Source organism: Paenarthrobacter sp. MSM-2-10-13 (assembly GCF_011605365.1).
GTDB lineage: Bacteria > Actinomycetota > Actinomycetes > Actinomycetales > Micrococcaceae > Arthrobacter.
Genome location: NZ_JAAOXO010000001.1, coordinates 1 through 57068, shown reverse-complemented (window position 1 = coordinate 57068; position 57068 = coordinate 1). Strand labels below are relative to the sequence as shown.

Sequence of the window (57068 nt, the reverse complement as noted above, 5' to 3'; positions counted from 1 at the left end):
AGTCGCCGGCCAGCAGCACCACCAGCCCAAAACCGGCAATGGACGCGCCCCAGCCGATCACCGACCACACCACGGCGCTGCCCTGCTTGCGGACTCTCCCCAGGGGCCCTGAAAAGAGCCCGGCCAGGAAAGCACCCACGGCTGTGGAGGCAAGCAGAACACCCACCGTGGTTTCGCCTCCGCCGATCATTACTGCCCCGATGGCCGGCATCAAGGCCCGGGGTTGGGCGCAGATCATGGCGATGAGGTCGATGATGAACGTCATGCGAACATTAGGCCGCGTCCCCAGGAACCGGAATCCCTCCACCACGGAGCGGAGCCCTGGCCGCACAGCGTCTTTGGAAGGCGGTAGGGGCGGGAGTTTGAAAAGCCCCCACAAAGCGAAGGTGAAGCTGATGACGTCAATGGTGTACGTCCATCCGAATCCAATGGTTGCCACCAGGACACCTGCCAGAAGCGGCCCGGCTGTCATGGACAGGCCGAATGTCAGCATGCTCAGGGCATTGGCCGCGGGAAGCAGATCCTTGCGGACCAGGAGCGGAATGATGGCACTGCGGGCCGGGCCGTTGATGCCTTGGGCGCCGCTTTGTAAGGCCACCAGCGCATAAAGGAGCCAGATGTTTCCGATTTCCAGCCACGCCTGCAAGGCCAGGGCGGCCGTGGTGGCCCATAGGACAAGCGAAGCAACGAGGGCAACTTTGCGGCGATCATAGGCGTCCGAAACGGAGCCTCCGTAAAGCCCGGCGATGACCAAGGGCACCAGCGCAAAGATGCCCAGGAGGCCCACGTAGAAGCTCTCCTGTGTGAGCCGGTAAACCTCCAGGCTAACGGCCACCAAGGTCAATTGGGTTCCTATGGCAGCTACCGAGGCCCCCAGCCAGAGCCGCCGAAAAGCCGGGCTCTCCTTCAAAGGGGTGATATCTGCCAATAGTTTCGCCACCGTCTTACCCTAACTACCCCTGAGGCAACCTCCCGTAACTCTCCCCGCCTTCGGTAACGCTTGGTAGGCTCACCCCGGGGAAGGAGTTGACATGGGCTTGGAGCGACGATTGCTGTACCGTTCGGGGTTTTGGGAAATAGCCCGGCCGCGCCACCCCCTCACGGCCGGGCACATCCTGATCCGGTTGTCTGACCCTGCCACCGAGTTCGCCCATGCATCAGCGACCGACTGGCTTTTCTGCCACAACCTTGTGCGCGCAGCACTCCATGACGTGTTGGGGGCAACCCGCTACGCGGTGATGTTCGCCCACCGTTGGCATCCGCTGGGCTCCGCCATCGGCGAGCCTGTGGCTGAGTCTTCAACACCTACGTTCCATCTGTTCGGGCGCTGGGACGGAGAAACCACGACGCCGGGGGCTCAGCTTTCGTTGCCGGCCCACCGTCGTCTCGGGGAGCCTGATCACTTGGAAGCTACCGATGCCGCCGTCCGTGAGGCGCTGCGGCGGAGGCGGCCAGAAGCCGCCATGAGTTCTGAGCCGGGGGCGGGCGACGCCGTCGAGCCTTCCACTATTCCCGGTCCGCTGGTGCAGGCGGTGCAAGCAGGACCCCACCACACAGTGATTGAGCCTGTCCGGGCGGTGGCGCTGGTCCGTGATGTTTTGCCGGCGGAGTTGCTGGCCATGGCGGCCGCCTTGGCTGAGCTTCCCTTGAGCGGGGGTCTGAGCGGATTCAGCTGCCTGGCACTGGAATCGGAGACAGCAGGTAGTCCGCTGCGGGTCCATGCGCTGGGCCGATCCGCGGCAGAGGAAGCCAATCCGCTGGAAGCGCTGATGAGTTCACCAGAAGTTAGCCTTGCCTTATTGTGAACTCCTCAAAATAAGTGTTTCAATGAGTGCATGACAGATCACACAGCCGAGCAAGCAGAATGGGCAGCCGCCCTGCATGCCCACGGCCGGCGTGTGACAAAACAGCGGCTGGCAGTGCTCGCCGCAGTCCAGCACCATCCGCACTCCCCGGCAGAAGGCATTCTTGCCGCTGCCCGCACAGAGCTTCCTGAACTGACGGCGCAGTCCGTTTATGTTGTGCTCAGCGACCTCACGGACCTGCAGATGCTGCGCCGCTTTGAACCTCCACACTCCCCCGCGCTGTACGAAACCCGCGTGGGCGACAACCACCATCACGCCGTCTGTATCAGCTGCGGCAAGGTGGAGGACGTGGATTGCGCCGTGGGCCACGCCCCGTGCCTCACACCGCATTGGGATGAGAATTCCAAGCCCATGACCATTCAGATCGCAGATGTCCTGTACCAAGGCATCTGCCAGGACTGCCAGTCCAAACAACAGCTTCCCGTAACTTCCGTAACTCAGAAATAAGAAAAAGGAGAACAATGACTGCCATTTCAACGACTCAGTCAGGTGCCCCCGTTACGTCCGACGCGCACTCGAAGTCCGTCGGCGCTGACGGTGCCATCATCCTCACCGACCACTACCTGGTGGAAAAGCTTGCGCAGTTCAACCGCGAGCGGGTGCCGGAGCGCGTAGTGCACGCCAAGGGCGGCGGCGCTTTCGGTACGTTCAAGACCACCTCGGACGTTTCGGCCTACACCAAGGCAGCTTTCCTTCAGCCGGGCGTCGAGACGGACATGCTGATCCGTTTCTCCTCCGTCGCAGGCGAGAACGGTTCTCCCGATACCTGGCGCGACCCCCGCGGTTTCGCCGTGAAGTTCTACACCTCCGAGGGCAACTACGACCTCGTTGGCAACAACACCCCCGTCTTCTTCATCCGCGACGGCATCAAGTTCCCGGACTTCATCCACTCCCAGAAGCGCCTCCCGGGCAGCCACCTGCGTGACGCTGACATGCAGTGGGACTTCTGGACCCTCTCCCCCGAGTCCGCTCACCAGGTCACCTGGCTTATGGGCGACCGCGGCCTCCCGGCTTCCTGGCGTGAAATGCAGGGCTACGGCTCGCACACCTACCAGTGGATCAACGCCGCCGGCGAGCGTTTCTGGGTCAAGTACCACTTCAAGTCCAACCAGGGCGTCAAGACCATCACCGGCGACCAGGCTGAGCAGCTTGCCGGCTCGGACGCGGACTTCTACATCCGCGACCTCCAGGAGAACATTGCCGATGGCAACTTCCCCTCCTGGGAACTGCACGTCCAGGTCATGCCGTACGAGGACGCCAAGACATACCGCTTCAACCCGTTCGACCTCACCAAGGTCTGGCCGCACTCTGACTACCCGCTGATCCACGTGGGCACCATGGAGCTGAACAAGAACCCGGAGAACTACTTCGCGCAGATCGAGCAGGCCACCTTCGCGCCGTCGAACTTCGTACCGGGTATCGCCGCTTCCCCGGACAAGATGCTGCAGGCCCGCATCTTCTCCTACGCAGACGCACACCGCTACCGCGTGGGCACCAACCACGCACAGATCCCGGTGAACCAGCCGAAGAACCAGGTCAACAACTACAGCCAGGACGGCCAGGGTCGTTTCCTGTTCAATTCCCCCTCCACCCCGGTGTACGCACCGAACTCGGTGGGTGGCCCGGCTGCTGTTGAGCCGACCTCACCGGCCGGCGGCTGGGAGAACGACGGCGAGCTCACCCTCTCCGCCCACACCCTGCACGCTGAGGACGACGACTTCGGCCAGGCCGGGACCCTGTACCGCGAGGTCTACGACGACGCCGCAAAGGCCCGCCTTCTGGACACCATCACCGGTGCTGTTGGCGGCGTGAAGAACGCCGACATCAAGGAACGCGCCATCCAGTACTGGACCAACGTTGACTCCGATCTTGGCGCCAAGCTCCGTGCCAACCTCGGTGCAGGCCAGACCGAGTCCGACGCCGAAGCAGCCAACAAGGTCTAAGCGTCTTTTGCTCTAGTGCTTTCCAGAACACCCCGCTGCGGATCTTCTCCGCGGCGGGGTGTTCTTTTGGTTTTCCACATAGCCCACCCAGGCTATGGCTGGGCAGACGTTGCCGTCCCTAGGATCCTTCTATGACCACATTTGAAGGCATCCCTACCGCTGCATTCCGTTTCTACGCCGAGCTTGAAGAGAACAACAACCGTGAGTGGTGGCTGGAACACAAAACAACGTACGACGCCGAGGTGAAGCAACCGCTGGTATCGCTCCTTTCGGAGCTGGAGCCACAGTTCGGGCCGGCAAAGCTCTTTCGGCCCAACAGGGACGTCAGATTCTCCCAGGACAAGTCTCCGTACAAGACAGCTCAAGGGGCTTTTGCTGCCGGGCAGGAGGGCGTGGGCTTCTATCTGCAAATCAGCGCCGACGGCCTGCTGATCGGCGGCGGCTACCACTCCCACACTCCGGCGCAACTGGCACGTTTCCGGGCTGCAGTGGACGCCCATGAGAGCGGGTTGGAGCTCCAGAAGATTGTGGATGCGGTGGCGGCGGCAGGTTTCGCCATTGAAGGTGAGAGACTCAAGACCGTTCCGCGAGGTTTCGATAAGGACCATCCACGGGCCGAGCTTCTCAAGCACAAGTCCTTGTCAGCGGGCGTAGAGGTGGGCCAACCGGAGTGGGTGTCCACGTCCGCAGCCCGTCAAGAGATTGCTGCCCGGTGGGAAGTGCTGAGGCCGCTGGTTGAATGGGTGGGTGAGCATGCAGCGCCGTAGCCGAGGCGAGGCGGGCGCGAACCGATGCCGGCGCGAGCCGAGGCTGGTGCCGCTTCAGCCGCCACGCAAAAGCGCCCGGAAACCGATGGTTCGTAAACCGATGGTTCCCGGGCGCCTAGAGAGCTATTTAGACGACTGGTACAGCTGTGTCAGGCAGCTGTCTGACAAGCTGCTCACATTGGTCTATACCTTGGTGAAGGTATCCTCGTCCTCGCCGCCCTTGCCCTGACGGCCTTCCGGGCTGCTGTTGACAGAGGCCCTGGCTACAGCGAACTTCTCGTTCAGCCGCGAGTGGCGCTGGCCGTAAGCGAAGTAGATGCCCATGCCGATGACCAGCCAGATGGCGAAGAAGATCCAGGTTTCAACGGCGAGGTTGGTCATGAGGTAGAAGCAGAGTACTGCGGAGACCCACGGCAGGACCTTGCCGAACGGGACACGGAAGGCAGGCTTCAGGTCCGGGCGCTTCTTGCGGAGCACCAGGATGCCCAGGCTCACCATCACGAACGCAGAGAGCGTCCCGATGTTGATCATTTCCTCGAGCAAGTCCACCTTGGTTACGCCTGCCACAATGGCCACTGCTGCGCCACAGATGATCTGCAGGCGGGCCGGCGTGGAGCGCTTGTCGCTGGTCTTGGACAGAGAACGCGGCAGGAGTCCGTCGCGGCTCATGGCAAGGACCACACGGGACAGGCCCATGAGCAGCACCATAATCACGGTGGTCAGGCCCACCAGGGAGCCAAATGCGATGATCTTGGCAGCATCAGTGTTACCCACGGCCTCAAAAGCCGTGGTCAGGGTGGGGTTCTTCACCTCGGCCAATTGCGTGTAGGAAACCATTCCCGTCAGCGCCAGGGAGACCAAAATGTAGAGAAGCGTGACCACTGCGAGGCCACCGAAGATGCCGCGGGGAAGGGTCTTCTGCGGGTTCTTGACTTCTTCCGCCGAGGTTGCCACCACGTCAAAGCCGATGAAGGCAAAGAACACCAGGGCTGCACCGGCGAAGACGCCGAGGGTTCCATATTGGGCGGGAGCAGCGCCGGTGAGGAAGCCGAAGAAGGACTGCTTCATGACGTCAGCGGCGCCGGATTCGGTGGGCTCCGAGGCAGGAATGAACGGCGTGTAGTTGGAGAACTTCACGTAGCTGAAGCCAACAACGATCACGAAGAGCACCACGGCGATCTTGATCAGGGTGAAGATGTTGCCAACACGGGCGGACAACTTTGTCCCCAGCACCAGCAGGACCGTGAAGATCGCAACAATCAGGAAGGCACCCCAGTAGAGGTCAACACCAGCCACTTGGAATGACGGCGGCATCTCCACGCCCATCAGGCCGAAGACCGTACTGAGGTAGATGCCCCAGTACTTGGCGATCACGGCAGCGGCGGTGAAGAGTTCAAGGATGAGGTTCCAGCCGATGATCCAAGCCAGGACCTCGCCCATGGTGGCATAAGTGAAGACGTAGGCGGAGCCTGCAACGGGGATCGCCGTGGCGAACTCGGCGTAGCACATGATGGCCAAAGCACACGTGACAGCGGCAATGGCAAACGAGATGGTGACGGCCGGGCCGGCAAAGTTTGCAGCAGCCTTGGCACCGACGGAGAAGATACCGGCGCCGACAGCAACGGCGACGCCCATGATCATCAGGTCCCAGGTACTGAGGCTGCGCTTCAGCTTACGCCCGGGCTCATCGGCATCGGCGATCGACTGCTCGATCGACTTGGTCCTGAAAATGTTCATAAAAATGCCACATTCTGGATGGGAGTGGTATAGGACTCATCAAGAATAGTGTCCGGCCAATGGACGACCATATTTATCCCAGATAGTGAGACGGCTTGTGAAAGGCGAGGCCGGTGGGACTGATGTGACGGAGGTCCGGTAACCCCCGTCACACCAGCTATCTGGCCCTAGATGCTAGGCACATCCCAGTCCATGAGGGTGGAACGAATCAGGAATCGCTTGCCCTCGGGTGACTCAACCGAGAAACCACTGCCTCGGCCGTTGACCACATCCACGGTCAGGTGGGTGTGGGACCAGTAATTGAACTGTTCCTTGGACATCCAAAACTCGAGCGGCTGCGGCTCTCCTCCGGTGCCGATATCGAACCTGCCGAGGAGAACGTCGGAAGCGCCTGTCACGAACTCCCCCGCCGGAAAGCACATAGGGGCGGATCCATCGCAGCAGCCACCGGACTGATGGAACATGAGCGGCCCGTGCTGCTTCCAGAGCCTGCGGAGCAGGTCCACGGACACCGCGGTGAGCGCCACCCGGGAGAAATTTTCCCCGGGTAGCGTCACCGCGGCTTCTACGCTGATGTTGTTCATCAGAACTTCAGCACCACGCGGCCGTCGATCTTGGCGTGCTTCATCTCGTCAAACACAGCGTTGACCTCGGAGAGTTCCCTTGTTGAGACTGTGGGCTTGATCTTTCCCTGGGCATAGAACTCCAATGCTTCTTCAAGGTCCTGCCGCGTGCCCACAATGGAGCCCCGGACGGTCAGTCCCTTGAGGACGATCTCGAAGATCGGCGCAGGGAAGTCTCCCGGAGGCAAGCCGTTGAAGACGATGGTTCCACCACGCCGTGCCATGCCGATCGCCTGGCCGAATGCAGAGGGGTGGACTGCGGTCACCAAGACACCGTGGCAGCCGCCTGTTTCGCGCTGGATGACTTCCGCCGGATCCTCGTGCAAGGCATTGACCGTCAGTTCGGCGCCGTGCTCACGTGCCAGAGCCAGCTTGTCATCGGCAATGTCCACCGCGGCTACCCGCAGGCCCATGGCCACCGCGTACTGCACGGCGATGTGTCCCAGACCGCCGATGCCGGAGATGGTGACCCACTGGCCGGGCCTGGTCTCTGTCATCTTCAGGCCCTTGTACACAGTGACTCCAGCACACAGCACCGGAGCAACTTCAACGGGGTCCGAGCCCTCGGGAATCCGCGCCGCAAAGCGTGTATCCACCAGCATGTACTCCCCGAACGAGCCGTCCACGCTGTAGCCGCCGTTCTGCTGGGACTCGCACAGGGTTTCCCAGCCGGTCCGGCAGTACTGGCAGTCCCCGCAGGCAGACCACAACCAGGCATTCCCTACGAGGTCGCCCACGGCGACATCCGTGACGCCCTCCCCGAGGGCCACTACTTCTCCCACACCTTCATGGCCTGGGATAAACGGTGGGGTCGGCTTGACCGGCCAGTCGCCTTCGGCGGCGTGCAGGTCGGTATGACATACCCCCGACGTTATGAGACGGACCAGCGCCTGGCCTGGCCCCGGCGTCGGGCGTTCAACATCCTTGACCGTAAGGTCGGTTCCGAATTCCGTAACTACTGCAGCTCGCATGGTTGTAGTCATTGACGATCTCCTTTGATCTATACGAATAGTGGAAGTTTTTGTACAGCTGATGCCCCTAAGAACGCTCAATAAGGGCATCTGCTGTACAAAAACTCTTAGAAGAAGCCCAGCTTGTTCTCGTTGTAGCTGACCAGGAGGTTCTTGGTCTGCTGGTAGTGGTCCAGCATCATGGCGTGGTTCTCACGGCCAATACCTGAGGACTTGTAGCCGCCGAAAGCGGCACCTGCCGGGTAGGCGTGGTAGTTGTTGACCCACACACGGCCGGCCTGGATTTCCCGGCCTGCGCGGTAGGCCACGTTTCCGTTGCGCGACCAGACACCGGCGCCCAGTCCGTAGAGGGTGTCGTTGGCGATGCCGATGGCGTCGTTATAGTCGCTGAACTTGGTGACGGACACTACCGGGCCGAAGATCTCCTCCTGGAAGATCCGCATCCGGTTATGGCCTTCGAAAATGGTGGGCTGGACGTAGTAGCCGCCGGCCAGGTCGCCTGACAGCTCCGCCCGGGCGCCACCGGTGAGCAGCTTGGCACCTTCCTGCTTTCCGATATCGATGTAGGACAGGATCTTCTCCAGCTGGTCATTGGATGCTTGGGCTCCAACCTGGGTCTCGGTGTCCAACGGGTTGCCCTGGATGATCTTGTTGGTCCGGGCCACGACGTCCGTCATGAAGGAATCGTAGATGCCCTCCTGGACCAGTGCCCGTGAGGGGCAGGTGCAGACTTCACCTTGGTTGAAGGCAAAAAGCGTGAAGCCTTCCTGGGCTTTGTCGTAGAAAGCATCGTTGTGGTCAGCGACGTCGTCGAAGAAGATGTTAGGGCTCTTGCCGCCCAGTTCCAGGGTGACCGGGATGAGGTTGTTGGAGGCGTACTGGCTGATCAGCCGGCCCGTGGTGGTCTCACCGGTGAAGGCGATCTTACGGATCCGCGAGCTGGAGGCGAGCGGTTTGCCGGCTTCAACGCCGAAACCGTTCACCACGTTCACCACACCGGCCGGGAGGAGATCACCGATGAGTTCCATGAGAACCAGGATGGACGTGGGCGTCTGCTCTGCTGGCTTGAGCACCACGGCGTTGCCCGCTGCCAGCGCCGGCGCCAGCTTCCAGACTGCCATGAGGATGGGGAAGTTCCACGGGATGATCTGGCCAACCACACCCAGCGGCTCCTTGAAGTGGTAGGCCGTGGTGTCCTCGTCCAGCTGGGAGAGGTGGCCTTCCTGCGCACGAACGGCGGAGGCGAAGTAGCGGAAGTGGTCCGCCGCCAACGGGATGTCAGCGTTGAGGGTTTCACGGACGGGCTTGCCGTTGTCCCACGTTTCAGCGACCGCGAGGAGCTCCACATTCTCATCGATGCGGTCCGCGATCTTGTTCAGGATGGCTGCGCGTTCCGTGGCGGACGTCTTGCCCCACGAGGGTGCAACCTTGTGGGCGGCGTCCAGTGCCAGCTCGATGTCCTCGGAAGTGCCGCGGGCAACTTCGCAGAAAGCCTTGCCCGTAACAGGGGTGATGTTCTCGAAGTAGCCGCCCTTGACAGGGGCCACCCACTCGCCGCCGATCCAATTCTCGTAACGGTCCTTGAACGTGACCTTCGAACCCTCGGCACCCGGCTGTGCGTAAACAGTCATTGCTAGCTCCTTTGCTGCGAATCACGGTGGCTGTCGCCATTGATCCGAGCCTAGGAGCGGGGAGGTTGCAGCTACGTTGCAACCATGTGAGTCAGCTCACGCTTTCAGTTCCGTTTCGATCCGCTCAAGGTCTGCCACGACGGCGGCCCGCTTGGGCGAGCGAGGCGGCAGCAGCTTCAGGAGCGCAAGGCGGAGGTCGACGTCGTACTTCGCCTCGGGCAGCTCAGCGTACTTGAGGAGCGAATCAACGCTGCCGTCGCTGAGCAGCGCTTCGCGCAGCAGGTGCGAAACCCGCTCGCGCAACTGCACGACGCCGGGCGCCTCCGAACGTGGCAAGAGCGCACCTTTGTAGATTTCCAAGGCGATGCGGTGGGCGCCGCGCTGAAGGCAGCTAAGCACCTGGCCGGAATCGGGCAAGAGCTCAACCGGCAGACGGTAAGGACGGGACCCGGGGACCGCGTCCGGGCTGAGCTCCTGGATGACCTTGCGAAGCCGCACCATCTCCGCGCGAAGGGTCACCGCAGAGCCATCCCCCGGATACAGCTGCGTGCAGAGGTCTTCAGCACTGAGTCCGGCGGGCTGGCTGCTGAGGATGGCCAGGATTTCGCTGTGCCGGGCAGAGAGGGAAACCGTCCGCCCATCGATGCTGAGCAAGGCCTGGTCACGGCCCAACAGCTGCAGGCTGTTCCGGTACAGCGCGTGGCTAGAGGCGGCAGCCGCGCTCCGGCGTCGAGGTTTGTCCTTGACCGCTGCGGCAAGCTGAAGACGCTCGATCCGCAACTGGGCCTGAGCGGCAGCAACTGTCGCCTCCACCAGGGAAAGGGTGTGCGCCGCCACGGCAGTCTCAGTGCCCGTGATATCCACAACGCCCAGCACAGCACCCGAATCGGGATCGTGGAAGGGAACAGCAGTGCAACTCCACGGATGAACGGAGCGCTTGAAGTGCTCCGCGCCCGAAATCTGGATACTGCGGTCCAAAGCAAGTGCGGTGCCGGGTGCGCTGGTGCCCACGGAGGCCTCGGACCAGTCAGCACCGGCCACGAACATCATGCCCTCAGCGCGGCGCTGCATCACCGGATCACCATCCACCCACAGAAGCCGGCCGACGTCGTCACCCACCGCCACCAGCAGGCCACTGTCATGGCTGGGCTGAACCAGGAGCTTCTTAATGACGGGCATGATGGTGGCCAAGGGATGCTGCCGGCGGTACTCCTCCAGCTCATCCTGGTCCATCGCGAGGGGCGCCTCGGGGACGTCCGGATTGGCCTGCAGGTTTGCCGAACGCTGCCAGGATTCACGAACCAAGCGGCGTAATCCAACAATGTCCTCCGGTGCCCCAAGGCGCAGGGAGTCCAAGCGTTCATGGCCAACCAGGGCATGCTTCTGCAGCAGCTCCGCGGCATCGCTGCCGGGAACGGGCGGATGGACTGGATTCCTCATCGAACTCCCTGATAGTCCGCAACAACAGTGCGCTGCACGTGTGGTGGGCGGGACAGTACCCAGCAGTCTAGTTCCAGGGCTGGAGTTTTTGTACAGCTAAGGCCCCCAAAGTGGTCGAATGAGGGCATCAGCTGTACAAAAACTCCCTCGTCAGCCGCGGGAGATCCGGATCATTTCCTCACGCGGAACAACCTTGATGCGCTCGCGGACCACGCCATTGCCATCTCCGTCGCTGCCGGTCCACGCAGCACCCAGGGCGGCCTCGTGGGCATCCAGCCTGTCCCAGCCCTCCCACGTGGTGTACTCCACCCCGCGTTCTTCAAGGAGGTCGATGATCGCTTGCGGGTCCGGGTTTTCCGCCGGGGGCAGATTGAGCCTGTCCTCCAGGAGGAAGCCGATGGTCTCCAAAGCATCGCCCTTGGTGTGTCCGATAAGCCCCACCGGTCCGCGCTTGATCCAGCCCGTGGCGTAGATTCCCGGCACCGGGTTGCCATCGGAGTCCAGGACGCGACCGCCGTCGTTCGGTATGACGCCGCGGCGGGAGTCGTACTCCAGCTCTTCCAACGGCGAACCGTGGTAGCCGATTGCCCGGTAGACCGATTGGACAGGGTATTGAATGAACTCCCCGGTTCCCTTGACGTTACCCGTGCCATCCAGCTGCATGCGTTCGAACTTGATCCCGGAGACCTTGCCGGGCGTCTCAGGTGAGTCGAGAATCTCCACGGGACTGTGCAGGAAGTGCAAGTGCAGGCGGCGGGAGGAAGGCTGCTCCGATTCTGCGTGCTCCTCCACCAGCCAGTTGGTCATGGTGTTGACCATGGTCTTGATTTGGTTGTTGGTCTTGATCGCTTCATCGGAGGCCTCATCAAATTCGAAGTCCTCCGGGTACAGGACAATGTCCACGTCCTTGCAGTGGGACAACTCCCGAAGCTCCAACGGCGTGAACTTCACCTGGGCCGGGCCGCGACGGCCGAACACATGGACGTCGGTAACCGGCGACTTTTTCAGCCCGGCGTAGACATTGTCCGGGATCTCCGTGACCAGGAGTTCCTCAGGGTGCTTGACCAGCATCCGGGCCACATCCAAAGCCACGTTGCCATTGCCGATCACGGCGATCTCCTTGGCATCAAGCGGCCAGTCACGGGGAACGTCCGGGTGTCCGTCGTACCAGGACACGAAGTCAGCGCCCCCGAAAGAACCCTCCATACCGACGCCCGGGATGTTCAGGTCTGCGTCCTTGATGGCACCGGTAGAGAAAATCACGGCGTCGTAGAAAGCACGGAAATCGTGGAGCGCGAGGTCCTTGCCGTAGGTCACGTTACCCAGGAAACGGATGTCGCCGCGGTCCAGGACCTTGTGCAGTGCGTTGACGATGCCCTTGATCCGGGGGTGGTCCGGGGCCACCCCGTAGCGGATCAGCCCGTAGGGCGCCGGATATGCCTCGAAGAGATCAATGCTGACCTCCACCTGCCCGTCCTTGACCTCATTGGATTTGGTCAGGATGTCCGCGGCGTACACACCTGCGGGTCCCGCGCCGACGATCGCGACGCGAAGCGGACGATTGGGGGTTGTTGCGGCTGAGTTGGACACCGTTAGCCCTTCCGAAGCAGTGAGCCACGCCATTGTGTGGGGCGCGCAGATTCCAATTCTAGATGTCCACCCCACACCGGGCCGCCTATATGGCAGGAGTCACAGAAATTAGTAAAGATTGCGGAATATTGCGGGGGGAGGTGGCGTTGGCGACATTGTGTCGACTCCGGATCAGATAGCTGCCAACCCACCCTCTTCAAACCAGCCAACGACGGCGACAGTCGGGGGCGGCGTTGGTGGCACCGGCGGTTCCGGTAAAGCGGGCGGCAAGCCCGTGAGGAGCGAGTCGACCGCGGGAATCCTGTTCGGCATCGGCGCTTACGGCCTGTGGGGCCTGCTTCCGCTGTACTTCTTTGTCCTGATGCCGGCCAGCGCCATCGAGATCGTAGCCAACCGGATCGTGTGGTCCTTGATCTTCTGTGCCCTGCTCATCACCATCACCCGGGCCTGGCGGGTTTTCGGCGCTGCGGTTAAGGACCGCACTGTGTTCGGCCCGTTAGCCTTGGCTGCTGTGCTGATTGCCATCAACTGGCTGACATATACCTTTGGTGTCACCACCGGGCACGCCGTTGAGACGTCTCTGGGCTATTTCATCAACCCGTTGGTTTCGGTGTTGCTTGGCGTTTTCGTCCTGAAGGAGAAGCTGCGTCCCCTGCAGTGGGCAGCTGTGGGCATCGGGTTCGTGGCCGTTGGGGTGCTGACGTTCTCCTACGGGCAGCTTCCCTGGATCGCCTTGATCCTCGCGTTCAGCTTTGGCCTCTACGGCTTCGTCAAGAAGCGCGTGGGACCCAAGGTTGACGCCCTCACCAGCCTCAGCGTCGAGACCGTGGTGTTGGCTCCCCTCGCCGGTATCACCATGGTTGTCCTGGGCGTGACGGGCGCTGCAACGCTCACCACCCAAGGCGCCGGCCACTTCTGGTTGCTGGTGGCCTCGGGCGTGATCACCGCCGTGCCGCTGCTCTTCTTCGGTGCCTCCGCACGCCGCCTGCCCATGACCACCATCGGGCTGCTGCAGTACTTTGCCCCGGTCCTTCAGTTCATTGTGGCGCTGACGGTGTTCCATGAAACCATGACCACGGCCCGTTGGATCGGCTTTTGCGTGGTGTGGTTGGCGCTGGTCCTGCTGACCATCGACATGCTCCGGACCACGCGCAAGAACTCCGTCATGAAAAAGCAGGCCCGACGCGAGGCAACGGCCGCCGCGTAGCCCGGAGCCGCCGTCGAGTCCGCGGGAAAGGTGCGAGACCGCGGGATAAGACCGGCGAACTCGGCACATTCCCGCGAACTCAGCGGAAACCAAAAAGCAGGGCCGGATCCACGAAGGATCCGGCCCTGCTTGTGGGTAAAACTTACGCGTGAGCCTTGATGGCGTTCGCGAGAACCTCCAGGCCGTCAATCAGCAGTTCGTCGCTGATGACCAGCGGCGGGAGCAGGCGGATGACGTTGCCGTAGGTACCGCAAGTCAGGATCACGACGCCTTCTTTGAGGCAAGCAGCCGCAACAGCCTTGGTGAGCTCGGCGTTGGGTTCCTTGGATCCGGCCTGAACCAGTTCGATGGCCAGCATGGCGCCACGGCCACGGATGTCGCCAACCACGGAAACTTCGTCAGCCAGTTCGCGGAGCTTGCCCAGGGCGAGCTCTTCGATGTGGCGGGCGCGGCCGTTGAGGTCGTGCTGCTCCATGGTGTCGATGGCTGCGAGTGCTGCGGCGCAGGCAACCGGGTTGCCACCGTAGGTGCCGCCGAGGCCGCCTGGGTGAACGGCGTCGAGGAGGTCGGCGCGGCCGGTGATGGCCGAGAGCGGAAGGCCGCCGGCGATGCCCTTGGCCATGGTGATGATGTCCGGGACAACACCTTCGTGGTCAACGGCGAACCACTCGCCCGTGCGGCAGAAGCCGGACTGGACCTCGTCAGCGATGAAGACGATGCCCTTTTCCTTGGCCCATGCGGACAGTGCCGGGAGGAAGCCTTCGGCCGGAACAATGAAGCCACCTTCGCCCTGGATGGGTTCGATGATGATCGCGGCAACCTGGTCGCCACCGATCTGCTTCTCGATCATGGTGATGGCGCGCTTGGCAGCCTCGGCACCGGTGATTTCCGGGTTCTCTTCACGGAACGGGTAGCTCATGGGCATGCGGTAGACCTCGGGCGCGAACGGGCCGAAGTTGGTCTTGTACGGCATGGCCTTGGCAGTCAGTGCCATGGTCAGGTTGGTGCGGCCGTGGTAGGCGTGGTCGAAGGCTACGACGGCGTCGCGGCCGGTGGCCAGGCGGGCAACCTTGACGGCGTTTTCGACGGCTTCAGCGCCGGAGTTGAACAGCACGGTGCGCTTGGCGTGGTCGCCCGGGGTGAGGCGGTTGAGCTGCTCGGCAACTGCAACGTAGCCCTCGTACGGGGTCACCATGAAGCAGGTGTGGGTGAAGTGCGTGGCAGCTTCCTGGACAGCGGCGACGACGGCGGGATCGGACGCGCCGACGCTGGTCACGGCGATGCCTGAGCCGAGGTCAATGAAGGAGTTGCCGTCGACGTCGCGGATGATTCCGCCGTCGGCGTCTTCAACGTAGACAGGGACGCCGGACGCAACTCCGGCAGCAACGACGGCGGCGCGACGCTCGGCAAGTGCCTGCGACTTGGGGCCGGGGAAGGTGCCGTTGATGTTGCGCTTCTGCTCGATGCGGTACGAGAGCTCGTTCGCGGTGGTGGTCATGGGGTGGTTGCCTTTCTGGGAAATTCGTACGGGTTACGCGGCTGCGCTATGCAGCCGGGTTATGCATCGAGTGCGGACATGACGTGCTTGATGCGCGTGTAGTCCTCAACGCCGTACATGGAGAGGTCCTTGCCGTAGCCGGACTGCTTGAAGCCACCGTGCGGCATCTCTGCCGTCAGGAGGATGTGGGTGTTAATCCAGACTGCACCGAAGTCAAGGTCGCGGCTCATGCGCATGGCCGTGCCGTGGTCGGTGGTCCAGACGCTGGACGCCAGGGCGTATTCGACGTCGTTGGCCAGCTCCAGCGCTTCTTCTTCCGAGCTGAACTTTTGGACAGTGATGACCGGGCCGAAGGTTTCCTTCTGCACAATGTCATCGGTCTGCTTGGCGCCGGAGATGATGGTGGGTTCGAAGAAGAAGCCCTTCTCCCCTGCCCGGTGGCCGCCGGTCTCGATCTTGCAGTTGGCCGGCAGGTTCTCCACCACGGACGTGACCGCGTTGAAGTGGTTCACGTTGTTGAGCGGGCCGAAGTAGTTGTCTTCGTCGTTCTGCGAACCTGTGTGCAGGGTCTTGGTGTGTTCGACCATGGCTGCCACGACGTCGTCGTGAACCGAGTCTTCCACCAGAACGCGGGTGATGGCCGTGCAGTCCTGGCCGGCGTTGAAGAAAGCGAACTCGGCGATGGCCGCGGCGCTCTTCTTGATGTCGGCGTCCTTGAACACAATGGCCGGAGCCTTGCCGCCAAGTTCCAGGTGGGCACGCTTGAGGCCCTTGGCTGCGCCGCTTGCCACGGCGATGCCTGCGCGGACGGAGCCGGTGATGGAAACCAGCCCGGGGACCTTGTGGTCAACCATCATGGCGCCGGTTTCGCCGGTGCCGAGGACAACGTTGAGGACACCGGCCGGGAAGATCTCCCCGGCGAGACGTGCCAACACGAGGGTGGATTCTGGGGTGGTGTCCGAGGGCTTCAGGACCACGGTGTTGCCTGCGGCCAGCGCGGGGCCGATCTTCCAGATAGCCATGAGGAACGGGTAGTTCCACGGAGCAACCTGGGCTACCACGCCGATCGGTTCGCGGCGTACGTAAGAGGTGTGGCCCTCGAAGTACTCGCCCGCGGACTTGCCTTCCATGATGCGGGCAGCACCGGCGAAGAAGCGGAGCTGGTCTGCGCCGGCGGCAACTTCCTCTGAAGCGATCAGGGAACGGACCTGTCCGGTGTTGCGGTGCTGGGCTTCGACCAGTTCGTCGCTGTTGGCCTCCACGGCGTCGGCGAGCTTGAGGAGCATCAGCTGGCGCTGGCCCGGGGTGGCCTTCTTCCAGGACTTGAAGGCCTGGTTGGCCGCAGTCATGGCGGCGTCCACGTCTTCCTGCACCGAAATCGGCGACTTGGCAACGATGTCCCCGGTGGCGGGGTTCACGATGTCCAGAAGACCCGTACCTGCCGGCGTAACGAATTCGCCGTTGATGAAGTTCTGCAAGGTTTGAACCACGGTGTGCAACCCTCTTTCGGAGTCTGGGCATGGGTTTAGCTGATCAGAGCCTATGCCAGGGAGGTGGACCAAGGAATAGCCAGCTGCACACACAAGAACCCTCCGCTTAGTGCGCTTGACCAGTGCCGGGTTAGGCTTTAAAGCATGGCAATGTCCCTCGCTTCGCTCGTCGCTGTCCCCTCCCTGAAACTCCGCCAGGCCGGCCTTGCCGAAACTACCTGGAACCAGGACATCAGCTGGGTTGCCGTGACGGAACTGGAAGATCCGCAGCGCTTCCTCAGCGGCGGCGAATTGGTCCTTACCACCGGGCTCCGCCTCAAGAGCGCCGCGGACCAGCGGCGGTTCGTCCGTCAGGCCCAGCGCGCCGGAGCAGTAGGGATCGGCTTCGGCATCGGCCTCACCCATGAGGTCGTTCCGGAAGCACTCATCGCCGAAGCCAACCGCTGGGGTTTGCCACTGGTGGAAGTCCCCTACGAGACCCCCTTCATAGCCATCGGCAAACTGGTGGCGGAATCGCATTCGGCTGACCACTACTCCAACTTGGAGCGACTCCTTGCCGGGCACCAGATCCTGGCACGCTCGCTCCTCACCGGCGGCGGCCTGAACGAGCTCCTCAAACAATTAGGCAGCATGCTCCGCACCGACGTGGTGCTCACCCAGTTCAGCGCGCAGCTTTACAACAGCGTGGCTGGGAAACCGGCCCCGACGGCGGACGGCTGGGCTTCGTATCCGATTCCCACCGGCCGCAGGGATGCCTGCACGCTGTGGCTTAGGCAGCCTTTTGTGGACTCCGGGATAGTCAGCTACGCGCAGAACCTCATCAGCGTTGAGCTCAACAACATGGTCAAGCAGCGCCAGTCCCAGCGCGCCATGGCCGGGCAAGTGTTGGACGACGTTATCCACGGCACTCTGGAGAGCATCGAGGCCGCCCGGCGCCTGGCTGGAGTGGGAATCAACAGCACCAGGAAGAACGTGGTGCTCGTGGCGGAGTCCACAGCACACCACAAGCAGCTGGTCAGCATTTCCCTGCCCCAGTCGCTGGAAGCCGGCGTGAGCGCCGTCGTCGGGAAGGACCTGGTCACGGTTGTAGCTGACGACGGCAGCTCGGCCACCGCTTTGGCCAAAAGCCTCAGTGATCACTTGCAGGAGGCCGGAATCCACGCCGTCATCGGCATCGGCGGTGCCTACACGAAGCCAAACGGCCTGCGCTGGAGCTACTTTGAAGCGCGCGACGCCGTGGCGCACGGCTTGCCGGTCAACGAACCCGAACGGCTGAGCCTGACGTCCCTGTTGCTCGCCAGCGAAGATGTTCCGCTGGCTGATATGGCCAGCGAATCCCTCACCCCGCTGCGGAAATTCGACGCCGCCCACGGCGCCGAACTGGTGGCCACTCTGGAAAGCTATCTGAACCACAACGGATCAGTGGCTGCCGTGGCCGAGGCCCTGACGCTGCACCGCAACACGGTGCGCTACCGTCTGGCCCAAATCACGGAGCTGACGGGCTACGACCCCTCACAGACGCAAGACCGGGTGCAGCTGTGGCTCGCCCTTGCCGTGCAACGGTTGGGTTCGCGCAACCCGCGGTAGTCCCCTCTGTAGTGAGCGTGGAGAGGTTCGCCACAAAGTTCTAGACATTAGACGTCAAACGTCTAACCTTTAGGTATGGCCGCGACGACTCCTCTTACCCCCAGCACCGGAAATATCCCTACTGTGAGCAGCTCCCAGGTTGCCCCCGCAGTCCTTGCGAACCCTTCGGCTCCCAAGACGCGCGTCGTCGCCGTCGTCGGCATTATTGCCGTGGTGCTCATCGGCCTGAACCTTCGGGCAGGCATCACCAGTGCCGCTGCCCTGTTCCACGATCTGCAGCAAGTGCTGGGCTACGGTGCCTTGGTCGCGTCGATTCTGCCGTCCATCCCGCTGTTGTGCTTTGCGGTTGCGGGCATGGGAACGTCATGGCTCACGCGTCGGGTGGGTGTGGAGAAAGCCATCGCAATTGCGCTGGCACTGCTGGCTGGCGGCCTGCTGGTCCGCGGCGTTCCGGTAACAGGTGCACTCCTCGGAGGCACCGTCCTGGCGATGTCCGGCCTCGCCGTGTGCAACGTGGCCATGCCGTCCTTCATCCGCGAGCACTACTCCGAGCGCACCTCCATGATGACAGGCCTCTATACCTTCACCATGTCCGGCGGCGCCACCTTCGCCGCAGTCGTCAGCGTTCCCTTGGCCCAGGAGCTCGGTTCCCCGTCCATGGGCCTGGCTGCCTGGGGCTTGCTGGGCGTCGCGGCCCTGCTTGGATTCCTGCCGGTTGTCCTGCACACTCACCGGAACACCACCAAAACTGATCGCCCAAGGGTCTCCATGTGGCCTCTCCTGCGCACCCGCTTGGGCATCCTGATCACCGCGATCTTCACCTTCCAGGCGTTCCTTGCCTACGCCGTAATGAGCTGGTTCGCGTACATCCTCACGTCGCAAGGCCTTAGCGCCTCCGAAAGCGGCCTGCAGTTTGGCGTGATGCAGCTGGTGTCCGTTGCCGCCGGCATGATCCTGTTAGCCTTCGGCTCTCGGTCGGGAATGCTGCGCCCCGCACTGTATCTCGCCAGTAGCTCCACGCTGGTGGCCATTGCCGCCATGCTCTGGCTGCCAACGTCATTGGCCGTTGTCCCTGCTGTTCTGTTCGGGTTCGGCTTGGGCATTTTCCCGCTGGTTCTGGTGATCATCAGCCGCAGCGGACGCTCGACGGCGGAAACCACCGCGCTCTCCACCATCGCCCAATCGCTGGGATACTTGATTGCGGCAATTGGTCCCTTCGGCATGGGACTCCTCCACAGCGCAACCGGCGGCTGGGTGTTGCCCCTGAGCCTGCTGTCGGTGGTTGCCGTGGCGCTCATGGTTACTTGCCACATGCTCACCAGTAAGCGCACTGCCACCAAGACCGGACCGAGGACAGCATGACCCTTACGCCTTCGCATCGCCCGGCCCTTGCCGAGGAGATCACCGCCAAGCTGCGGGACATGATCAAGTCCGGTGAATGGCCGCTCCAGGAGCGAATTCCTGCCGAGCCAGAGCTCATGTCCACGCTGGGCGTTTCGCGCGGCACCCTCCGCGAAGCCATCAAGGCGCTGGCGCACTCCGGCATGTTGGAAGTCCGCCGCGGCGATGGCACCTACGTCAGGGCCAACAGCGAGATGTCCGGCGCAGCCCAGCGCATGTACCTGGAGCACACCCAGGAACATATCGTGGAAGTCCGCCTGGGCCTTGACACCCAGGCGGCCCGCTTGGCCACCAAGCATGCCACCACCGAGGACCTGGCCGAGATGCGGCGCCTCCTTGCCTTGCGGCACGATGCCTGGCAGGCCGGGGACTACCCCACCTGGGCCAGCGCCGACTGGGAGTTCCACGAGCGCGTAGCCCTGGCCTCCGGCAATCCGCTACTGCACCAGCTCTACGCTTCCTTTGGCGGTGTCTTCCACAACGATCTCCTGCGTCAGCAGCGCAAGGGTGGCTTCAATGGCATCCCCCGCGAAGGCCACGACGAATTGGTTGATGCCCTCGAAGCGCACGATCCCGATGCCGCCGTGCAGAGCGTGTACCGGAATCTGGATTACTGCTCGGACTCAGCGCCTCGGTAACTTTCGGCGATGAAGGCGACGAAGACGATGAAGGTGATGCTGAGGAACGACTCAGGGCGTGTCCGGTTGACACGTGCCCTCAGGAAAAGTCCAAACTGGTCGTATGGTCATCCGCGTTCACACCGAACCCAACTGCGGTAACGCGCCTCGGCATGAGGTTGCCCGCCGCTTAGCCGTAGCTCTCGCAGGCGCTGATTCAACAGAACTGGAATCGCTGCTCTCTCCCGATGCCGAGTGGGACGTTCTGGGAAAGGCAGCATCCCGGGGCCTACCTGCAATTCTTGCCAATGCCGAGCCGAGGAGCCCGGCCGTCGAGCTACGTGTTCTCTCGGTCATCACCCACGGCAGGGAAGCAAGCATTGACGGCGTGACGCTGTTCAAAGACGGTCAGGTGGTGAACTTCTGCCATGTGCTTCGTTTCGCGAACACCGCAAAGACCGCAGCGATCACAAAAATCCGGACCTATGAGGCAACGCCATAAGGCGTACCCTGCTGGTACCTCTGCACCGGATCGGTGCGCTGCGCCGCCTTGATGGCTTGGAATAGCCTGGCCCCAGTCAGGACAGGACCGCAACGCATCAGGTTGCCACCTCGATCCCCGCCCCGGCCGCGTCCCTGAACCTCGCATTGACCAGCACCACGTCGCGCCCGGCCCGGTCCAGCAGGCTCGCGGCAACACCCGCCCGGTATCCAGTGGCGCAGTGCACCCAGATCCGGGCATCCGGTACCTCCGTGATCCTCCCCAGGAGCTCGTAAACGGGGATGTTCAGCGCACCCGCCACGTGCGAGGTCCCGAACTCATCCGGACGGCGAACATCCAGGACCACGTCCTCAGGGTTCCGCTCTTTGAGGAGTGCAGCCCAGTCACCGTGCGGATAGCTTGCTTGCGGGTACTCCGGCGCCCACTCATCAGGTTCAGGCCCGACGGCGGCATCCGGACTATCGATGCCGATTCTCGCCAGGTCGCGGATCGCCTTCTCAACCTCGTCGAAAGGTCCCAATAGTGTGAGGGGCTGGTTCCACGGGATCACCCAGCCGAGGTAGCTGGTGAAATTCTCTCCGCGGCCGTACTCAAAACTCACGCTGCCCTGGAGATGGCTGTCCGCGAAGGCTACGCGGTGCCGCAAATCCACCACCCACTCCCCGGCCCTCAACCGCCGGCCCAGCTCACCGGCATCCACGGAATCCGGCACGGACAGGTCCGCTGCGCCCGGACCGGCGGCGTTGAGAGGGCTCATGTGGGCGTAATACGCGGGGTACGCCGTGAGATTCTCCAGCAACTCTGCAACAAAGTGGTCCTCGTCAGGGTCCGTCAGTGCGTGGTTGGAGAGAGCTTGCTCGCCAATGGTTGACGACTCCTGGCGGCTCGCAGGCCCGGTCGAGCAGAAGGATCCGAAGCCGTGGGTCGGGTAGAGCGCAGCGTCTGGATGAGCCGAGGACACCAATCGACGGACCGATGAATACTGATGGTGCGCCAGCGTCGCGGTGTCATGGGGCGAGACCAGGTCCGTCCGCCCCACCGAGCCGTAGAGCAAGCTGCCGCCGGAAAACACAGCCGCCGGGCCGCCGTCGTGCGCTTCATCCCGCACCACATATGACAGGTGGGTATGGGTGTGCCCGGGAGTCGCCACCACGGTGACTACAAGGCGGCCGACGCGGAGGACCTGGCCATCGGAAACGGGGACACGGGTGAACGTGACGTGGTCCTCGGCGTTCACCAGATAGGCAGCCCCGTGTTTTTCTGCCAGCACCAACCCGCCGGTGATGTAGTCGTTATGGAGGTGGGTTTCGGCCACGTGCGTAATACGGATTCCCGAGTCCCGCGCCGCGGCTTCCACCCGGTCAATGTCTCGTTGGGGATCAACTACCAGAGCCACATCGCCGTCGTGCACAAGGTAGCTGCGGTCGCCCAACGGAGCAGTTTCGATGACGACGACATCCATGCTTCAGGGTACCGCTGAGGCCCAGAACCGCTGGGTTTAAACAGGAGCGGGGCCACCCAAATGAGTGACCCCGCCCTGCATGGAACGACTAGACCTGTGCGGCTACGCCATCGCGGGAAATGTTGACCATGTCCTCGCGCGGAACAACCTTGATGCGCTCACGCTTGACCTCAACACCGTGGGAGGTGCCGGCCTCGGTTGCTGCGGCGCCGAGGGCGAGCTCGTGGGCGTCCAGTGCCAGCCAGCCTTCCCAGCTGGTGAACTTCACGCCGCGGGAGTCCAGGAGATCAACCACTGCATCAGCTGCGGGAACCTCGGCAACCGGCAGGTTCTCGCGGTCTTCCAGCAGGTACGTGACGGTTTCCAGGGCGTCGCCCTTGGTGTGGCCGATCAGGCCTACGGGACCACGCTTGATCCAGCCCGTGGCGTAGAGGCCCGGGACGTGCTGGCCGTCGGCGTCCAGGACGCGGCCGCCGTCGTTGGTGATGACGCCCTTCTTGTGGTCGAACTCGACGTCCGGCAGGGCCGAACCGAAGTAGCCGATTGCGCGGTACACGGCCTGGACCGGGTAGTCGATGAACTCGCCGGTGCCGCGGGCGTTGCCCGTGCCGTCCAGTTCGGTGCGCTCGAACTTGATGCCCGCAACCTTGCCCGGAGTCTCGGCGGAGTCAACGATCTCCACCGGGCTGTGCAGGAAGTGAAGGTGCAGGCGGCGGGAAGCCTTCAGCTCGGAGAGGTCCTCGGGCTGCTCGGCGATCCAGTTGGTGAGCGTGCCAACCATGGTCTTGATCTGGTTGTTCGTCTGGACCTGGCGGTCGGACTCTTCGTCGAATTCGAAGTCCTCGGCGTAGAGGATGATGTCCACGTCCTTGGAGTGCGAGAGTTCGCGGAGTTCCAGCGGGGTGAACTTCACCTGTGCCGGGCCGCGGCGACCGAAGACGTGCACGTCCGTAACGGGTGAGGCCTTCAGACCGGCGTAGACGTTGTCCGGGATTTCGGTGACCAGCAGGTCATCGGCGTGCTTGGAAAGAACACGCGCTACGTCCAGGGCCACGTTGCCGTTGCCGAGGACAGCGATTTCGGTGGCCTCCAGCGGCCATTCGCGGGGAACGTCCGGGTGTCCATCGAACCAGGAAACGAAGTCCGCGCCGCCGAAGGAACCCTCAAGTTCGATGCCCGGGATGTTCAGGTCCGCGTCCTTGATGGCGCCGGTGGCGAAGATGATGGCGTCGTAGTGCTTGCGGAGGTCCTCGATGGAGATGTCCGTGCCGTAGTCCACGTTGCCGAAGAAGCGGATATCGCCGCGATCCAGCACCTTGTGCAAGGCGTTGACGATGCCCTTGATGCGGGGGTGGTCCGGGGCTACGCCGTAACGGATGAGGCCATACGGTGCCGGGTAGCGGTCAAAGAGGTCGATGCTGACGGTGAGCTCACCGCTCTTGACGGCCTCGCTCTTGGTCAGGATGTCCGCTGCGTACACGCCGGCCGGGCCGGAGCCGATGACGGCGACGCGAAGCGGACGGTCCGCAGAACCTACGGGGGTGCTAATTGACACGGCTGTGTTCCTTCTTCATCTCAGTTACTGCGGACGCGGGGACGGTTGGGGGTAATAGTGCTGTAGTCAGCGGTCTTGAAATGTTGCGGGGCAAAGGGGCTGACACGGACCACATCGCCGATCACAATGACCGCCGGGTTGGCCACGCCGACGGCTTCCGCCTGGTCCGCAATGGTGCCCAGAGTGCCGATGGTGACGCGCTGATCCGGCAAATACCCGTTCTCTACGATACCTACTGGCGTGTCCAAAGGCAGACCCGAGCCTGCCAGCGCAGCCGCGGAATCGCGCAATTGCGCTACTCCCATGAGCAACACCACAGTGTGATCGGGGCGCGCGGGGACCTCGGACAGCTCTTCATGTCCGGTCACAACGCTGAAGCCCTTGGCCAGGCCGCGGTGTGTCACTGGAATACCGGCGGCGGCCGGAACCGAGATTGCCGACGTCACGCCGGACACTACTTCAACCTCGACGCCGTTCTGCCGGCAGAATTCTGCTTCCTCGCCTCCGCGCCCCAGGACGTAGGGGTCGCCGCCTTTGAGGCGGACCACGCGGTTGCCCTTGAGGGCTTCCTCCACCAGGATGCGGTTGATCTCCAGCTGCGGCACCGGGTGGTGGCCGGGCGTCTTGCCTACCTCGATCACGCGGACATCCGGAGCGAGTTCATTCAGCAGCTCACGGGGGCCAAGACGGTCTGCAACCACGACGTCGGCCTGGCCCAGCAGGCGTCGGCCGCGGACGGTGATGAGTCCCGAGTCGCCGGGACCGCCACCCACCAAAGCCACAGAGCCAAGGGGTGTCCTGCCGGCGGCGTCCAGCTTACGGTGCCGGCGGAGCGGAAGATCACCCGTTTCCAGTGCGGTGGCAACAGCGTTGCGGAGGGCCATGGCGCGGCGAGGGTCTCCCCCGGCATTGATGGCGATCTTGACGTCGTCCACCACGGCAACGGCCGGCGTCCATGCAGCGGATGCTTCGTGATCAGAGGCGTTGACGCACCAGATGCGCTGAGCCTCGGCGTCGGCGGCAACCCGGGTGTCCACAGCGGCTGCGCCAGTGGCGGTCTGGACGAACCAGACGCCGTCGAGGTCCGAGGTGCGGTACTCGCGCGGCTCCCAGGTGAGAAGCCCGGATGCTGCCTGACCGCGAAGTGTTTCGGTGGCAACGGGTGCGACCACGGTGACTTCAGCACCGGCGTCGAGCAGTCCCTTGGCGCGACGCTGCGCAACGGGGCCGCCGCCAACCACCAGCACCGGGCGGCCGAGCAGCCGCAGGGCGGTGGGGTAAATGTCCTGTATTGCCATGAAAAAACTGTAGGGCGGCTCCGTAACATGCTTCAAAGGCTCGGAAACACCCGGTAACGCTGGGTAATCCAACGTCACATAATTCCCCGCTTAAATCGGAGAAACACTGTCCCTGAGCCTCAGGTAATAGGCCCGCTGCTCCTTGCCGAGGTGCTCGATCGCGTAACGAAGCGCCGTCCGCGGCATGGTGGCAGCGTGTTCATCCAAGAAAGCCAGGAGGCGCTCGCGGCTACTGCGCCCGGCATCCCGGACCCAACCACCCACGGCTTTGTTAATGAGGTCTTCAGTGTCATGGAGCAGGATATCGGCGATGGCGAAAGTGTCGTCCAGCTGGCCTTCGCGGATGAACGCCGACGTCGCCACGATGGCTGTCCGGCGCTCCCACATGTCCTCCGAACGGGCCAAGTGATAGAGGGGATCGCGCGGCTTATCCATCAGCCACCCACCCACAACCCGTCCGGCACCCAGGTCAACAAGGTCCCAGTTGTTGATGCGGTCGTGCCTGCGCAGATACAGCTCGTAAAGTTCCCTGCGCCGATCTTCAGTGGTCTTCTTTTTCTGCATTTGCAGGGCCATGATCTTCACGGCCCCGGCCCTTGCCTCGTGGATGTCCTGCTCCAGGAGTTCCTCAATCTCCTTCGGGGGCATGGCTGCGAACTCCTTGCCGAGAGTGAAAACCTCGCCCATGCGGACGCCCAGGAAAAAGTCACCCTCGGCATAGTCTCCCTGGCCCGTCTTGAAATACCGCTGGTATTTGGCCTGTTCGACGTCGGACTGCCGCACTTGCAGCCGTGCCAGAAACTCGACGGCGGTGGGCTGGGTGCCCGGCGCCAGCGCGGCTCTTGGGGACTTGCCCGCCTTGGGGGCCTTGGCAGCGGTGGCCGTCTTCCCGGTGTTGAGTTTCTTACCGGTGTCTGGGGTCTTTCCGGACTTGGGGGTCATCACTCAATAATGCGCCTAAAAGACCGACCAGCCAGTACGCGTAGTGAATTCGTCCAGCGCGGCCACACCAGCCACCGAGTTGCCCGACCTTCCCAGGCCGGGACTCCACACACTGATGGAGCACTTGTTGGGCACCACGGCCACTATCCCTCCGCCGACGCCACTCTTGCCCGGCAGCCCCACCCTGTACGCGAATTCGCCCGCAGCATCGTAGGTACCGCAGGTGAGCATGACAGCGTTGATTCTTTTGGTCTGCGCGGGGGAAAGCACCAGTGTCCCATCTGCACCCAAACCGTTGGATGCAAGGAACCGGGTTGCGAGCGCCAGGTCTTCGCACGTCATGGCCAGGGCGCATTGCTCGGCGTAGGAGTTCAGGACCTCCTCCACGGGGTTTTCCAAGTTGCCGCAGCTCGCCAGGAAATGCGCCAGCGAGGCGTTGCGGTGCCCTTTGCCCAATTCGGAGGACGCCACGCGGTGATCCGTGTCGACGCCGGCATTGCCGGTCTCTTGGCGCATCAGGTCCCGGACGGCGTGGGCGGCGTTGCCCGTCAGGCTAAGGAGCCTGTCCGTCACCACAATGGCTCCGGCGTTGATGAACGGGTTCCGGGGAATGCCGTCCTCGCTCTCGAGCTGAACCAGAGAGTTGAAGGGGTTTCCCGAAGGTTCCCGGAACACGCGCTTCCAGATGTGGTCACCGTCGGCAGCCAACACCAGGGCGAGGGCGAAGACCTTGGAGATGCTTTGAATGGAGAATTCCACATGGGCGTCCCCTGCGGAGAAGACATCGCCTTCCCGGGTGACTACCGAGATCCCGAATTGATGCGGGTCTACTGCGCCGAGTTGCGGGATATAGTCCGCTACTTTGCCTTGGCCGATGTGCGGTTGAACCGCCCCGACAATGTCTTCGAGAAGGTTTTGAATGTCCACGGGATAACCTTTGCTTTCTGCGTAGCCCCCTCGCCGTTGAAGGGACTGACAAGTGTTCGCGCGCTCTTGGCGCAACAACACACAGCCAGCAACACTACCTGCCTTAAAGCGGCTCCGTGTGGACCGCTGGCGTACACGCAGGGACGTTACGCACAGCCATAGGTTATGTGGCCAGGTGTGGACTCCATCCGATGGCAGGGGCTACGTGCTTTGCTACGTTCCTCAGGAGCTTGGCGTTGTAATCCACTCCCAGCTGGTTGGGCACAGTGAGCAGGACGGTGTCAGCCGCTTGAACCGCAGCGTCCTTGGCAAGTTCCTCCGCCAACTGATCCGGCTCCCCGATGTAGCTTTTGCCGAAGCGGGACAGCGCGCCGTCGAGGACGCCCACCTGGTCCTTGCTGTCGGCTTGGGCGCGGAGGCCGAAGTAGTGGTTGTCTACCTCGTCCACAATCGGGATCACGCTGCGGCTGACTGAGATCCTCGGCTCAAGGTCGTGCCCGGCTGCGGCCCAGGCCTCACGGAACATGTGGATCTGTTCGGCCTGCAACTCATCAAACGGCACGCCTGTGTCCTCGGTGAGGAGTGTGGAGCTCATAAGGTTCATGCCCTGCTCTGCGGCCCACACGGCAGTTTTCCGGGTGCCGGCTCCCCACCAGATCCGCTGTGAGAGGCCCGGTGACTGGGGTTGGATGGGTAGCAGCCCCGTGGCTCCGCCAGCGTAGTGCGGATCGGCTTCGGCAACACCGTGCCCGGCGATGGCTTTCCGGAACAGCGCCGTGTGACGGCGTGCCATGTCGCCGCCGTCCTCGCCGTCGGCGGGGACGTAGCCAAAGTTCGCGGCGCCGTTCCGGGCGGGCTCAGGTGAACCGCGGCTCACGCCGAGCTGCAGACGCCCATCGCTGATGAGGTCCGTGGCGGCGGCTTCCTCGGCCATGTAGAGCGGGTTTTCGTAGCGCATGTCGATCACGCCTGTGCCGATTTCGATCCGGCTGGTCCTGGCCGCGATCGCGCTGAGGAGCGGGAAGGGAGAAGCCTGCTGCCGGGCGAAGTGGTGGACCCGGAAGAAAGCCCCGTCTATGCCCAGTTCCTCCGCCGCGACAGCGAGTTCAATCCCCTGCTTCAGGGCCTCCCCAGCCGTGGGAACCAATGAGCCAGGTACACGCGCCCAGTGTCCGAAGGAGAGGAAGCCGATCCGTTTCTTGTGCATGCTCAGGACAACCGTGCGGGGGGCGAGGGAATTCCACATACGCTGATTCCTCGTTTGCATCCATACCCTCCAGGGGTATGGTAGAGGTGAACGTAACCCCAGTGGATAGTCGGCGGAAGGAGGCCCAACGTGAGCCCATCAGCACTTCTACAACCCCTTCGTCGGGCTTCCCTGCTCGTACTGGTGTTTGGCGTCATTGCCGGAATTTTCGGCATGCATGTGGTGACGGACTCCCATGCGACCCATTCCGCTCCCGCTACTCAGGCTTTAGCGCTGCACAGTGCTCATCTCGGGCATTCAACGCCCGGCTCCCAAGCAGCCAGCACGCTCCACCACCCGCTGGGTTCCAGCATTGATGCACAGTCCTGCTCCTCGGGTAGCTGCTCATGTGCAGAATCAACCGCTGAGCACTGCACCCCCTCGTTGAAGACTGGCTCCTTGGTCGCTCCGCTTCCGGGCAGCGGAGCTGGCGGCTTGGCTGATGGTCCGTGGGCCACAGTCGAAGCACCGCGAGCGTGGACCTATGTCCCTCCCAAGCCGTCCCTGAGTCAACTTTCGATCAGTAGGACGTAAGCGTTTTGCCTTGGCGGCCCCAAGTTTTGCCGCCTTCGCAAGGCCTCGCATCCCTCCACGTAGGACCACGAGGCAATCATCGTGCTTATCACCAGGATGGCTCGCGCCCCGGGCCGCCCCACTATCGAAAGACCACAACCCTGATGAACAAAACCCAGCTCACCCTTAGCGCCGCCACTTTTGCAGGTCTCCTTGCTGTGGCGGGCTGTGCCTCTCCCGCGAACCCTGGCTCCATGCCGGGAATGGACCACGGAAACTCCAATACCAGCGCGCCCACCAATATCACTTCTGCAGAGCACAACGCGGCGGACGTCATGTTTGCCCAGATGATGATTCCCCATCATGCCCAAGCGGTGGAGATGTCCGATGCCATGCTCGCAAAGGCCAACATTCCTGCCGCGATAACGGAGTTGGCCAATAAGATCAAAGCGGCTCAGGCACCCGAAATTGAGAAGATGACGGGCTGGCTCCAGAGCTGGAACATGCCGGTCATGGGTTCCTCAGGTCATGGCGGCCACGGCATGGACGGCATGGTCAGCGAAAGCGACCTCCAGAAACTCAGTGAAGCCCAGGGCACGGAAGCGTCCAAGCTCTTCCTCTCACAGATGATTGCCCACCATGAAGGCGCCATCAGCATGGCTAAGACGGAGACCAGCCAAGGCAAGTTCCCGGAGGCCATCCAGTTGAGCAAGGACATCGTGACCTCGCAGGAGAAGGAGATTCAGGAGATGAAAGCCCTACTGGCCACCCTCTAGCAGGCCTGTTGCACGGCGAACACACGACGGCAGCAGGTCGCCGTCGTGCGTTCGCGTCGGGTTTTCCGCCAGGCACCGCAGTCTCTACCGCCTGGCGCCCCCGTAACCTCTGGCGCGGAAGGCGCGAAAGGGAGCGGTCCCCACGCCGAAAAGGTGCGGTAGGCGGAAACGGGTGCGGTAGGCGGAAACGGGCGCGCGGTGCGGGCCCGGCACTCAATCGGCTCGTCGATAGTGCATGTAGACCGCGCCGTTGCTGAGCGGCTCCGATGAGACAAGCTTGAGGTGCCGGGTGCTGGGCAGTCCGCCCTGATACAGGGTGGGCCCGTGGCCAGCGATCATGGGATGGATAAGGAACTTGTATTCGTCGATCAAATCAAGACGGTCCAGTTCTGTGGCTAGTTTGCCGCTGCCGACAAGCACACCCTCGGGGGTCCTGTCCTTGAGTTCCTGCACCGCAATCTGCAGATCGCCAACAAGATGGTGGCTATTGGTCCAGGGGAATTTTGACCGAGTGGACGATACGACGTACTTGGGTATTGTCTCCAGGGTCAGCGCCCACTCCCGCAACGCTGGCGGTGCGTCTACTTCACCGCTTGCCACCAAGGGCCAATAGCTCTCCATCATTTCGTAGGTAGTACGGCCCCAGAGCATTGCACCCCCCTGCTCCAGAAGACGGGTGAAGAGGGCATGAGTCTCGTCGTCCGCGATTCCCTCCCGGTGGTCGACGCAACCATCAAGAGTGACGTTGATACTGAACGTTAGAAGGCCCATTCGACGATTCTAGGTGCGCGCAGAGAGCGGAGGAAGGGGAGCCAGAAGCCGATGGGGTGTGAACCCGCGAACAGGAGTTTGTGTACACATAATGCCCCAAAGAAGGGCTCTTAAGGGCATTATGTGTACGAAAACTCCGGAGGGTTAGCGGCTGCTTCCCGCCAGCAAACCCCGACGCTGCAGCAAACGCTTCTCAATGGGCCCGAACACAAGCAGTTCGATCAGGATTCCCACAAACAGGATCAGCAGGATCGCGGACATCACGATTGTCATGTCGGAGAGCAAACGCCCCTGATCCAGCAGCGAGCCCAGGCCGAACCCAATCGTTCCGCCCACTGCGATGATCTCTGCGGCCATGAGTGAACGCCAGGAGAAAGCCCAGCCCTGCTTCAAGCCGCCGATGTACCCGGGAAGAGCTGCTGGCAGGACAATCTGCAGTGCCATCTGGAGACGGTTCGCTCCGAGAACTGTGCCCACACTGCGGTACTGCGGCGGGATCTGGTCCACACCGGAGATGAGCCCGTTGATGATGGACGGGATAGCGCCCATGAACACCACGAAATAGACGGTGGCGTCAGTGAGGCCAAACCAGATGATGGCAGCGGGAACCCATGCCACGGAAGGGAGCACCTGCAAACCGGAAATGAGCGGCCCGAATGCACGGCGCAAGGGAGCCACTTGAGCAAGGATCAACCCCACGGGGGTAGCAATGACCACCGAAATCAGGAAGCCGATCACACCACGCTGCAGAGACGTCCACACTGCTTCCTGGACTTTACCTTCGCCCCACATGGTGACGAACTGGGTGAGAACGTCCAGGGGCCCGGGAACCAGGTCACGTCGTTTGAACTCGAGGGATACGTAGAACTGCCACGCAAGAATCAGGACCACCAAGGCGGCAACAGGCAGCAGGACGCGCTTCCATTCGATGCCAGCTTTGCGTCCGCTGTCCGACTGGAGGTTGTCCAGGCCTGCTTCAAGGTCCCGGAGTTCCGAGGCGTTGCCCTTCAGCGACGGCGAGGTGATGTGCTCTTTGGAATCTGTCACGGGAAGGGTCCGCTCTTCGGTGGTGATGGGGTTACTTGGCATGGCGGCGGATCTCCTCGCGAAGGCGGCGCGTGATGGTTCCGGTGAGCTCCCCGGCTCGGCCGGCGTCGGTGCGGTGCTCTTCGGTGACGTCCCATTCGGCCACCACACGGCCGGGACGCGAGGACAACAGCAGTACGCGTTGGCCCAGGCGAACGGCCTCGCGGACGTTGTGGGTAACGAACACGATGGTCCGGCCCGTTTCCTTCCAAATACGCTCAAGTTCATCGTGCAGAAGGTCACGGGTGATGGCGTCAAGGGCAGCAAACGGCTCGTCCATCAGCAGCAACTGACGGTCCTGAGCCAAGGAGCGGGCCAAGGCAACGCGCTGCCTCATGCCGCCTGACAGTTCGTGGGGACGCTTATCCCCCGCGCCGCCCAAATGCACCAGTTCCAAGAGTTCCGTGGCGCGGGCACGCCGGCTGGCCTTGGTGCTGGACTTGTCTGCTAGCTGCAACGCCAACTCAATGTTTCCGCGCGCGGTCAGCCAAGGGAACAGGGACGCGTCCTGGAACATGAAGGCGGCACCGTCGCTGGGTACTTCAAGAGCGCCCGACGTCGGCCTTTCCAGTCCCGCCATGATGTTTAGCAGGGTGGACTTGCCGCAGCCGGACGCACCGAGGAGGGCAACGAACTCGCCCTGCGCGATGGTGGCGTTGACGTCGTCCAGCACCGGGGCGCCGTCGCCGAAGCGCTTGCCCAGGTTCTCGAGTACGACTGGCATGGTCCCGTCCTTCGTGTTGATTGGTAGAGCTGATGTGGCCAAAGGCCGGCCCGCTCCCCCGTTTATTGGGAAGCGGACCAGCCTGTTACTGCTTAGTCCTGGCCGAGACCTGCAGCTGAGGTCTTCTTGCCTTCAACCTCGTTCAATGTGCGAAGGTCGAAGATGCCGTTGATATCGGCCTTCTGAGTGGTTCCGGCTTTGACGCCGTCTTCCAGGAGCTTGTTGTAGGTTCCAGCCAGCGGATCGGTGGTGAACTTGATGTTCTGCAGAGCGCGTTCAATCACGTTCGCGGGAAGCGGCTTGCCTGCCGTGTCCTTGAGAACCGCGTTGATGGTGGTCGCCTTCTCCTCAGCCGAGGCCGAGTTGAGCCAGTTCACGGATTCAACGTGGCCCTTCAGGAGCGCCTTCACGGTTTCCGGGTGTTCGGCAGCGAACTTCTTGTTCACGATCAGGATGGTGGTAGTGAAGTCACCGTTCTCCCAGAGGTCCTTCTCGTCAACCAACACCTTCGCTCCGGCTTCGAGCACCAGACGGGAGGCCCAAGGCTCAGGCAACCACGCGCCGTCGAGCTTTCCGTCTTGGAAGAGCTTCAGCGACTGGGCGTTCTCGGTGGGGTTGATGTTCACGTCGCCGCTGCCATCGGTGTTGGTCTTGAAGCCTTGATCGCCCAACCAGGCTCGGAGGGCCACATCCTGGGTTCCGCCGAGCTGCGGGGAGCTGAGGATCTTGCCTTTGAGGTCGGCTGCGGAGGTGATCTCCGGCTTGACCACCAGCTGGGCACCGCCTGAAGCGGCACCGGCGATGATGCTGATGGACTCGCCCTTGCTCTTGACGAAGGAGTTGATGGCCGGGTTCGGGCCGATGTACGTGGCGTCGATGGCGCCGGCGTTCAAGGCTTCGATTGCGGCGGGGCCGGCGTTGAAGACCTGGGTGCTGAGCTTGGTTTCGCCAAGTTCCTTGGCAATGAGGCCCTGGCTGGTGCCTACCAGCGCGGGGCCGTGCGTGACGTTGCTGAAGTATCCGAGTTTGAGTTCGGCTGCAGGCGTGGTGGTGGGTGCCGGTGCAGCTTGGTTGTTTTGCGAGACAGCGGAAGCAACTGCAGCGCCTGCACCGATCAGCAGCACGAGGCCGACAGCCAAGCCGATCTCTAATGTGCGGCGGCGCTTGGGCTTGGATGCGGATTCACCGGCGACGATGCGGGTGGTGCCCGTGTTGGGCGACTCGGGTGTGTTAGCCATGGGGGTGGGTCCTTAGGAGATGTGGGATGCGAGAGGGGCGAAGATCAGGCCCCGTGACATCGCCCGTCGAGGGCAAGCAAGGACCATTCCGGAGAGGTCATGCCTTCACAGTAGGGACTGTCATATTTCGGCTTCAATCCCGTAGAAATCAAGGTTCACGCAGGTTCACGTGGCGTCATATTCGCTGCCAGGCCTTCAATGTCGCGTGGAGTTGTGCGGCAGCATCCACCTATGAGATGGGCGCCCCGGTCAAGCCAAAAAGCTGCGTTGCCCGCCAAAGTTCCGTTACCTTGAACGCCCTCCGAAGGACCCCACGTCTTGGTCACAGCATCGTAGGTCTCCCCCGAATTCGGGTACGCCACCAGCGGCTTGGTCGAGGACTTCTGAAGGTTGCCAAGCGCTTCGGTCACCAGTTCCAGCGGCACGCAATTGACGCCGACGGCGGCCACCCGCGGTTCCGCGCTGAGCAACGCAGCCACGTCCGCGATCGGCGTTCCGTCACTGATGTGGCCGCTGTCCCGCAGCGTGAACGTAAACCAGGATTCGACGTCGAACTCCGCCACGAGCGCCAAGAGCGCCTCTGCTTCGGCGTACGACGGCAGGGTCTCGCATGCCAGGAAATCCGCACCGGCCTCCACGAGCGCAGAGATGCGCGGGCGGTGGAAGTCCCGGAATTCCGCGGCGGAAAGCGTGTAATCGCCGCGGTATTCAGAGCCATCAGCGAGGTAGGCGCCGTACGGGCCAACGGATCCGGCCACCAATAAAGGCCCACTCGCTGAACCTTCCGCCAAGGCTTCCTGTCGGGCTTCATCGGCCAGCCGGAAGCTCAACGCCACCAGCTCCAATGACTCTTCAACGGACAATCCGCGCCGCGCAAAACCCAGCGGCGTCGCCTGGTAGCTGGCCGTAATGGCCACAGAGGCACCGGCGTCGAAGTAGTCGCGGTGGACCTGTTTGATCAGGTGCGGCTGCTCCAGCAGGACCTTGGCCGACCACAATGCGTCCTCCAGATCGCAGCCGTGGGCTTCCAGTTCCGTGGCCAACGCACCGTCCAGGACCAGATCCTTGCCGGCGTTGAGGAGAGTGCTGAGCGAGGTGTTCTGTGGCATGGGTCCTTCCCCAAAAAGAAAACCGCAGCCTGTTCGAAATTCCCGCCGTACAACGTGAGGAGTCGCGAACAAGCTGCGGTTTTGTGACTGTGTGTGACCCTAGATGACGTAACGTTCGTCTTCGTGGTCGCCCGGGTGGTCCTTCACAAGACCGGCGGCGAGAGTATTGCCGTCGATGGGGTCGATCACCAGGAAAGCGCCGGTGCGGCGGTGGTGCAGGTAGTTCTCCAGCGGCAGCGGAGCGGACAGGCGCAGCTGTGCGTGCCCAATGTCGTTGAGCTCCAGATTGGTCGCGGGCTCCACGTTGAACGTGGCCAGGTCAAGCTTGCCCGTGACGTTGCGAACCAGTGCCTGGACGGTGCGCGTACCGTGCTTCACCAGGACCTTCTGGCCTTCGCGGAGCGGCTTCGGTGAAAGCCATGCGAGCGAGGCATACAGGTCAGCTGTGCTTTCGCGGACAGTTCCGGCAGCGGCGATAGTGTCGCCACGGGCGATGTCGATCTCGTCGGCCAAACGGACGGCCACTGACTGCGGAGCAGCAGCTTCCTCCAGCGACTGACCGGCAAAGTCGATGCCGATCACCGTGGTGGTGCGAGGTTCGTGGCCCGGGCTGATCACAGAAACTTCGTCGCCAACCTTCACGGAGCCTTCGGTGATCTGGCCTGCGTAGGCGCGGTAATCGCGGTACGCCTCCACATCGAGCCCACCAGCTACAGCGTCGGGAGCGAGGGCACCCTGCGGGCGGATGACCAGCTGGACCGGGAAGCGGAAGCTCTCCAGTTCGGCCTCAAGCTCGTCAGCAGCAGGGAGGGTTTCTAGGACCTCCAGCAGTGCCGGGCCCGTGTACCAAGGGGTGCGCTCAGAGCGGTCCACCACGTTGTCGCCGTCAAGCGCCGAAACGGGAACCACCAGCAGATCAGCAACACCATCGGAACCAAGACCCAGCTCTCGGGCAACCTTCTGCACGTCCGCTTCGATGTCGCGGAACACCTGCTCGCTGAAGTCCACCAGGTCGATCTTGTTCACGGCCACAATGACGTGGGCAACCCGAAGCAGTTGCAGCACGGACAGGTGCCGGCGGGTCTGCTCCAGCACACCCTTGCGGGCGTCAATGAGTACGACGACGGCATCCGCAGTGGACGCGCCGGTCACCGTGTTCTTGGTGTACTGAACGTGCCCGGGGCAGTCCGCCAGGATGAAGCTGCGGCGGTCCGTAGCGAAGTAGCGGTAGGCGACATCGATGGTGATGCCCTGCTCGCGCTCGGCACGCAGGCCGTCGGTCAGGAGGGCCAGGTCAATCCCACCTTTTTCCCCGCCGAAGCCGCGGTCCGCAGAGGTGCGGGCAACGGCGTCGAGCGTGTCAGCAAGAATGGCCTTGGAATCGTGGAGGAGGCGGCCCACCAAAGTGGACTTGCCGTCGTCCACCGAGCCGGCGGTAGCGAAGCGGAAGAGGGTTGTGGGCAGGGCTGTTTCCAGCCCGGCAGCCAATGTTTCGGTGCTCATTTAGAAGTAGCCGTCCTTCTTGCGGTCTTCCATGGCTGCCTCGGAGATGCGGTCATCTGCTCGGGTGGCGCCACGTTCGGTCAGGGTGGAGGCAGCGACTTCAACAACGACGTCGGCCACGGTGCGTGCGTCGGACTCGACAGCACCTGTGCAGGACATGTCGCCCACCGTGCGGTAGCGCACCAGCTTGGTGATGACTTCCTCGTGCGGCAGCGGCTGGGAAACCTCGCCCACAGCGCGCCACATGCCTTCGCGGGCGAAGACTTCGCGCTCGTGGGCGTAGTACAGGCTGGGAAGCTCGATGTTCTCACGCTCGATGTAGCGCCAAATGTCCAGCTCGGTCCAGTTGCTGATGGGGAACGCACGGACGTGCTGGCCCACAGTGTGGCGGCCGTTGTACAGGTTCCACAGTTCGGGGCGCTGGTTGCGCGGGTCCCACTGGCCGAACTCGTCACGGAGGCTCAGGATGCGTTCTTTGGCGCGGGCCTTGTCCTCGTCGCGACGGCCGCCGCCGAACACGGCGTCGAACTTGTTGCGCTGGATCGCATCCAACAGCGGAACGGTCTGCAGCGGGTTCCGGGTCCCATCGGCACGCTCAGCCAACTCGCCGCGGTCGATGAATTCCTGGACTGAGCCAACAACCAGCTTCAGGCCCAGACGCTCAACGGTGCGGTCACGGAAGTCGATGACCTCCGGGAAGTTGTGGCCGGTGTCCACGTGAAGGACCGGAAACGGAACCTTGCCCGGCCAGAACGCCTTGGTGGCCAGGTGCAGCATGACCACGGAATCCTTGCCGCCGGAGAACAGCAGCGCAGGCTTCTCGAACTCGGCAACAACCTCGCGGATGATGTGAATAGCTTCGGACTCGAGGGTGTCCAGTGACGAAAGGCGAGTTGACTGCAGAGCCGAAGCAGCAGATGCCGCCCCGGGAGTGGCATCGGGCCTGTCGAAGCTGGACGCAATGCTGCCTGCAGCATTGCCGTCCAGCGAAGGGGCGGGGGCGGCATCTGCTGCGTAGGCGTCCGTTGACGTTGTTTGGGTGCTCATGTGTGTAGTCCGCATTCTGTCTTGTCGGATCCTGCCCAACGGCCGGCGCGGGGGTCTTCACCCGGGGCCACTTTGCGGGTGCAGGGCTGGCAGCCGATGGACGGGTAGCCCTGGCTCAGGAGGGGGTTGACGGGAAGGATATTGTCCTCGGAGTACTCGATCAGCTGATCGAAGGTCCAGTCCACCATCGGGTTCACCTTGACCAGGCCGAAGCCCTCATCCCAGGTGACCACGGGCGTGTTGGTGCGGGTGGGTGCTTCATCTCGGCGGACACCGGTGAACCACACCTCGTAGCCGGCCAGCGAGCGGCGCAACGGCTGGACCTTGCGCAGCGCACAGCACTGGGCGGGGTCGCGGGCAAACAGGTCCTTGCCCAAGAGCCGGTCCTGCTGTTCCACAGTGGTTTCGGGAAGGACGTCCACCACGTTGACGCGGAGATTCGCCGCGACTTCGTCGCGCGTCTTGTACGTTTCCTTGAAGTGGTAGCCGGTTTCCAGGAACAAGACGTCGACGCCGGGAAGCTGGTCCGCGACCAAAGCCGGCAGGACGGCGTCGGCCATGGAGCAGGCGACCGTGACCGTAGGCAGCTCGAAGTTGCGGGCCACCCAGGCGATGACATCCCGGGCAGGAGCGTTCCAGCCGAGCTCAGCGGCGCCGGATTCGGCCAGGGCCTTAAGTTCCTCATGGGAACGAAGCGCCGGACGGGCTGGTGCGCTGGCGAGGTTGGTAATGGTGACGGGATCTGTCATTGGAGATCTCCTTCATCTGCCGAGTGTGCCCACTCTGCGAAGGTCTGGCCCTCGGCGCCAACGGCGACGAACTTACGGACCACGCGCTCCACATAGTCGGGCAGGTCTTCCACCGTGACCTTGAGGCCGCGGACGGTACGTCCCAAACCGGCTTCCTCGCGCTCGTTGTTGGCCAGCCCGCCACCGAGGTGGACCTGGAAACCCGGGGTGGGGTCGCCGTCGGGCGTTGGCAGCATCATGCCCTTCAGGCCGATATCGGCCGTCTGGATACGGGCGCAGGAGTTGGGGCAGCCGTTGATGTGGAGGGACAGTGCCGACGGGAGCTGCTTGGTTTCCACGAGGTCGGCCAAGCGGCGCTCCAGCTCAGCGATGGCCGTAGCAGCTGTGACCTTGGTTTCCACGATGGCCAGCTTGCAGAACTCGATGCCCGTGCAGGCGATGGTGCCGCGGCGGAACACGGACGGACGAGCCGAGAGGCCCAAAGTGTCCAGTTCGGCGATGAGCGGCTCAACCTGCTCTTTGGCCACGTCCAGGATGACCAGCTTCTGGTGAGGAGTAGTGCGCAGGCGGTAGCTGCCGTGCTTCTCCAAAGTGTCTGCCAGCGTAACGAGTGCCTCGCCGGACGTGCGTCCCACAGTCGGGGTCACGCCGATGAAGAACTTGCCGTCCTTCTGCTCATGAACACCAATGTGGTCACCGGGAGCCGTGGGCTTGGGAGCTGCAGGGCCGTCCGGGAGCTTGAAGCCGAGGTATTCGTCCTCAAGGACCTGGCGGAACTTGGCCGGTCCCCAGTCGTTCATGAGGAACTTCAGGCGGGCCTTGGTGCGCATGCGGCGGTAACCGTAATCGCGGAAGATGCTGGTGACGCCGAGCCACACTTCAGCGGCAACGTCGGCGGAAACGAACACACCCAGGCGTTCGGCCAGACGCGGGTTGGTTGACAGGCCGCCGCCAACCCAGAGGTCGTAGCCCGCACCGAGTTCGGGGTGGACGACGCCCACCAAGGCGAAGTCGTTGATCTCATGCACCACGTCCTGGGACGGGTGGCCCGTGATGGCGGTCTTGTACTTGCGCGGCAGGTTGGCCAGCTCGGGGTCGCCGATGAAACGCTCGGCGAGCTCGTGGATCAGCGGTGTGGGATCGATGATCTCGTCCTTGGCAATGCCCGCAACCGGGGAGCCGAGGATAACGCGGGGAACGTCACCGCAAGCTTCTGTGGTGGACAGTCCAATACCTTCAAGGCGGCGCCAGATCTCCGGCACGTCCTCAACACGGATCCAGTGCAGCTGGATGTTCTGACGGTCCGTCAGGTCGGCCGAGCCGCGGGCGAAGTCCACGGAGATCTGGCCGATGACCCGGAGTTGCTCAGTGGTAAGTGCACCGCCGTCGATGCGCACGCGCAGCATGAAGTACTTGTCTTCGAGCTCGTGCGGTTCAAGCGTTGCGGTCTTGCCGCCGTCGATCCCGGGCTTGCGCTGGGTGTAGAGGCCCCACCAACGGAAGCGGCCGTGAAGGTCCGTGCCGTCGATCGAATCAAAGCCTTCTTTGGAGTAGACAGACTCAATGCGCTCACGGACGTTCAGCCCGTTGTCTTCCTGTTTCCAGGTTTCGTTGGCGTTGAGTGGAGCGGTGCCGTCAACCTTCCACTGGCCGTGGGGCTTGGCGGCAGGGCGGGTGCGCGCCGGACGCGAGGGGACTGCGGTGTCCGCGGACGCACCGGCTACAGCTGTATCTGTCATACATCGACTGTAGGTCTGGCCAGATTTCGCCAGCAAAGGTCCGGAAATGCTAAGTCACCTAGGGAAACATTTCGTCACGAAGGCGTCATTGGCCTTGTTGCTGAGGGCTTCTTGTGCAGGTTCCTATTGTGGCGCTCTGGGCCTTTTCGTGACGTTTTTTGGGGACTTTTTCTGGGCTGCGATGCCGGCCCTGCGAATTAGTAGCATCCTCTCAAGTCTTGCTTTTCCGGTCCCGGAGGAGCCGTTTTGGGGGGGATTTGGTGACGATCAGCTGGGATATTGACCCTGCCGGTACGCGGGCTGTGCTGGCTACCGCGGCGGCGGATGCGGACGGGCAGAACCAAGCTGCCACACGGTTGGGCGCCTCGCTCGATGGCGCAGGCACCGTGGTGGGCGGTGGTCTGGTGGGCAAGGCCCTTCATGAGTACGCCGAGATCTCCGCACTCCCCCACCTCACAGCCATCGCCGGACGGTCCAACCGCATCATCGAAGGCGCAACGGTCGCGTTGACGGCTTATGTACGGGCCGACGCCGACATGGCGCGACAGGCGCAGGCCTCGGCATCCACCCTGGCAGCCGACGGATCAGGGTTGGGTCGTGTCTCGGGGCTCGACGGCGGCGGCTCGCTGTCGTGGGGCGGTCGCCGTTCGCCCGAGCGCGGCTGAGTACGGCATGGCAGACAACTTTGGCAGGTGTATCGCCCCGCAGGGCGGCGTCCCGGGCCTGGACTTAGCGGCGTTGCCGATGGTCCCGGATCCCGCCGCACTCGATTTGGCGGCAAAGGACCTACACGCCGCAGGAGCCGGACTCCGGGATGCTGTCACCACAACCGCAACGAACTGGAACGCTCTGGCCGTCCCGTTCCACACCCCGGAACTCCCTGACCTCCTGGCCGCTTTCACCCCGGTGAGAGTCATGGCCGGCACAGTCAACGACGGCACGTCCGTGGCCGCCGCGGCTTTGTCCGAATTTGCCACTGCCTGCCAAGCCGTGAAGACCCTGTCCGGGAATCTCACGGAGGACGCCTCGAAGCTCAGTAGTCGCATCGACCTCAAAGGTGATGACTGGGGGACCGTCCCGGCGATCGTGGACGAACAGCACCGGCTCCTCGCCGAACTCAACAAGATCAAAGCCTGGTTCGCAGAAGCCGAGCAGGACTGCGCGAACAAGATCCGCGGAGTGTACGGCGGAACCCGCTACGTCAGCGCCACCGACGCCGCGGCCCGAGCCGATGGTTCCAACGTCTACGCGGTGGACGCCCCCACCCTGGATGCCTTGGGCGAGGAAGGCAAACTCCCCTGGGGTGCACCCGTTGAACGGGCAAAACTGCACGGTTGGGCAGGAGCCGCGCAGGGCGCCCTGGACACCCTGTGGGAAACCGCGGCCACGGCATACTCGCTGTCCTGGATGTCAGCCGTGGCGAGGCCTTCCGTGCCCGAACTGGGCCTCGAAGAGACGCCCAGCGGCGAGGACACCCTGAAAGGAATCGGCAAGACCCTCTGGAACATTGGCACTTTCATCTCCCCCGGCGTCTGGCTGGATCGTGCCATCACCGGCAAACAAGAGGACCAGGAAGCAGCTGCCGCCGAGCTCAGCCAGGCCCTGCCCGCCATGCTCCATGCCGAGGCGTGGGCGAAGGGCGAATGGGAATACGCGCTGACCCGCAACACCACCGACCTCGGCGCAGCGCTGGCCACCGGCGGCGGAACAACAGCAGTACGCGCCGGCGCCCTCCTCGAAAAGGTTCTGGCGGACCTCGCGCCCGCAACTAGCGCCAAAATCTCCGATGCCATGGCCGGCGTCAAGGTCGCCACCTTGGAACATGCCCTCAAACCAGCACTCCAAGGGATGGCCAACGTCCTGGATCACCTCGACGACGGCGGAGGTGCCGTCCGCGTAGCCGACGGGTTCTCCGGGGTGGGCCGTGGCCCCCTCGGTGGCTTGGCAGAGGACCTGCTCCAAGGCATAGAACGCCTGGACCAGGCCGCCCACCGGCCCCCGGCGATCGGCACGCTAGGCAGGGCCGCGGAACACCACCAAGCCACCACCGATCTGGTCTCCACTCCGCACCACAACCCGTCCAAACCATCGGTCCAGCAAGACCGACGAAAACGGACACACCAAACACGTGGCGGTGGTAGGGCTGGAACTTGGTGACGGCCAACGATCCCCGTACATCCAAGGTTCCGTTGGCAGGGAATCAACGGCCGAAATAGGCGACTGGGACCCCGACGTCGTTCCGCCCGACTACGACGGCGGGCACCTCATCGCGCGACTCCTCGACGGAATCGGCGAACGCATCAACACCGTCGGCATGCTCAAGGAACTCAACCGAAGTTCGGTTAACCGGAAGAACTTCTACAGGATCGAGATGCAATTACGCGACAAGTTGCTCGAAGTACCGCCGCCTAAGATTAATCTGCAAATAGATGTCCTTCGACGGCCGTCCATGAAGACACCCGAAAAATTCATCGTCCAAGCCTGGGCCGACGGCAAAGGTTTTGTTGATGAAACCTTCAATAACATAGTAGAAAGAGGCAGTCGATGACGGCGTCGCAACCGGCCAAGGACCCGTTCGAGCAGGCGCGCGAATACGAACGAATCATCGCAGAGGCAATGTGGTCCGTCCGTCCGGCAGATACAGCTTGGGATTCGCTGGTGTATGTCCACAATCAAATAGGCAGCCGGGGCAGCTCAATAACTAAGATCTTCCATCGCGGAGACTTGATCGACCGTAAGAGCATCATCAAAGAGATCGCATTCACGGTCGACGACCTTCGAGAATTAATGTACAAGCCCGGCAAAGGCACATGGTTCTCCATGACCATCAAAATCACTCGCGAAGGTGATGGTTGGGAGGCAGATTACAACTACACCGAAAAGCCCGTCTGGGAACTCGGCGAACCGGTCAACGACACCTACGCCCAGGAGCTGTACCTCTTCCCCCGCGACGAGGAACACATCCCCGACTGGTTTAAAGAAGAAATACGGGGATCCACTTGGACCCCTGAAACGGATTAAGGCGACGAACAGGATGACTCAGCACTCCGTCGCAACGGACCCATTCGAACAAAACTTGGCTGTCCATGACTCTGACCATCGCCCCTGCTGGCATCGGCTGGGAGGCCAGCTACAACTACAACCAGAAGCCTGCGTGGGAGTCTCCGGAACCCGCAGAAGCGGACTACTCCGACGAACTTACGTATTTCCCCAGAAACGAGGACCACATTCCGGACTGGTTCAGGGAAGAACTCAAAGGGGTCAAGACCCCTTCACAAAAGCAACAGGTTGGGAGAAGGACTTGAGGTCTATCTTGCAAGCGCGGCTTTGGTCGGGAAGGGCATCCATGAGCTGGACAGGCTTTGGCAGTTCGAACTTCTGTACCTAGCTGCCCAATCAGTGGCCATGAACCCAGGACTTTACAGAGCAGTAGAGCATCCCGGGGGCTTGACCCTGCGGGAAATCAACTGCACAAGCACACCGCGGCGCTGGCGCAACGCAGCTGGACTGGTTGACCTCATCGTGGGTGTGAAACATCCGCACGTACCTCGGATGGTCGGTACGCCGAACGGGGATGTTGCGCTGCTTGGCATTGTTCTGCTGCATCCCAAGGAGTCGGCCTACATAGAGTGGGGCGGGCCGGACGCTGGTTCGGTGATCGCACAGAGACTGGAGGCGTTGCCCCCGGAACTAGTCAACAACCCTCGCCGCAAACCTGTCGTCAGCGGCTAGCCACCACTGCGTCATACCGTTCCAGCGCGATCTCCGCCAACACAGGAGAAGGCAGCAAAGGTGCCGCCACAACGTCCGCGCCCGCCTTCGCCAACTGATCGTGGAAATAGCCGGTAGCCAACAGGTATGAGGCAATGAAAACCCTGCCTGTCCCACCGTCTGCGGCGAGTTCGGCACGCAAGGAGGCGACGCCGTCGGGCACTGTTGGCTGGGCACTGGCGCCATAGGCGACGCGCACTTTGTTCGGCAGCAGCTCGCCGAGGAGCCTCCCCTGCTCTTCCGAGTCAACCGAGCCGTCCGGAAGGGACGATCCAGCGGCGGCCAGCAGCACGCCGTCGTTCTCAGTCAGCCCGGCCGCACGCAGGTGGGTGGCCAACAGCTCTGCCAACCGAGGGTCCGGACCCAGGGGCCTGGCGGCAATTACCTCAGGGCGGCTCTTGATGGCTTTGGGCACGTCCACTTTGATGTGGAAGCCGGTAGAGAGCAAAAGCGGTACGACGACGGCGGCAGTCCCCTCCGGCAGGCCCTCCACCACGCCGCCCAGCTCCGGTTCCTGAACGTCAACGTACGCCTCAACAACACGCAAACCGGGGCGGAGAGTTTCAATGTCTGCCATCACGCGCCGGATGGCAGCCTGGCCTTCGGCGTTGCGGGTTCCATGGGCGCAAGCGATCAAAACGGGGCTGTTCATGGGAGCTAGCGTAACGTTGAGCCAGCACCTGTTGTTAAGCGCGTTAAGAAAGAACCCGTCCACTTGATTTCCTTTGACATTGTTCTTCTTTGGCTTGACCTCATCGGCGTGTTCTTTTTTGCTGTGTCAGGCTCGTTGTTGGCGGCCCGGAAGCAGTTCGACTTCGTGGGCTCCATACTTCTCGCGTCCATCGCGGCACTGGGCGGTGGCGTAATCCGTGACATCGTGATCAACGCCGGTCCCCCTATCGCTTTCACCAACCCCGCGTACCTGGCCCCGCCGTTGTTGGCTGCGCTGCTGGTTTACTACTTGTTTTCCTCCGTGCAGCGCTTCACCTCTCTGCTGACCCTGTTCGACGCCGGCGGGCTGGCCTTGTTCTGCATCACGGGCACGCTGAAGGCAATCGGCGCGGGCATGAATCCGGTGGCTGCGATCCTGCTGGGGGTCACCACTGCCGTGGGCGGAGGCCTGCTCCGTGACATCACCGCGAACGAAATCCCTACCCTGTTCAACAACCGCGACATCTATGCGCTGCCGGCCTTCGCGGGTGCCGGCTTGACCACCTTGTTGTGGAACCTTGGCCTGTTCAATGGGGTTACCGCTTGTGTCATCGCTGGCGTTGTTTTCGCTTTCCGGGTGACCGCGTGGCGGCGCAGTTGGTATGTGCCGTTGGCTGTGCGCGGATGGCATCGAGCAGCCACCGGTGGGGGCGCAATTTCGGGCCCCCGGGATTAGCTAGGATAAGAGCATGACTGACATGTTCCTCGAGAAGTTCCGCGCGCTGGTCCCAAAGTATCTCGAGGATGAATGGCAGGAAGAAGACGGCCTCACGCCGGCCGAGCTGGACGACGCCCTGGCCGATCACTCCTTCACCATCCCGCTGGTTCTGCGCGAGTTCTACCTTGCTATCGGCGGCTGCGAGGACCTCATGGAGGCTTACCACTACTTCTGGGACCCTGAGGAACTCGAAGTTGATGACGAAGGCTTCCTCATGTTCCTCGAAGACGAGGACGAGCAATTCACGTGGGGCTTCCGCACCGCCGATCTCAGCATCCCGGACCCCATCGTCTGGCGCCGCAATAACGCCCGCGGCCAGTGGAAGAGCGAAGAAGGTACGTTCTCCGAGTTCGTGTTCGACATGTTCGAGTGGGCATTCAACGACGACGAAGACTAAGTCTTCAGTTTTCGACGGGGTTCCTGACCCCGTTTGATCTACTATCAGCCCCTATGCAACCTTCATTGGTTGCATAGGGGCTGATTTGTGTTCAGAGGGGGTCACGAAGCCACAGGGTTTCAGAGTGAGGCCTCGGGTTTCCGGGCTAAAAACGGAATGGCCCCGGCTCGCTGCAACGTTACGAGTCATACGCTGCACCGAACCGGGACCACAATCTCCGTTCGCATCAGACCCACCGGAGGCATTTAGTGGATCCGTGAATAGCTTATGACAAACCTGTCATATGTGCAACTCTTGGGGTCAATGAAATTTCGAGGTCACCGCGCGCTCTTTACGGCCTCGTGGAGTTATCCACATAGACCGAAATACCGGTTCCGGGCAGTCTCCAGCGCAGCAAGCATGGATGATGGACCTCACCGAATTCCTCCGAATCAGACACGGTGCCGCCAAGACCGCGGACTTGAAGCGGGCCGGCTTCTCAGAAAGAGCACTGGCAACGGCTGTGGCCTCCGGATCGGTGTCTAAGCTGCAGCGCGGCGTCTACACACTCAAAGGAGCGGACCCCGACGTCGTAGCCGCCTTTCGCACGAATGGGCGCCTGACGTGCATCTCGGCGGCGAGGTTCTACAGCCTATGGGTGCTTCGTAAACCAACAACCCTGCATCTGAGTTGCGGAAACGGGCTGTCCAAACCTGACATTGTTGACCACGCCTCCATGACCCATCCCCCACATTCCTACCTGCCTGTTGCCGGTGTAGCCGACGTTCTGATCCATGCGCTCAGATGCCTCCCGGAATTGGAATCACTGGTCATGGTTCAAAGCGCAGTGAGCCAGGCGCTACTTGGCCCGGACTATCTGAGATCAAAGCTGCCAGGTACGCGGAATGGACGGGCGCGGGCAGTTCTGGGGTTGGTTATTCCGAGGTCTGATTCGTTACTTGAAATTTTGGCTCATACGCATTTCACCAGGGCCGGACTGAGGGTGAGCATGCACGTTCAGCTGCAAGGTGTTGGCGAAGTCGACTGTCTGATCAACGGTTGCCTGGTGATCGAGTTGGATGGCGGTACTCACTTGGAAGGCAGGCAAGTGAAAAAGGACCAGTACCGAAACAATGCCAGCATCCGTGGCGGGCCGCTGGTCCTTCGCTATTACTATTCCGACGTCGTCCATCACCCTGAAAAAATGGTGGCTGAAGTGCTCGCAGTCCTGGGCAACAGGGAAGCAGGCCACTTCGGACCGTCGCGCTGGACGCCCAAGTGGGTACCGGCGTCGTGATCCAAGTGGCATCCTGACCCTGTTTGAAACGGCAACGGCCGCTATACAACCCATTTAGGGTGCATAGCGGCCGTCAGGCGCTCAAACAGGGTCAGGAAGCCACAAACGCGCAAAGCAAAGAGAAACCTAGCTACTGCGGTCCACCACAGCATGGGCGAAGTTGGTCAGCGACGCCTTCACGACGCCCTCCGGCAGCGGCTCCAATGCCGCAACGGCTTCGGCGGACCACTGGCGGGCAATCTTCCAGGACTCGTTGGTGACCGGGTGCTCGCGCAGGCCAGCAACGGCTTCAGCCAAAGCCGCGTCGGAAGACAGATCGCCGTCGATCAGTTCAAGGAGGGCAGTAGCGGAGGCATCCCCTGCACCAGCATCCCGGCGAAGCAGCAGGACAGGCAAAGTGGGAACACCTTCGCGGAGGTCAGTGCCCGGGGACTTACCGGACTTGACCTTCACACCGGTGACATCAATGACGTCGTCGGCAAGCTGGAAAGCCACACCAACTTTCTCGCCGTATTCCACCAGCAGGTCCTCGTAGGACTCATCGGCGCCGGCGAAGATCGCTCCGAGCTGGCCGGACGCTGCCACCAGTGAGCCGGTCTTGTCTGCGATGACGGACAGGTAGTGCTCCACGGGATCTTCGTCTTCGCGCGGGCCCACGGTTTCGTGGAGCTGGCCGAGGCACAAGCGCTCGAAGGTCCGCGCTTGGATGCCCAACGCGCGGGAACCGAGCTCGGACACCAGGATGGAGGCACGGGCAAAGATGAGGTCACCGGTGAGGATGGCGACGGAGTTGCCCCATACTTCGTGGGCCGTGGGAGCACCGCGGCGGAAGGGTGCGGAGTCCATGACGTCGTCGTGGTACAGCGTGGCGAGGTGTGTCAGTTCCACCACAACAGCGGCCTGAACAACCTCGGGGCGGGAAGCATCGCCAAGGTGGGCGCACAGCAGGGTCAACAGCGGACGAATGCGCTTGCCGCCGGCTTCCACCAGGTGGCGCGACGTCGCGTCAGCCAGGGGGTCCGAGTTGGAAATGGCTTCGCGGAGCTTTTTCTCAACCCGTGCAAGGTTGGTGGTGATGGCCGGTCCGAGCTCGGCATCGCCGGCAATGGCGGCGAATCCGGCGGGCAGCTGGAGTCCCGTTGCTATTGCGGTGGTGTTGGGAGCAGGCTCAACGGCCTGCGGCAAGCCGTGCCCGGCATGAGTCCAGCTGTGTTCGGCAGAGTTCGTCACGGGTTAACCCTAACTAGTTGTTGCGGAAACCGCGGTGTTGGAGCCTGCCGGCGTAAGGGCGCGGGCAGGCGAAGTGTTGGAGGTGGCCGGAACCAGCATTTCGAGGACCCGGATAACCCGGTCTTCGAAGCCCTTCGCGGACGGATCCGTGAGGTTCGCGAGCATTCGAACCACAAAGCGCATGAGCACAGGAATGGGCATACCCGTGCGCAGTGCCAGCTTCATCACGGCGGGCTTCCCGATCAGGGAGGCAAACATGCGGCCCAGTGTGAAGTGTGAACCCCACTGGTCCCGCACATAGTCCGCGTACCGCGAAAGGTGAGCATCGGCGTCGTGCGTTGTCCAACCGGCGGAAGCCGAGCGCGACGACGCGTCAATCAGGAACTCAGCCGCGAACCGGGCCGACTCCATGGCGTAGGAAATGCCCTCTCCGTTGAACGGGGACACCATTCCGCCGGCGTCACCCAACAGGAGAAGCCCGGGTGAGTAGTGCGGGGTGCGGTTGAAGCCCATGGGCAGCGCGGCACCGCGGATCTCCCCCACCTGGTTTTCCGGTGTGAAGCCCCAATCGGACGGCATGCCGGCGGTCCATTCGCGCAGGACCTGCTTGTAGTCGAGTTTGCCGAATTCCTTGGACGAGTTCAGTATCCCCAGGCCCACGTTGGAGGTTCCGTCGCCAACCCCGAACACCCAACCGTATCCGGGCAGCGGTTTACCGGACTTGCCGGGGAGTTCCAGCCAGCCCTCCATCCAGTCATCGTCATGCCTGGGCGAAGTGAAATAGGTGCGCACTGCGACGCCCAGCGGACGGTCGTCGCGTTTGTGCATACCCAACGACACCGCAGTTCGCGTTGAGTTGCCGTCCGCGGCGAGGACGACGTCGGCGTGGAAGTCGCGCGTTTCGCCCGTCTTGCGTCCGGACTCGTCAAGGATGGAAGCCTGGACGCCGATCACGCGGCCGTCTTCTGCGGTCAACGCGGAGGTGACGCTGTGGCGTTCAAGCACGACGGCGCCCGCGGACTCGGCGTGGCGGGCCAGGTCCTCGTCAAAACCGAGTCGGGTCCGGATCAGGCCGTAGGTGGGGAAGTCGGCAACCTCGGGCCACGGCAATTCGATGGTGCGGCCACCGGCAATAAGGCGAAGGCCCTTGTTCCGGCGCCAACCCTCCGAGACAGCATGGGGCAGCCCAAGCTTCTGGATCTCGCGGACCGCGCGTGGAGTGAGCCCATCGCCGCAGACTTTTTCACGGGGAAAAGAGGTCTTTTCCAGCACCGTGACATCGATGCCCTGCTGGGCGAGGTAATACGCGGCGGTGGACCCGGCAGGGCCCGCGCCAACAATCAGTACTTTCACGACGTCCTAATCAACGGGCTGTGCTGGTTAGCCGGCCTGGTGGCGCGGCTTGATCTGGCGGCGAAGCTTTGCCACGGGAACACTTTCGCGGTGATCGGCGGGCTTCTGCGCACGGTGCACGGCAACAATGCCGCCGCTGAGGTTCCGGTAAGTTACGTCCGTCCAGCCGGCGTCGCTGAGCCACTGGGCCAGGTGGTCCTGGTCCGGCCAGGCGCGGATGGATTCGGCGAGGTACACGTAGGCGTCCGGGTTGGAGGAGACCTTGGTGGCGATGGCCGGAAGCGCACGCATCAGGTACTCGGTGTAGAGGTTGCGCCACAAGGGAACCACGGGGTGCGAGAACTCGGCGATGACCAGCCGCCCGCCAGGCTTGGTGACGCGCAGCATCTCTTCAAGAGCCTTGCGCGGTTCCACCACGTTGCGGAGGCCGAAGGAGATGGTGGAGGCATCGAAGCTGTTGTCAGCGAACGGCAGGTTAGTGGCGTCGCCGGCAATGAAGTCGATGTCCGGGCGGCGGCGCTTGCCTACTTTGAGCATGCCCAGGGAAAAGTCGCAGGCCACAACGTCCACGCCTGCGTCGGCGTAGGGTTCGCTGGATGTTCCCGTTCCGGCGGCGAGGTCCAGGACCTTCTGGCCTTTTTTCACATCCATGGCGTCCACCACGATCCGGCGCCAACGCCGGGTCTGTCCCATGGACAGGACATCATTGACGACGTCGTATTTTGGGGCGACATCATCAAACATCGTCGCAACTTCGTCCGGACGCTTTTCCAAGGATGCTCGGTTCACCCTGTAATTGTCTCAGACATTCAACCGACTTTGCTGCGCTGTAGAAGTCGGCTCAGATTCTGGCTGGGCACGGGAGTACTGTTGTTCCATCATGACGAGCACGCTCCGCACCTTGACAGTCCCCCTGAATGTTGAATCATCCTCCGGGGGGCTGCCGTCGTTTCTGGTGCGGGACGACGTCCTGTGCTGGTCCCGCAGGGAGGCCGGCCTGGTTGGCTATGGCGAGCTGACCCGCTTCAACGCCACCGGGCCCGAGCGATTCCTTGAGGCCGATATCTGGTGGCGACACCTCATTATTGAGGCGGACATCACGGATCTTGTGGAGGTCCCGGGCACCGGTCCGGTGGCCTTCGGCTCCTTTGCCTTCTCCAAAACCTCCCCGCATGTGTCCCGCTTGATCCTCCCCGAACTAGTGATCGGCATCCGTGATGGCCGCGCCTGGGCCACCCAGTTGACGTTCGACGACGGCCCCCTCACCGAGGCCGGCGTCCTCGCCTCCGTGGACCGCTGGCTTACCCAGCCGGAGCCCAACGGCGACGCTTCAGCCACCGGAGGGCCCGACGTCGGACTCTCACCGGAGGCTGTTAATGCGGACGGTTCCGCCGGTCACCTCAGCCGCGGGTCCCTGAGTGAGGCCGCTTGGATGCAGGCCGTTTCCAACGGTGTGGAGGAGATCCGAGCCGGAAAACTGGAGAAGCTGGTGCTGGCGCGCGACGTCGTCGCCAACCTTCCGGAGGGCGTCAATGCTGCGGAGGTTCTTCGTCAGCTTGCTGCGAGATACCGCGAATGCTGGACGTACGGCGTGGACGGTCTGGTCGGAGCTACGCCGGAGATGCTGATTCAAGTGGAGGGCCGGACTGCGCAGGCGCGGGTGTTGGCAGGAACACTGGATCGCCGCGACGCGGATGGCATGGACGGGTCCCCCATGGAGTACGCCGAGCGGGTCCTGGCCGGTTCAGAAAAGCAACGCCACGAACACGAGATCGCCATTGATTCATTGACGCGGCAGCTCGCTCCTTTCTCCGAGGCGATGAATTCCCACAGCGAGCCCTTCATTCTGGAGCTGCCCAATGTGTGGCATCTGGCCTCGGACGTGAAGGCGGAGCTGGCTGACATCGAGGGACACGTTCCTACCTGCCTGGCCCTGATCAACGCCCTGCATCCCACAGCGGCGGTCTGCGGAACGCCCACATTGGTAGCCGGTGCCCTGATCCGCAAACTGGAGCATTTGGACCGCGGCCCTTACGCCGGCCCCGTAGGTTGGCTGGACGCTGCCGGGAATGGTGAATGGGGCATCGCACTCCGTGGCGCTGTGATTGAGGACGCCAATACCGTGCGCCTGTATGCGGGCTGCGGGATTGTGGAAGGCTCCGTGCCGGAGGTCGAACTGGCCGAAACGTGGGCCAAATTCCGGCCGATGCTGGAAGCCCTGGGCATCAAGGGCTGAATCTGGGATTTCAGACACCATCACTTCTGCAGTGGTTGATTAGTGCGTAAACTTGTTATCCAATAGTGAAACTTCGTTTCCTGTGATGCACATCTCACGTTCGGCGCTACACTAAAACCGACTCAGTTCAGCATCCACTGCAACAAAAGGTAAACAACATGCAGATCTCCCGTTCGGTTCTGTCCGGCACCAAGATTGCCGCCGTGCTCGCCGCCGGCGCCCTGGCCCTCACCGCCTGTGGTGGTTCCTCCACCCCGGCTTCGTCCTCGGACTCCGGCCTCAAGCTCATCAACGCCGGCAAGCTGACCGTTTGCTCGGACGTGCCTTACGAGCCCTTCGAATTCCAGAAGGATGGCAAGATCGTGGGCTTCGACATGGACATCGCCGCCGAGATCGCCAAGGACGTCAAGGCCGAACTCAACGTGGTGGACAGCTCCTTCGAAGCAATCGAGACCGGCACCGCACTGACCGGCTGCGATGTCTCCATCTCCTCGATCTCCATTACGGACGTCCGCAAGAACGTCATGGACTTCTCCAACCCCTACCTGGACGACGACCTGACCCTCGTGGCCACGTCCTCCTCCGGCATCAACAACCTCGACGGCGCCAAGGGCAAGAAGGTAGGCGTCCAGCAGGCCACTACCGGCGCCCAGTACGCCAAGGACAAGGGAATCGACGCCCAGCAGTTCGAAGACTCCGGCCTCCTGGTTCAGGCCCTCAAGGCCGGCACCATCGACGCCGCAGTGGGTAACGGCTCCGTCCTGGGCTACGCCATCAAGGACGACTCCAACCTCAAGCGCGTTGAAGACTTTGCAACGGGTGAGAAACTGGGCATCTCCATCAAGAAGGGGAACACCGCCATGGCTGATGCCGTGAACGCCACCCTCAAGCGCATCACCGACGACGGATCCATGAAGAAGTTCGAGACCACCTGGTTCGGCGAAGCCAGCAAGTAGTCCGAGCCCCGGCTCCCCAGATCCACGCAGGCGGGCCCCGAAACCACATGTTGTTTCGGGGCCCCACCTGCGCAACATGAATGTGAGAACCCCATGGCAATGACTGCACGTCAACGAGCCAAAGTCAGTTTGTACGTCCAGGCCGGAATCTTCGTAGTGGCCGTGGTCGCAGTGATCCTTGCTGTGGACTGGAAGACCATTGGTACCAGCGTCTTCAACTTCGCCAAGATCGGGCCGATGTTCCCGGACATCTTCCTGGTGGGCCTCAAGAACACCCTCATTTACACGGCACTGGCTTTCATAGTGGGCTTGTCCGGCGGCCTTCTGCTGGCCCTGATGAAGCTCTCCTCGTTCCCGCTGTACCGCTGGCTCGCCACCGGATACATCGAGTTCTTCCGAGGCGTTCCCGCGCTTCTGGTGTTCATCGCTTTCGGCTACGGCGTACCGCTGGCGTTCGGCGTGCAGTGGGACGTCAACATCGTGGTCATGGTTTCGTTGGGCATGGTGGCCTCGGCCTATATCGCTGAAACACTCCGCGCCGGCCTTCAGGCTGTGCCCAAGGGCCAGATGGAAGCAGCCCGCTCACTGGGCATGCCGCACTGGCGGGCCATGATCTCAATCGTCATCCCCCAGGCATTCAAAATCGTCCTGCCGCCGCTGACCAACGAGATCATCCTGCTCACCAAGGACTCCTCGCTGATCTACGTTCTGGGTCTCACCGCGTCCCAGTACGAGCTCACCAAGTTTGGCCGTGACGGCATCTCCAGCCTCGGCGCCGGCCTCACGCCGCTGCTCGTAGCCGGTGCTTTCTACCTGGTCATCACCATCCCGTTGAGCCTCCTGGCACGGAAGTTCGAAAGCCGCTCCGCGCGGACTAAGCGATAGGCAGGACAGTCATGAATAACTCCACTGGGAGCACGGCCACCGTTCAAGCCGCCGGCGTAAACATCAAGGATCTGCGCAAGTCCTACGGCAGCAATGAGGTCCTCAAAGGCATCTCGCTGACCGTTGAACCAGGCCAGGTTGTTTGCCTGATTGGGCCTTCGGGTTCGGGTAAATCCACCCTCCTGCGCTGCGTCAACCTGCTCGAACAGCCCAACGGCGGCACCATCAACGTGGGTGAGTTCGAGGCAACAGACCCGGACGTGGACCTCAACAGGATGCGCCGGAACGTTGGGATGGTGTTCCAGCACTTCAACCTGTTCCCGCACTTGAGCGTGCTGGACAACTGCACCATCTCGCAGGTGAAGGTTCTCAAACGGTCCAAGTCCGAGGCTGGCGAAGTAGCGCGCCACAACCTCGAGCGCGTCGGCCTGGGTCACCTTGCCGACCGTTTCCCGGACCAGCTCTCCGGTGGCCAGCAGCAGCGTGTGGCCATTGCCCGGGCCCTCTCCATGGACCCGCAGCTCATGCTTTTCGATGAGCCCACGTCAGCCCTGGACCCGGAAACAGTGGGCGACGTCCTGGCCGTCATGCGCAAGCTGGCCCAAGAAGGCATGACCATGCTGGTGGTCACCCACGAGATGGGCTTCGCCCGCGAAGTGGCAGACCGCGTGGTGTTCATGGACGCCGGTGTTGTGGTGGAAGAAGGGCCGGCGGAGAACGTCATCAGTGCTCCCACCCAGCCGCGCACCAAGGAATTCCTACGCCGCGTCCTGGACCCTACACACATTGACGTGGTGGAGGACTAACCCCGCGCATAGTCGTTAGCACCACCCAAACGGGAGGGCGACACCCACATTTGGGTGTCGCCCTCCCGTTTTGCGTCACCGTCGAATTGTGGGTGTCTGTCCCTAGTGAAGTACGACGGCGGGCGGCGCACCCCTTCGCGCTCGGCGCGCCACTCCTTCACCCGCGGCGCACCCCTTCGCGCCATTCGCACCAGCGGTTACGGGTGCGATCGGCGGTAACGGTAGCGAGGTGGGGCGGAGCGGGTTAGCCCGCCGTCAGGACTTGGCCCACCGCAGCCGATATGGCTTCTTTGATCCGTGCATGGAGCTGGCGGAGGCCTGCCCGGTCCACGCGCACTTCAACAATGGTGCGGCCCTTCACAGGCGACTTGAGGGCCGCGGCGAGTTCCGCCGTCGTGGTTACTGCTTGGTGTCCGACGCCGTAAGCCGCCGCGAGTGCCGCAATGTCCACTGAGTGCGGGGTAGCGAAGAGGCGCTCGACGGCGGTGCCGTAGGCCCCTGAGTCCTCCACCACACCGTGCTCGAGAAGGCTGAAAATGGCACCGCCGGAGTCGTTGAGCACCACGATCCGGAGATCCGGCACGGGTTCTCCGTGACCGATAAGGAGTCCCCCGGCATCGTGAAGGAAGGTGACATCGCCAAGCAGGACCGTGGTTTCACGGCCGCTGCCCAGGGCAATTCCGGTGGCTGTGGCGATGGTTCCATCGATGCCGGCGAGGCCGCGGTTGGCGTGAACCGCAGCAATGGGTTCGGGGTGAGGTGCTCCCGCGAGGTCGACGTCGCGGATGCCGTTGGAAGAACCCAGCACCAACTGACCGCGGGAGTGCTCCCAGACGGTAGCGCCAACCGAGGGACCGGTTGCAAGGCTCTCCCCCGCGAGCACCCCGTCGAGGCCATGCTGTGCGGCCGCGCCGGCGAGCAGCCAGGAATCGAGCCATTCGGCAGACCCACGTCCGGCAAAGTCGGCGAGCTCGGGAAGAGTTTCGATGGGTGTTTCGCGGCGCCGCCCTGCTTCATACCAGGCAACCGGGACGGGCTGGTAGATGGCGGATTCAACAGACTCACGCGCCAGCAGGGCAGCCACAGGACGGGAGAGCGTTGCCCGTCCGAACAGGACAACGCGTTCGATCGGTGTGGGTGAATCCGGACCAAAGTGGGCCAGCAAGACCCGGTAAGGTCCAATAGCGTTCGGCCCGAAGCGTGCGTTGGACGAAGGTTCCGCCAACAGTGGCAGACCGTGGGCGCGGGCAAAGGCTTCAGCTACGGGGCCGGCGTCATGGCCGGCAAGGACCACGGTTCGTCTTTCGGCGAGTTGCTGGGAAGCTGCCGGAAGATCCAGTGCCTGGGGACCGGCGTCGTAATGGAACACGCCGCGACCGGCGGTCTCGGGAAGAGCGTCGCCTGCGTCCGGAACCAGCGGATCCCGGAACGCGAGGTTCACCTGGACAGGGCCGGGCGGGGTGTCTTCGAGGGCCCCCGTGGCGGCGTAAAGTGCTGTGGCAACCGCCTTTTGGGGGTGATCACCTGCCGGGACGTCGACGGCGAATCTCACGTGATCGCCGAAAAGGTCCATTTGGGTGGTGGTCTGGTTTGCCCCGGTGCCGTGGAGTTCTTCGGGACGGTCAGCGGAAATCACCACCACGGGGACGGCGGAATGATTGGCCTCCATGACAGCGGGAAGCAGGTTGCCCACCGCTGTCCCGGAAGTGGTCACCACTGCCACGGGAGCTTGGGTGGAGAGAGCAAGCCCCAGGGCCGTGAATCCAGCATCCCTCTCATCTATGCGGACGTGGATCCGAACCCGGCCTTCAGCTTCAGCTTCCGCGAGCGCGTAGGCCATGGGCGCCGAACGCGAACCAGGCGCCACCACCACGTGCCGCACACCGCCGTCGAGCAGTGCCGTAACGGCGATCCGGGCGGCGCCTATGGATGTCAGAGAGTCCTGGGAAGTCACCGTTCCAGTCTATTGGGGCGTCCGGACCCAAACGCTCGCTCACATCCCGAGCCCTCCCGGCCAACCATCGCTCACATCCCGAGCCCTCCCGGCCAACCATCTCTCACATCCCGAGCCCTCCCGGCCAACCATCTCTCACATCGGTCAGGTTAGGGTTCCTTAACGTCAAGGACTACCTCGTTGTGGCGGAGGAACCAAGGTTTGAAAGGTGGGTCGAAGCGCGCGAACCTGGGCGAACCGATGGGAGTCAGATCAGCCAGTTGAAGAGCCTCCATCAGCGCTACAGTATGGCGTTGAAAGGCCGCGGCTGAGCCATTGCCTGTGAATCGTGCTACAGCAGATAACGCCCCCGGTACCTCACGGATTTTGACCCTGGGCTCTTCAGGTTTTGGAGCAGTCTCTGCTGTCAGTCCTGCTGGCAGGACGAAAGCAACAACGTAGTCATCATCTGCAGCCCCAGAGATCGGTCCGCTTTGCAAGACCGGCGCCGTCATGACCAGTTCCTCCGACGTTCCGCTTTCTTGAATGACAGGCGCGGTCATGGACAGCTTCTGCCTGCTGGTGTTGTTGCCGCTGATGTAGTTGAAAAGGTAACGGAAGGCCTCGTTCCCGGCGCGATCGAACGCCGCGTGGACTTGCACCTCCGCGAGGACATGCGCGGGGTAGCGACGAAGCTCGAAGTGCGGATACTGCTGGACCAGATCGTACGGCTGCTGTTCAGTCATGGTCCAATCGACCCTACGCCGCCGCGGCACTAGCCGCCAGAGAGCAGTGGAATGTGAGAGAAGGTCCCGCCGCAAGCACGCGGGACGTGATAGAGGGTTTGTGCGGCCGTATGGTTTTCTGAGACAGGTTGATGGGAGATCGACTTCAGAATGACTGGTCCTAGAAGAAAATATGATGCGGCTTTCCGTGAGGAAGCTGTGCAGCTGGTGTTGTCCTCGGATCGTTCAGTGAAGCAAGTCGCTGACGAGCTCGGGGTGAAGGAGAGCACGTTGGGGAACTGGCTTCATCGGCACCGGGGAAAACATCAGGACGGTCCTGCTCTAGAGCCTGTGGACCGGGGCCCGGTGTCCTGGGATGAACACCGGAAGGCCTTGGCTGAGAACGAGAGATTGAAGGCCGAGGTCGAGTTCTTGGGAAAAGTCAGCGCCTTCTTTGCCGCGAAGCAAAAGTAGAGGACTTCTACGAGTTCATCGAAGCGGAGAAGGCCAACCATTC

Annotated in this window: 54 protein-coding genes (1 of these 54 running past the window's edge); 23 read left to right on the top strand and 31 right to left on the bottom strand. The window is 62.6% G+C overall.

Going from position 1 to position 57068, the window contains the following annotated elements:
• Positions 1–940, bottom strand: partial view of an MFS transporter gene (locus tag HAV21_RS00270; RefSeq protein ID WP_166839827.1) — the 5' portion only. It extends 332 nt beyond the left edge of the window; 940 of the gene's 1272 nt are visible here — the first part of the coding sequence; it begins with the start codon at positions 938–940; its stop codon lies beyond the left edge, outside the window.
• A gap of 91 nt (positions 941–1031) precedes the next feature.
• On the opposite strand from HAV21_RS00270, the gene HAV21_RS00265 reads away from it, so the two are divergent.
• The 4 genes from HAV21_RS00265 (at position 1032) to HAV21_RS00250 (ending at position 4575) form a co-directional block, all read left to right on the top strand.
• Positions 1032–1805 carry a hypothetical protein gene (locus tag HAV21_RS00265; protein WP_166839825.1) on the top strand — a complete coding sequence of 258 codons (774 nt, stop codon included), beginning with the start codon at positions 1032–1034 and terminating at the stop codon, positions 1803–1805.
• A gap of 30 nt (positions 1806–1835) precedes the next feature.
• Positions 1836–2312: a Fur family transcriptional regulator gene (locus HAV21_RS00260; RefSeq protein WP_142938282.1), complete on the top strand. Its 477-nt coding sequence runs from the start codon at positions 1836–1838 to the stop codon at positions 2310–2312.
• Between the two features lie 14 nt (positions 2313–2326).
• Positions 2327–3808 (top strand): catalase, encoded by a 1482-nt coding sequence (locus HAV21_RS00255; RefSeq protein ID WP_166839822.1) that lies wholly within the window; start codon positions 2327–2329, stop codon positions 3806–3808.
• 131 nt (positions 3809–3939) lie between these two features.
• Complete coding sequence (locus HAV21_RS00250) at positions 3940–4575, top strand: DUF2461 domain-containing protein (protein WP_166839820.1); 636 nt, start codon at positions 3940–3942, stop codon at positions 4573–4575.
• A 183-nt stretch (positions 4576–4758) separates the two neighbouring features.
• Here the strand turns inward: HAV21_RS00250 and HAV21_RS00245 are convergent, their stop codons facing one another.
• The 6 genes from HAV21_RS00245 to HAV21_RS00220 form a co-directional block, all read right to left on the bottom strand.
• The gene (locus HAV21_RS00245; RefSeq protein WP_142938280.1) at positions 4759–6312 is read right to left on the bottom strand and encodes an amino acid permease; all 1554 of its coding nucleotides are present in this window, start codon (positions 6310–6312) and stop codon (positions 4759–4761) included.
• A 167-nt stretch (positions 6313–6479) separates the two neighbouring features.
• Complete coding sequence (locus tag HAV21_RS00240; protein ID WP_166839818.1) at positions 6480–6896, bottom strand: DUF779 domain-containing protein; 417 nt, start codon at positions 6894–6896, stop codon at positions 6480–6482.
• Entirely contained in the window at positions 6896–7918 is a 1023-nt protein-coding gene (adhP, locus tag HAV21_RS00235; protein ID WP_187697113.1) for an alcohol dehydrogenase AdhP, read from the bottom strand. Before adhP ends, HAV21_RS00240 begins: the two co-directional genes overlap by 1 nt.
• Positions 7919–8013: 95 nt before the next feature.
• Entirely contained in the window at positions 8014–9537 is a 1524-nt protein-coding gene (locus HAV21_RS00230; protein WP_166839816.1) for an aldehyde dehydrogenase family protein, read from the bottom strand.
• Positions 9538–9633: 96 nt separating this feature from the next.
• A complete protein-coding gene (locus tag HAV21_RS00225) occupies positions 9634–10977 on the bottom strand; it encodes a GAF domain-containing protein (RefSeq protein WP_142938277.1) in 1344 nt (447 codons plus the stop codon).
• A 150-nt stretch (positions 10978–11127) separates the two neighbouring features.
• Positions 11128–12567 (bottom strand): FAD-dependent oxidoreductase, encoded by a 1440-nt coding sequence (locus HAV21_RS00220; protein ID WP_166839814.1) that lies wholly within the window; start codon positions 12565–12567, stop codon positions 11128–11130.
• A 118-nt stretch (positions 12568–12685) separates the two neighbouring features.
• Between HAV21_RS00220 and rarD the strand changes: the two genes are divergently transcribed.
• Complete coding sequence (rarD, locus tag HAV21_RS00215) at positions 12686–13774, top strand: EamA family transporter RarD (protein ID WP_166839812.1); 1089 nt, start codon at positions 12686–12688, stop codon at positions 13772–13774.
• A 142-nt stretch (positions 13775–13916) separates the two neighbouring features.
• On the opposite strand, the gene gabT is transcribed toward rarD, so the two are convergent.
• Together gabT and HAV21_RS00205 are read right to left on the bottom strand one after the other, a co-directional pair.
• On the bottom strand, positions 13917–15272 hold the full coding sequence (gene gabT / locus HAV21_RS00210) for a 4-aminobutyrate--2-oxoglutarate transaminase (RefSeq protein WP_166839810.1): 1356 nt from the start codon (positions 15270–15272) through the stop codon (positions 13917–13919).
• A gap of 59 nt (positions 15273–15331) precedes the next feature.
• On the bottom strand, positions 15332–16762 hold the full coding sequence (locus HAV21_RS00205) for a gamma-aminobutyraldehyde dehydrogenase (protein WP_142938273.1): 1431 nt from the start codon (positions 16760–16762) through the stop codon (positions 15332–15334).
• Positions 16763–16906: 144 nt separating this feature from the next.
• On the opposite strand from HAV21_RS00205, the gene HAV21_RS00200 reads away from it, so the two are divergent.
• The 4 genes from HAV21_RS00200 to HAV21_RS00185 all read left to right on the top strand — a co-directional run bounded on the left by HAV21_RS00200 (position 16907) and on the right by HAV21_RS00185 (position 20869).
• Positions 16907–18349: a PucR family transcriptional regulator gene (locus tag HAV21_RS00200; RefSeq protein ID WP_166839808.1), complete on the top strand. Its 1443-nt coding sequence runs from the start codon at positions 16907–16909 to the stop codon at positions 18347–18349.
• Positions 18350–18424: 75 nt separating this feature from the next.
• Positions 18425–19711, top strand: a complete 1287-nt coding sequence (locus tag HAV21_RS00195) for an MFS transporter (protein ID WP_166839806.1) — start codon at positions 18425–18427, stop codon at positions 19709–19711.
• Positions 19708–20388 (top strand): FadR/GntR family transcriptional regulator, encoded by a 681-nt coding sequence (locus HAV21_RS00190; RefSeq protein ID WP_142938270.1) that lies wholly within the window; start codon positions 19708–19710, stop codon positions 20386–20388. Before HAV21_RS00195 ends, HAV21_RS00190 begins: the two co-directional genes overlap by 4 nt.
• Positions 20389–20491: 103 nt before the next feature.
• A complete protein-coding gene (locus HAV21_RS00185) occupies positions 20492–20869 on the top strand; it encodes a hypothetical protein (protein ID WP_142938269.1) in 378 nt (125 codons plus the stop codon).
• Positions 20870–20966: 97 nt separating this feature from the next.
• On the opposite strand, the gene HAV21_RS00180 is transcribed toward HAV21_RS00185, so the two are convergent.
• The 6 genes from HAV21_RS00180 to HAV21_RS00155 form a co-directional block, all read right to left on the bottom strand.
• Positions 20967–22331, bottom strand: a complete 1365-nt coding sequence (locus HAV21_RS00180) for an MBL fold metallo-hydrolase (RefSeq protein ID WP_166839805.1) — start codon at positions 22329–22331, stop codon at positions 20967–20969.
• A gap of 88 nt (positions 22332–22419) precedes the next feature.
• Positions 22420–23886 carry an FAD-dependent oxidoreductase gene (locus HAV21_RS00175; protein ID WP_166839803.1) on the bottom strand — a complete coding sequence of 489 codons (1467 nt, stop codon included), beginning with the start codon at positions 23884–23886 and terminating at the stop codon, positions 22420–22422.
• Between the two features lie 20 nt (positions 23887–23906).
• Complete coding sequence (gene cobA, locus HAV21_RS00170) at positions 23907–25184, bottom strand: uroporphyrinogen-III C-methyltransferase (protein ID WP_166839802.1); 1278 nt, start codon at positions 25182–25184, stop codon at positions 23907–23909.
• Between the two features lie 90 nt (positions 25185–25274).
• Positions 25275–26126, bottom strand: a complete 852-nt coding sequence (locus HAV21_RS00165; RefSeq protein ID WP_243753075.1) for a DNA alkylation repair protein — start codon at positions 26124–26126, stop codon at positions 25275–25277.
• Between the two features lie 15 nt (positions 26127–26141).
• Complete coding sequence (locus tag HAV21_RS00160; RefSeq protein ID WP_166839800.1) at positions 26142–27053, bottom strand: glutaminase; 912 nt, start codon at positions 27051–27053, stop codon at positions 26142–26144.
• A 163-nt stretch (positions 27054–27216) separates the two neighbouring features.
• Positions 27217–28260: an LLM class flavin-dependent oxidoreductase gene (locus tag HAV21_RS00155; RefSeq protein ID WP_166840845.1), complete on the bottom strand. Its 1044-nt coding sequence runs from the start codon at positions 28258–28260 to the stop codon at positions 27217–27219.
• A 716-nt stretch (positions 28261–28976) separates the two neighbouring features.
• Between HAV21_RS00155 and HAV21_RS00150 the strand changes: the two genes are divergently transcribed.
• Complete coding sequence (locus HAV21_RS00150; protein WP_166839799.1) at positions 28977–29588, top strand: DUF305 domain-containing protein; 612 nt, start codon at positions 28977–28979, stop codon at positions 29586–29588.
• A gap of 213 nt (positions 29589–29801) precedes the next feature.
• Here HAV21_RS00150 and HAV21_RS00145 read toward each other — a convergent pair whose 3' ends face one another.
• The 9 genes from HAV21_RS00145 to HAV21_RS00105 all read right to left on the bottom strand — a co-directional run bounded on the left by HAV21_RS00145 (position 29802) and on the right by HAV21_RS00105 (position 39554).
• Positions 29802–30359, bottom strand: coding sequence for a dihydrofolate reductase family protein (locus HAV21_RS00145; RefSeq protein ID WP_166839797.1), 558 nt, complete (start codon positions 30357–30359; stop codon positions 29802–29804).
• A 144-nt stretch (positions 30360–30503) separates the two neighbouring features.
• Complete coding sequence (locus HAV21_RS00140) at positions 30504–31448, bottom strand: ABC transporter permease (RefSeq protein WP_011775722.1); 945 nt, start codon at positions 31446–31448, stop codon at positions 30504–30506.
• Positions 31438–32169: an ABC transporter ATP-binding protein gene (locus HAV21_RS00135; protein WP_166839796.1), complete on the bottom strand. Its 732-nt coding sequence runs from the start codon at positions 32167–32169 to the stop codon at positions 31438–31440. The genes HAV21_RS00140 and HAV21_RS00135 overlap by 11 nt, the downstream gene beginning before the upstream one ends.
• A gap of 92 nt (positions 32170–32261) precedes the next feature.
• Positions 32262–33407, bottom strand: a complete 1146-nt coding sequence (locus tag HAV21_RS00130; protein WP_142938258.1) for an ABC transporter substrate-binding protein — start codon at positions 33405–33407, stop codon at positions 32262–32264.
• Between the two features lie 155 nt (positions 33408–33562).
• Positions 33563–34516, bottom strand: coding sequence for a homocysteine S-methyltransferase (gene mmuM, locus HAV21_RS00125; protein ID WP_166839794.1), 954 nt, complete (start codon positions 34514–34516; stop codon positions 33563–33565).
• A 99-nt stretch (positions 34517–34615) separates the two neighbouring features.
• Positions 34616–36019 carry a GTP-binding protein gene (locus HAV21_RS00120; RefSeq protein WP_166839793.1) on the bottom strand — a complete coding sequence of 468 codons (1404 nt, stop codon included), beginning with the start codon at positions 36017–36019 and terminating at the stop codon, positions 34616–34618.
• A complete protein-coding gene (gene cysD, locus HAV21_RS00115; RefSeq protein WP_208095701.1) occupies positions 36020–37066 on the bottom strand; it encodes a sulfate adenylyltransferase subunit CysD in 1047 nt (348 codons plus the stop codon).
• Positions 37063–37815, bottom strand: a complete 753-nt coding sequence (locus tag HAV21_RS00110) for a phosphoadenylyl-sulfate reductase (RefSeq protein ID WP_166839791.1) — start codon at positions 37813–37815, stop codon at positions 37063–37065. Before HAV21_RS00110 ends, cysD begins: the two co-directional genes overlap by 4 nt.
• The gene (locus HAV21_RS00105; RefSeq protein ID WP_166839790.1) at positions 37812–39554 is read right to left on the bottom strand and encodes a nitrite/sulfite reductase; all 1743 of its coding nucleotides are present in this window, start codon (positions 39552–39554) and stop codon (positions 37812–37814) included. Before HAV21_RS00105 ends, HAV21_RS00110 begins: the two co-directional genes overlap by 4 nt.
• Positions 39555–39814: 260 nt before the next feature.
• On the opposite strand from HAV21_RS00105, the gene HAV21_RS00100 reads away from it, so the two are divergent.
• From HAV21_RS00100 to HAV21_RS00075, 6 genes are all read left to right on the top strand, one after another.
• Positions 39815–40219 carry a DUF6507 family protein gene (locus HAV21_RS00100; RefSeq protein ID WP_166839788.1) on the top strand — a complete coding sequence of 135 codons (405 nt, stop codon included), beginning with the start codon at positions 39815–39817 and terminating at the stop codon, positions 40217–40219.
• Positions 40220–40226: 7 nt separating this feature from the next.
• On the top strand, positions 40227–41711 hold the full coding sequence (locus HAV21_RS00095; RefSeq protein ID WP_166839787.1) for a hypothetical protein: 1485 nt from the start codon (positions 40227–40229) through the stop codon (positions 41709–41711).
• Positions 41683–42102 carry a DNA/RNA non-specific endonuclease gene (locus tag HAV21_RS00090; RefSeq protein WP_347877597.1) on the top strand — a complete coding sequence of 140 codons (420 nt, stop codon included), beginning with the start codon at positions 41683–41685 and terminating at the stop codon, positions 42100–42102. Before HAV21_RS00095 ends, HAV21_RS00090 begins: the two co-directional genes overlap by 29 nt.
• Complete coding sequence (locus HAV21_RS00085; protein ID WP_166839786.1) at positions 42099–42575, top strand: hypothetical protein; 477 nt, start codon at positions 42099–42101, stop codon at positions 42573–42575. Before HAV21_RS00090 ends, HAV21_RS00085 begins: the two co-directional genes overlap by 4 nt.
• A gap of 65 nt (positions 42576–42640) precedes the next feature.
• Complete coding sequence (locus tag HAV21_RS00080) at positions 42641–42859, top strand: hypothetical protein (protein ID WP_166839784.1); 219 nt, start codon at positions 42641–42643, stop codon at positions 42857–42859.
• The gene (locus tag HAV21_RS00075) at positions 42843–43286 is read left to right on the top strand and encodes a hypothetical protein (RefSeq protein ID WP_166839782.1); all 444 of its coding nucleotides are present in this window, start codon (positions 42843–42845) and stop codon (positions 43284–43286) included. The genes HAV21_RS00080 and HAV21_RS00075 overlap by 17 nt, the downstream gene beginning before the upstream one ends.
• On the opposite strand, the gene HAV21_RS00070 is transcribed toward HAV21_RS00075, so the two are convergent.
• A complete protein-coding gene (locus tag HAV21_RS00070) occupies positions 43276–44040 on the bottom strand; it encodes a CbiX/SirB N-terminal domain-containing protein (RefSeq protein WP_166839781.1) in 765 nt (254 codons plus the stop codon). The two genes, HAV21_RS00075 and HAV21_RS00070, sit on opposite strands and share 11 nt — an antisense overlap.
• Between HAV21_RS00070 and HAV21_RS00065 the strand changes: the two genes are divergently transcribed.
• The 3 genes from HAV21_RS00065 (at position 44041) to HAV21_RS00055 (ending at position 46427) form a co-directional block, all read left to right on the top strand.
• The gene (locus tag HAV21_RS00065) at positions 44041–44712 is read left to right on the top strand and encodes a trimeric intracellular cation channel family protein (protein WP_024817735.1); all 672 of its coding nucleotides are present in this window, start codon (positions 44041–44043) and stop codon (positions 44710–44712) included. It abuts the gene before it with no gap.
• Positions 44713–44725: 13 nt separating this feature from the next.
• Entirely contained in the window at positions 44726–45151 is a 426-nt protein-coding gene (locus HAV21_RS00060) for a hypothetical protein (protein WP_062073394.1), read from the top strand.
• A gap of 406 nt (positions 45152–45557) precedes the next feature.
• The gene (locus HAV21_RS00055; protein WP_166840839.1) at positions 45558–46427 is read left to right on the top strand and encodes a type IV toxin-antitoxin system AbiEi family antitoxin domain-containing protein; all 870 of its coding nucleotides are present in this window, start codon (positions 45558–45560) and stop codon (positions 46425–46427) included.
• Between the two features lie 126 nt (positions 46428–46553).
• Here HAV21_RS00055 and HAV21_RS00050 read toward each other — a convergent pair whose 3' ends face one another.
• Genes HAV21_RS00050 through HAV21_RS00040 form a run of 3 tightly spaced genes read right to left on the bottom strand, consistent with a single transcriptional unit; the run spans position 46554 to position 49799 of the window.
• On the bottom strand, positions 46554–47657 hold the full coding sequence (locus HAV21_RS00050; RefSeq protein WP_166839779.1) for a polyprenyl synthetase family protein: 1104 nt from the start codon (positions 47655–47657) through the stop codon (positions 46554–46556).
• Between the two features lie 9 nt (positions 47658–47666).
• Positions 47667–49010: a geranylgeranyl reductase family protein gene (locus HAV21_RS00045; RefSeq protein WP_166839778.1), complete on the bottom strand. Its 1344-nt coding sequence runs from the start codon at positions 49008–49010 to the stop codon at positions 47667–47669.
• Positions 49011–49037: 27 nt separating this feature from the next.
• Positions 49038–49799 (bottom strand): demethylmenaquinone methyltransferase, encoded by a 762-nt coding sequence (locus HAV21_RS00040; RefSeq protein ID WP_142938243.1) that lies wholly within the window; start codon positions 49797–49799, stop codon positions 49038–49040.
• A gap of 91 nt (positions 49800–49890) precedes the next feature.
• Here HAV21_RS00040 and HAV21_RS00035 point away from each other — a divergent pair, with 91 nt between their 5' ends.
• The 4 genes from HAV21_RS00035 to HAV21_RS00020 all read left to right on the top strand — a co-directional run bounded on the left by HAV21_RS00035 (position 49891) and on the right by HAV21_RS00020 (position 53893).
• Positions 49891–51246: an isochorismate synthase gene (locus HAV21_RS00035; protein ID WP_166839776.1), complete on the top strand. Its 1356-nt coding sequence runs from the start codon at positions 49891–49893 to the stop codon at positions 51244–51246.
• A gap of 158 nt (positions 51247–51404) precedes the next feature.
• Complete coding sequence (locus tag HAV21_RS00030) at positions 51405–52202, top strand: ABC transporter substrate-binding protein (RefSeq protein WP_166839775.1); 798 nt, start codon at positions 51405–51407, stop codon at positions 52200–52202.
• Between the two features lie 93 nt (positions 52203–52295).
• On the top strand, positions 52296–53087 hold the full coding sequence (locus HAV21_RS00025) for an amino acid ABC transporter permease (protein WP_142938240.1): 792 nt from the start codon (positions 52296–52298) through the stop codon (positions 53085–53087).
• Between the two features lie 11 nt (positions 53088–53098).
• Positions 53099–53893 carry an amino acid ABC transporter ATP-binding protein gene (locus HAV21_RS00020; protein ID WP_166839774.1) on the top strand — a complete coding sequence of 265 codons (795 nt, stop codon included), beginning with the start codon at positions 53099–53101 and terminating at the stop codon, positions 53891–53893.
• A 244-nt stretch (positions 53894–54137) separates the two neighbouring features.
• On the opposite strand, the gene menD is transcribed toward HAV21_RS00020, so the two are convergent.
• The 3 genes from menD to HAV21_RS22090 all read right to left on the bottom strand — a co-directional run.
• A complete protein-coding gene (gene menD / locus HAV21_RS00015; RefSeq protein WP_166839773.1) occupies positions 54138–55847 on the bottom strand; it encodes a 2-succinyl-5-enolpyruvyl-6-hydroxy-3-cyclohexene-1-carboxylic-acid synthase in 1710 nt (569 codons plus the stop codon).
• A 149-nt stretch (positions 55848–55996) separates the two neighbouring features.
• Positions 55997–56572: a heme-binding protein gene (locus tag HAV21_RS00010; protein ID WP_142938237.1), complete on the bottom strand. Its 576-nt coding sequence runs from the start codon at positions 56570–56572 to the stop codon at positions 55997–55999.
• A gap of 305 nt (positions 56573–56877) precedes the next feature.
• Positions 56878–57068: hypothetical protein (locus tag HAV21_RS22090; protein WP_243753073.1), on the bottom strand; the 191-nt coding region annotated here is incomplete at its 5' end.

Excerpts from the sequence above, each read along its gene's own strand:
- HAV21_RS00265 (WP_166839825.1), top strand. The coding sequence starts at position 1,032 with ATGGGCTTGGAGCGACGATTGCTGTACCGTTCGGGGTTTTGGGAAATA.
- HAV21_RS00260 (WP_142938282.1), top strand. The coding sequence starts at position 1,836 with ATGACAGATCACACAGCCGAGCAAGCAGAATGGGCAGCCGCCCTGCAT.
- HAV21_RS00255 (WP_166839822.1), top strand. The coding sequence starts at position 2,327 with ATGACTGCCATTTCAACGACTCAGTCAGGTGCCCCCGTTACGTCCGAC.
- HAV21_RS00250 (WP_166839820.1), top strand. The coding sequence starts at position 3,940 with ATGACCACATTTGAAGGCATCCCTACCGCTGCATTCCGTTTCTACGCC.
- HAV21_RS00245 (WP_142938280.1), bottom strand. The coding sequence starts at position 6,312 with ATGAACATTTTCAGGACCAAGTCGATCGAGCAGTCGATCGCCGATGCC.
- HAV21_RS00240 (WP_166839818.1), bottom strand. The coding sequence starts at position 6,896 with ATGAACAACATCAGCGTAGAAGCCGCGGTGACGCTACCCGGGGAAAAT.
- adhP (WP_187697113.1), bottom strand. The coding sequence starts at position 7,918 with ATGACTACAACCATGCGAGCTGCAGTAGTTACGGAATTCGGAACCGAC.
- HAV21_RS00230 (WP_166839816.1), bottom strand. The coding sequence starts at position 9,537 with ATGACTGTTTACGCACAGCCGGGTGCCGAGGGTTCGAAGGTCACGTTC.
- HAV21_RS00225 (WP_142938277.1), bottom strand. The coding sequence starts at position 10,977 with ATGAGGAATCCAGTCCATCCGCCCGTTCCCGGCAGCGATGCCGCGGAG.
- gabT (WP_166839810.1), bottom strand. The coding sequence starts at position 15,272 with ATGACCACCACCGCGAACGAGCTCTCGTACCGCATCGAGCAGAAGCGC.
- HAV21_RS00200 (WP_166839808.1), top strand. The coding sequence starts at position 16,907 with ATGGCAATGTCCCTCGCTTCGCTCGTCGCTGTCCCCTCCCTGAAACTC.
- HAV21_RS00195 (WP_166839806.1), top strand. The coding sequence starts at position 18,425 with ATGGCCGCGACGACTCCTCTTACCCCCAGCACCGGAAATATCCCTACT.
- HAV21_RS00190 (WP_142938270.1), top strand. The coding sequence starts at position 19,708 with ATGACCCTTACGCCTTCGCATCGCCCGGCCCTTGCCGAGGAGATCACC.
- HAV21_RS00185 (WP_142938269.1), top strand. The coding sequence starts at position 20,492 with ATGGTCATCCGCGTTCACACCGAACCCAACTGCGGTAACGCGCCTCGG.
- HAV21_RS00180 (WP_166839805.1), bottom strand. The coding sequence starts at position 22,331 with ATGGATGTCGTCGTCATCGAAACTGCTCCGTTGGGCGACCGCAGCTAC.
- cobA (WP_166839802.1), bottom strand. The coding sequence starts at position 25,184 with ATGGCAATACAGGACATTTACCCCACCGCCCTGCGGCTGCTCGGCCGC.
- HAV21_RS00165 (WP_243753075.1), bottom strand. The coding sequence starts at position 26,126 with ATGACCCCCAAGTCCGGAAAGACCCCAGACACCGGTAAGAAACTCAAC.
- HAV21_RS00155 (WP_166840845.1), bottom strand. The coding sequence starts at position 28,260 with ATGCACAAGAAACGGATCGGCTTCCTCTCCTTCGGACACTGGGCGCGT.
- HAV21_RS00150 (WP_166839799.1), top strand. The coding sequence starts at position 28,977 with ATGAACAAAACCCAGCTCACCCTTAGCGCCGCCACTTTTGCAGGTCTC.
- HAV21_RS00145 (WP_166839797.1), bottom strand. The coding sequence starts at position 30,359 with ATGGGCCTTCTAACGTTCAGTATCAACGTCACTCTTGATGGTTGCGTC.
- HAV21_RS00140 (WP_011775722.1), bottom strand. The coding sequence starts at position 31,448 with ATGCCAAGTAACCCCATCACCACCGAAGAGCGGACCCTTCCCGTGACA.
- HAV21_RS00135 (WP_166839796.1), bottom strand. The coding sequence starts at position 32,169 with ATGCCAGTCGTACTCGAGAACCTGGGCAAGCGCTTCGGCGACGGCGCC.
- HAV21_RS00130 (WP_142938258.1), bottom strand. The coding sequence starts at position 33,407 with ATGGCTAACACACCCGAGTCGCCCAACACGGGCACCACCCGCATCGTC.
- mmuM (WP_166839794.1), bottom strand. The coding sequence starts at position 34,516 with ATGCCACAGAACACCTCGCTCAGCACTCTCCTCAACGCCGGCAAGGAT.
- HAV21_RS00120 (WP_166839793.1), bottom strand. The coding sequence starts at position 36,019 with ATGAGCACCGAAACATTGGCTGCCGGGCTGGAAACAGCCCTGCCCACA.
- cysD (WP_208095701.1), bottom strand. The coding sequence starts at position 37,066 with ATGAGCACCCAAACAACGTCAACGGACGCCTACGCAGCAGATGCCGCC.
- HAV21_RS00110 (WP_166839791.1), bottom strand. The coding sequence starts at position 37,815 with ATGACAGATCCCGTCACCATTACCAACCTCGCCAGCGCACCAGCCCGT.
- HAV21_RS00105 (WP_166839790.1), bottom strand. The coding sequence starts at position 39,554 with ATGACAGATACAGCTGTAGCCGGTGCGTCCGCGGACACCGCAGTCCCC.
- HAV21_RS00095 (WP_166839787.1), top strand. The coding sequence starts at position 40,227 with ATGGCAGACAACTTTGGCAGGTGTATCGCCCCGCAGGGCGGCGTCCCG.
- HAV21_RS00085 (WP_166839786.1), top strand. The coding sequence starts at position 42,099 with ATGACGGCGTCGCAACCGGCCAAGGACCCGTTCGAGCAGGCGCGCGAA.
- HAV21_RS00080 (WP_166839784.1), top strand. The coding sequence starts at position 42,641 with ATGACTCTGACCATCGCCCCTGCTGGCATCGGCTGGGAGGCCAGCTAC.
- HAV21_RS00060 (WP_062073394.1), top strand. The coding sequence starts at position 44,726 with ATGACTGACATGTTCCTCGAGAAGTTCCGCGCGCTGGTCCCAAAGTAT.
- HAV21_RS00055 (WP_166840839.1), top strand. The coding sequence starts at position 45,558 with ATGGACCTCACCGAATTCCTCCGAATCAGACACGGTGCCGCCAAGACC.
- HAV21_RS00035 (WP_166839776.1), top strand. The coding sequence starts at position 49,891 with ATGACGAGCACGCTCCGCACCTTGACAGTCCCCCTGAATGTTGAATCA.
- HAV21_RS00030 (WP_166839775.1), top strand. The coding sequence starts at position 51,405 with ATGCAGATCTCCCGTTCGGTTCTGTCCGGCACCAAGATTGCCGCCGTG.
- HAV21_RS00025 (WP_142938240.1), top strand. The coding sequence starts at position 52,296 with ATGGCAATGACTGCACGTCAACGAGCCAAAGTCAGTTTGTACGTCCAG.
- HAV21_RS00020 (WP_166839774.1), top strand. The coding sequence starts at position 53,099 with ATGAATAACTCCACTGGGAGCACGGCCACCGTTCAAGCCGCCGGCGTA.
- HAV21_RS00010 (WP_142938237.1), bottom strand. The coding sequence starts at position 56,572 with ATGACTGAACAGCAGCCGTACGATCTGGTCCAGCAGTATCCGCACTTC.